Genomic DNA, 57,478 nt, shown 5'->3' with positions numbered 1-57,478 from the left:
CATCGCGCCGAAGGACTCGGGCGTCGCCGACTACATCGGCATGTTCGCGGTGACGGCGGGTCTTGGCGTCGACGTCAAGGAGAAGCAGTTCGAGAAGGATCTCGATGACTACAGCGCGATCATGCTGAAGGCGCTCGCGGACCGGCTCGCCGAAGCGTTCGCCGAAGCGATGCATGCGCGTGTGCGGCGCGACCTGTGGGGCTACGCGAACAGCGAAAACCTGTCCAACGACGAACTGATCGCCGAAAAATACCGCGGCATCCGCCCGGCGCCGGGCTACCCGGCCTGCCCCGATCACCTCGTCAAGCGAGACATGTTCGAGGTGCTGCAGGCGAACGAAATCGGCATGAGCGTGACCGAATCGCTGGCGATGCTGCCGGCGGCGAGCGTGTCGGGCTTCTACCTCGCGCATCCGGACAGCACCTATTTCTCGGTCGGCAAGATCGGCGCGGATCAGCTCGACGACTATGCACAGCGGATGTCGCTCTCGAAAGCGGACGCCGAGCGCGCGTTGGCGCCGTTGCTTTGAGCGTGAAACGACGCGTGGTCCGGCCGTGCGGCCCGGGCCGCGCATGCGCGACTATATCGAGTCCGAAAGACTGAATATTTGGCGCCACGGCAATTTCGGCTTTGTAGACTGAGGCGACTTTCATCCCGTCAGGCGCGGGCACAACGCGCCGGCTCACCGAGATTGCAACCGTCAACGGAGAAAATCGTATGAAGAAGCTGACGCTGTTATTGACCGCTGTTTCACTGGCCGCGGGTGCTTCCGTGGCGCTCGCGCAACCCGCCGCGCCGGGCGGATCGAGCTCGGTCAGTTCCTACTCGCCCCCCACCGAGACGCATGTCAAAAAGGCGAAGAAGCAAAAGATGAAGAAGGGCGCGGCAGCGTCGGCGGCCTCCGAGAGCCAATGAGCGGCACGGCGGATAAAACCTTCTGAATGACAAAGAGCCCGCGTCGAGCGGGCTCTTTTCTTTGGTGCGTCAACAGAGCGCTTACGAAGACTTTCTGAGTCCGGGCCGCGGCGCTCGGAACCCGCCAGAAATCAGATCCCCCAAACGATATCCGCGTTTTCCTTCTGCGCCGCGCGCAGCATGTCGAGGAACGGATACGCGCGCTGCGCGAGACCGGGCGGAATCTCGTGACGATCGCGGCCGTCCTCGCCCTCGTGGAAATGACCCTCGTGCTCGGCGCGCTCCTGCTTGTCGGACGTGATCGCCGCTTCGAGTTTTTCGATGGCCGGGCCCAGTTCGTCGTGAGTAATGACGCCCCGCTGCCCAAGGCGTTTGCCGACAATGCCGACCAGATACTGCGCCAGATTCTCCAGCATCATCACGTCCGGGCAGGCGTGGCACTTGAAAGTAATCAGCATGACTGTTCCCTTTTTCGTTATGTCGGGTGAGCGCACGAGCGTCCCAAGGGCGGCAACTGCGCGCGCCTGACGTGGCGCCGGCAAGGCGCGGCGGCCACACCCCTCGCGGGCAACTCATTGAACATATTAGCACCTGCTAAAATCCGTCTGAACGGAAAAGCACGCCGCCCAGCGCCACGTACGGCGCGGCTCGACGAGCATCGCGCACGCGGGCAACCCGGGGGCGTCGAATCATCGGCCGCAATCCGCATACCGCGCGAGCCTGCGTAACGGCAAGCCGCCGTGCGGAGTCCACCGCGTTGCGCTGCTTGCGTTGCGAGTGGTCGCATCGCCTCGGGGACGCTCTGCCGGCGGCGCAGCCATCAGCGCCGCAAAGCGCGGCCGCGCTTCACGCTTGCGACACCGGCCGCGGCCGGCGCCTCTTCCGCCTTACCGGATTGCCTCACTGGACTTGCAACAAGCATGCTGCCCGCACATAAACACACACTCGAAACACTGCTCGCCGACACGGTGAAGCAGGTCGCGACCGCCACGCAAGGCGCGACCGAAGCCGCTTTCGTCTCGCCCGCCATCGCGCTGGAGCGCCCGAAAGTCGCCGCGCACGGCGACGTCGCGTGCAACGTCGCGATGCAGCTCGCCAAGCCGCTGCGCGCCAATCCGCGCCAGCTCGCGCAACAGATCGTCGATGCGCTGCTCGTCAATCCGCAGGCCAAAGGCCTGATCGAGACCGCCGAAGTGGCGGGTCCCGGCTTCATCAACCTGCGCCTCACGGCCGCGGCCAAGCAAGGCGCGATCGCCGCCGTGTTCGCCGAGAAGGACGCGTACGGCCGCTCGCGGCGCGACGCCGGCAAGCACGTGCTGATCGAGTTCGTGTCGGCCAACCCGACCGGCCCGTTGCACGTCGGCCACGGCCGCCAGGCCGCGCTCGGCGACGCGCTTGCGCACGTGCTCGAGTCGCAGGGCTGGGACGTGCATCGCGAGTTCTACTACAACGACGCCGGCGTCCAGATCCAAACGCTCGCGCTGTCGACTCAGGCACGCGCACGCGGCCTCGCCCCCGGCGACGAAGGCTGGCCCGCGTCGGCCTACAACGGCGAGTACATCGCCGACATCGCGAAGGACTATCTGAACGGCGTCACGGTCGAGGCGAGCGACGGCGAGCCCGTCACCGGCGCGCGCGACGTCGAGGACCTCGAGGCGATCCGCCGCTTCGCCGTCACGTATCTGCGTCGCGAGCAGGACATGGACCTGCAGGCGTTCGGCGTGAAGTTCGACCAGTACTATCTGGAATCGTCGCTTTACACGGAAGGCCGGGTCCAGAAAACCGTCGACGCGCTGATCGCCGCGGGCAAGACCTACGAGCAGGAAGGCGCGCTGTGGCTGCGCACCACCGACGACGGCGACGACAAGGACCGCGTGATGCGCAAGACCGACGGCACCTACACGTACTTCGTGCCGGACGTCGCCTATCACGTCGCGAAGTGGGAGCGCGGCTTCACCAAGGTCATCAACGTGCAGGGCTCGGATCACCACGGCACGATCGCGCGAGTGCGCGCCGGTCTGCAGGGTCTCGGCATCGGCATTCCGAAGGGCTACCCCGACTACATCCTGCACAAGATGGTCACGGTCATGCGCAACGGCGAAGAGGTGAAGATCTCCAAGCGCGCGGGCAGCTACGTGACGGTGCGCGACCTGATCGAATGGTCGGGCGGCGCGACGCCGGGCTCGGAAGCGGCCGTCGATCTGATCGACGAGGAAACCATCCGCCGCGGCCGCGATGCGGTGCGCTTTTTCCTGATCTCGCGCAAGGCGGACACCGAGTTCGTGTTCGACATCGACCTCGCGCTGAAGCAGAACGACGAGAATCCGGTGCACTACGTGCAGTATGCGCACGCGCGCATCTGCTCGGTGATCGCCGAATGCAACGCGCGCTACGGCTTCGACGAGAGCACGCTCGCGAGCGTGGATGTCGCGCCACTCACGAGCGAGCGCGCAATGGCGCTGCTCAACAAGCTCGCCGAATTCCCGGACATGCTGCAGCACGCCGCCGACGAGCTCGCGCCGCACGCGGTCGCGTTCTACTTGCGAGAACTCGCCGGCGAATTTCACTCGTTCTACAATGATCGTGCCGAGCGCGTGCTGGTCGACGATGCGGCCGAACGCAACGCTCGCGTCGCGCTGCTCGCGGCCACGCGCCAGGTGCTGGCCAACGGTCTCGCGACGATCGGCGTCTCCGCTCCCGTCAAGATGTAACTCCTCCAGCGTAATATGCGCGCGGCCGTCGCTATAATCGGCGGCCGTTCCTGGATTCTTTTTGCAGGTGATTCGTACGATGGCAAAACCACGCCGCACAACAAAGCAATCGAAGCAAACCGGGGGCACTTTTCTCGGCATCGTGCTAGGCCTGATCGTCGGCCTGGCGATCGCGGTGGTGGTGGCGCTGTATATCACCCGTGCGCCTACGCCGTTCGTGTCGAAGGTCGCGCCGCCGGCGCCGACCGACAACGGCGCGAGCCAGGCGCAATACGACCCGAACCGTCCGCTGCAAGGCAAGACGCCGGGTCAGCCGGTGCCGCAGGCCGCGCAACCGGCGCCGCCGAACACCGCGCCGGGTCAGACCAACGCGCAGACCCAGTCGGGCATGCTCGAAGAACCGCAGATCGTCGAAGTGCCGCCGTCGGGCGGCAATGCGAATAACAACGGCACGGCGGTCGCACCGAGCCCCGCGCAGGAAAACGGCACCGGCGGCATCGTCGCGCCCGCGCCGGCGAAGAAGCCGCAGACCTCGAGCGCGCCGGCCGCCACTGCGGCAGGCTCGGCGCCGAAGAGCCCGAGCACGACCACCCTGGCCAACGTCAAGCCTGGCTCGGCTGCCGCGCCCGCCCCCGCACCCGCACCGGGCGACGCGAACACCGGCTACTTCCTGCAGGTCGGCGCGTACAAGACCGCCGCCGATGCCGAACAGCAGCGCGCGCGCCTCGCGTTCCAGGGCTTCGAATCGAAGGTCACGCAGCGCGATGCCGGCGGCGTCACGTACTACCGCGTGCGCATCGGGCCGTTCTCGAAGTTCGAGGACATGAATTCGAGCCGTCAGCGTCTGTCGGACGCGGGTGTCGATACCGCCGTGATCCGCTTCACCAAACAATAAATAAACGGTAATGCCGGCTCGCGCGGCGCGTCGAACTATCGGCGCGACGCGCGAGTCACAAGCACGATGGCCGCTTCGACCTGTATTGTGGCGGGCGACCACACCGAATCCCACCAGCGGTGACGGGCCTTTCGCATGGCGTCGCCGCGCTACCGCCTTATCTGGGCCTACACGATATGAAAAAACTGCTGAGCATCCTGTTTCTCTCGCTGGGCCTGATCGTGGCGAGCGCGCATGCGTCGCCGACCGCGCCGGTCGCCGGCAAGGACTACACCGTGCTGGCCACGCCGCAACCTACCGACGTGCCGGCCGGCAAGATCGAAGTCATCGAATTCTTCTGGTACGGCTGCCCGCACTGCAATGAATTCAACCCGTTCCTCGAAGCATGGGTCAAGAAGCAGGCCCCGGACGTCGTGTTCCGCCGCGTGCCGGTCGCCTTCCGCGACGACTTCATCCCGCACTCGAAGATGTTCCACGCGCTCGACGCGCTCGGCCTCGCGAACGAACTGACGCCGAAGGTCTTCAACGAAATCCACGTCAACAAGAACTATCTGCTGACGCCGGAAGACCAGACCAAATTCCTCGCGAAGTTCGGCGTCGATCCGAAGAAGTACATGGAAGCGTATAACTCGTTCTCGACGCAAAGCGCGCTGCAAAAGGACAAGAAACTGCTCGACGGGTTCAAGATCGACGGCGTGCCGACGCTCGCCGTGCAGGGCAAGTATTTGACCGGCCCAGCCGCGACCGGCACCCTGCCGGGCACGATCCAGGTGCTCGACTACCTCGTCTCGCAAGTCCGCGCCAAAAAGATGTAATCACGAGGCGCCGGTATGACCTCTCCACTGAAGGTTTTCATTACCGGCGCTTCGAGCGGCATCGGCCTCGCGCTCGCCGGCGAATATGCACGGCGCGGCGCGATTCTCGGCCTCGCCGCCCGCCGCGGCGACGCGCTCGCCGCGTTCCAGCAGTCCCATCCCCAGAACACCGTCTCGATCTATGCGCTCGACGTGCGCGACGCGGAAGCGCTCGCCGATGCGGCCGCGCGCTTCATCGGCGAGCACGGCCTGCCCGACGTCGTGATCGCCAACGCCGGCATCAGCCGCGGCGCGCTGACCGGTCACGGCGATCTACGCACGTTTCGCGAGGTGATGGACATCAATTACTTCGGGATGGTCGCGACGTTCGAGCCGTTCGCCGCCGCGATGGCCGACACGAAACGCGGCACGCTGGTCGGCATTGCGAGCGTCGCCGGTGTGCGCGGCTTGCCGGGCTCGGGCGCGTACAGCGCGTCGAAATCGGCGGCGCTGAAGTATCTCGAAGCTTTGCGCGTCGAGATGCGGCCGTTCGGCGTCGGTGTCGTGACGATCGCGCCCGGCTATATCCGCACGCCGATGACCGAGCACAATCCGTACAACATGCCGTTCCTGATGGACGCCGACCGCTTCGCGGCGAAGGTCGCGCGGGCGGTCGAACGGCAGACCTCGTTCGCGGTGTTTCCGTGGCAGATGCGCGTGGCCGCGATGTTGCTGCACGCGCTGCCGCGCTGGCTCTACGATCGCGTGTTCGAACGCGCGCCGCGCAAGCCCCGCGCCGCCACCGAGTAAGCCATGCAGCCCCGTGCGGTCGATGCAGCCGGCGTCGCGCACGAATCCGCGGGCGCCGATGCGCGCATCGTGTCGCTGGTGCCGAGCCTCACCGAAACCCTGTTCGCGCTCGGGCTTGAGCGGCAGATCGTCGGGCGCACCGGCTTTTGCGCGCATCCTCGCGACAAGGTCCGCGCGGTGCCGAAGATCGGCGGCACGAAAGACGTCAAAGTCGACGCGATCCGCGCACTGCGCCCCACCCACCTGATCGTCAATATCGACGAAAACGAACGCGACACCGTCGAGCAATTGCGCGCGTTCGTGCCGCACATCGTCGTCACTCATCCGCAGACGCCGCGCGACAATCTCGCGCTGTACGCGCTGCTCGGCGCGATTTTCGGACGTGAAGAAGAAGCGCGGCGCTTGAGCGGCGCGCTCGATGCGCGTCTGCGCGAAGCCGCCGCTCACACCTTCGCCGCGCAGAACGTGCTGTACCTGATCTGGCGCGAACCGTGGATGAGCGTCGCGCGCGACACGTACATCGCCGCGATGCTGCGTCTCGTGAACTGGCACACATTGCCCGACGTGCACGGCGGCAGCGTCGGCGCCACGCGCTACCCCACGCTCGACTTCGACACCGCGCCATGGCTCGCGCAAGTCGAGCGCGTGCTGCTGTCGAGCGAGCCGTACCGCTTCACGGCCGCGCATCGCGATGCGCTCGCGCGCGATCCGCGGTTCACCGGCAAGCGCATCGAGCTGATCGATGGGGAAATGACGTCGTGGTACGGCGTGCGCGCAATCGATGGCATCGGCTACCTGCTGCGCCAGGCCACGGCGGCCTGATGCCGCAACGCAGCCGCGCCGCCCCATATGGATATGTCGATTAAATTGTTGTCGCCATAATGGCCCTTCGATAAGCTTTCGCGAAGGCGCGCCGCCGGCCAGGCCTCGAAGGCAGGCACCTCGGCTTCAGGCCGGGATCGCCCGACCTGTATGGCGGCGCCGGGAACGTATCACAATCGTGGCGACGCGCGCGCCGGGAGCGCTCTCCTGCCCGCTCACGCATCGCCGCCATAAACACAACCAGACGCACTGCCTGACTGCGCTCGTTACCGGAGATCCTATGCGCTTCAATCTGCTCGCAGCCGCCATCCTGCTCACGGCGCCCGCGCTCGCGCTCGCCAAACCGTTGACTGTCTGTACCGAATCGAGCCCCGACGGCTTCGACGTCGTGCAGTTCAATTCGCTCGTCACGACGAATGCATCGGCCGACGTGATCTTCAACTCGCTGGTGTCGTTCGATGAAGCCGCGAAGAAGGTCGTGCCCGCGCTCGCCGACAAGTGGGAAGTGAGCCCCGACGGCCTGACCTACACGTTCCACCTGCGTCCGAACGTGCAGTTCCAGACCACCGACTACTTCAAGCCCACCCGCGCGCTGAATGCCGACGATGTGATCTTCACGTTCGACCGCATGCTCAACGACAGCAATCCGTGGCACAAGGTGGCGGGCGCGAGCGGCTTCCCGCACGCGCAATCGATGGGGCTGCCGAAGCTGATCAAGTCGATCACCAAGGTCGACGACAACACGGTGAAGTTCGAATTGAACGAGCCGAACGCGACGTTCGTGTCGATCCTGTCGATGGGCTTCGCGTCGATCTATTCGGCCGAGTACGCGGACCAGTTGCTGAAGGCCGGCAAGCCGGTCGACCTCAACGCGAAGCCGATCGGCACCGGGCCGTTCGTGCTGAAGAGCTATACGAAAGACGCGGTGATCCGTTATGACGCGAACCCCGCCTACTGGGGGCCGAAGCCGAAGATCGAGCGTCTGATCTACGCGATCACGCCGGACGCAACCGTGCGGGCGCAGAAGGTGAAGGCTGGCGAATGCCAGATCGCACTGTCGCCGAAGCCGCAGGATCTCGCCGACGCGAAGAAGGACAAGTCGCTCGCGATCGTGCAGACGCCCGCGTTCATGACGGCCTTCGTCGCGCTGAACACCCAGCAGAAGCCGCTCGACAACCAGAAGGTGCGCGCCGCGCTGAACATGGCGTTCGACCGCACGACGTATCTGAAGACCGTGTTCGACAACACCGCGACGCCGGCCGTGAACCCGTTTCCGCCGAATACGTGGAGCTACAACCACTCGATCAAGGGCTGGCCGTACGACCCGGCGAAGGCGAAGCAGTTGCTCACCGACGCGGGTTTTCCGAACGGCTTCCAAACGACCATCTGGGTGCGTCCGAACGGCAGCGTGCTGAATCCGAATCCGAAGGCCGGTGCCGAACTGTTGCAGGCCGACTTCGCGAAGATCGGCGTGAAGGCGGACGTCAAGGTGATCGAATGGGGCGAGCTGATCAAGCAGGCGAAGCAAGGCCAGCATGACTCGCTGTTCATGGGATGGGCCGGCGACAACGGCGATCCGGACAACTATCTGTCGCCGCTCTTCAGTTGCAACGCGGTCAAGTCGGGCATCAACTTCGCGCGCTTCTGCGATCAGGATCTCGACAAGCTGATCGCCGACGGCAGAGCAACGTCGGATATCGCCAAGCGCACGAAAGCGTATGAAGCCGCGCAGCAGATCATCCACGATGAAGCGCTGTGGATTCCACTCGGCTATCCGACCGCGGCCGCAATCACGCGTACGAACGTGAGCGGGTATCACGTGAGTCCGTTTGGACGGCAGAACTTTGGGGCGGTGGTGGTGCAGTGATTTTGTGCTGCGGTTGAAACCGGAAAAGAATAAAGCCGACCTTCACGGGTCGGCTTTTTTATGTCCAGCGTTTCCGGCCGATACAGTTCGCCCGTTACTTCACCGCGCTGTCTGCTGCGGCGATTATTGGATCGAACGATACCCCTTCGAGACAATCACGATTACGTTCAGCGAAAGCGAAGGACAAGGTTCCCCACGGCAGAAAAGCTGAATATGCCGTGGTTTCATCCAGTGAATGTCCGCGCGGAGAGTCGGTAATCTTGAGGTTGCTGTAATGCGCACGGACCATCGCGAGCGTGACACATTCGCCGCTCAATCTCCCGAGCGCAAGAAAACCAGGATGCCCTCCAGTGTGCCGGACCCGTAAATCCACATTGCCGATCACGACACCATCTGCCATCTTCGCAGGACCGCCGACATAAAACTGGAATGCGGTATTTTGGATTGACTCTCTGCTGGTATCTCTGCCGACAAGGTGAGTCGCCAGCACGCTTTCGACCTTTTCCTTAGTGAATGGAATTTGCTGCACCAAAGAGTCGATGGTCTGCCACAGTGTCATGTCCGGTTGAGTCATCTGTGAATCCTTTCCATATTGTCCAGCCGCGAGGCTGCATCCGCCAAACCATCCCGCCAGGCACAGTGCTGCAAGCGCCCCGGTCCGATTACCGGAACGCGGAAGTTTTGTAATACCAGCTTCCATAGTAATCTGCGTACCTCTGTCCCGTGTTCGACGTGACTTCGTCGCCGAATGCAGTCCCGATTGCTGCCCTGCAGGCCGCGGCGTTTCCGTCCTGCAAGTACTTGTCGTATGCGGCGTTGTAAGCTGCACTGTTTGCGCCAGCAACGCCAATGTTCGGGCCATGATTGGCAAGAATCTCCCGCTGCGCGCGAATATTGCTCATCGTTGCTGCAGCCTCGTCTTCGAGCCTGCCCTTCACATAGGCCGCCTTTGATGAGACATCCTCGTCATAGGAGTACGCCGCATGTCCGACCTCGTGGGATAAGACTTGCACATATGCGCTTGGGCGGCTGAGGAGATCTCCGTCCAGGGTGATGACCTTGTTGTAGCGATTGGTATATGAGCCCCCATGCGGCTTGCCATTCTCGATCTGCCAACCGGATTCCCCCAAGCCTTTTTATATCAGCCAATAAACCCGGAGACTTGCGAACAAGTCGGTCAATATCTTCGCCGACTTCAGTAGCCATAATGTCAGCTACAGGCGATGGCGCAATCGGATTAAGCAAAGCAGGCAGATCAGTACGCGTGATCTCGGCCTTCGCGAATACTTGATTGGGTATGGGCAGATCATCTCTTTGGTGCAGGCGTTTGCATTTCGTCTTGACCTCTTCGATGTGCCATTTGACCTCCAAAGGCGGCGGAACAAATATCAGCTTGCCTTGTTGAAGATACCCAAAGATTGCCCGCGCCACCTCGTGGTCGCTCATCAAGTCAATCCGCAGGTTTATACCGTTCGTTCGGGACAGAAGGTGCCGCAGGCTATGCATATCCGCATTACTCGACCTCCACGGTAGGGAACTTGCCCACGTCACATAATCTTCGTGCGCGGCTTTCAACGCTTGCGCTACTTCGTTGTGCTCCTCGCGCGTCAGGGGTCGCCTGGAGACCAAGCTCCACCAGGAAGCCAGAGAGAATTCCCGCGCCTCCGTTACGTACATAATGCTCCGACTGAAAAACATCAGTACCCCGCAATTTTTCCATTACTAAAGACGAGCTTCGGATCGTAGCATCTGATGCACGATCGCATACCGTCTCAATATATTCTTTACATGTCTTTAAGTTTCGCTATGCGTTCGATAAAGCTGATCTGTTTCGCCCTGGCCGCCTGCCTGCCAACAATGGTGCTTGCAGCCTCAGCGGTTCCCGTCGCAAGCGAGCGGGCCTTGCGCGAGGAATGCAGCGCGTTCTCGCAAGCGGGGATGCGGGACTGTCTGGCAGAAAAAGCAGAGGCGAGTAAGAAGACCCTCAGACGAGCCGAGGGGAAGATGGCTGGCACCCTCGCCAGATGGGATGAAGACGACAAGTACGTCAACCAGGCCAGGGCAAAACTCGCCGCATCAAACAGAAAATTCGCTCTGTACCGTGAGTCTCAATGCGACTTCGCAGCTTCGCTGACCGGTGGTGCAGCCGGCAATGCGCACGAAATCAGCCGTTTAGCTTGCGTTTTCGAACTCAACAACCGGCGTGCCGAGCAACTACGCAACGCTGCATCTGACATGCCTTGAAGTAATTCGCATGAGAGGACACCCAGCATCGTTGCGCCGCTCAGTGCCTTTGCCCAGCGCGGACCTATTCGTCCGCGCTTCTCCACCCGCAGCAAACGGCCGAGATCACACCGCCGCGAACCGGATCACCCCATCCGCATCCTGCGTCCGCTTCAATTCCCCCGCCCGCCACAGCAGATGCAAATGCGCGAGCGCCTCACCCATCGCGAACGTCATCTGATGGATATCGAGTTGGCGCTTGAACATCAGCGGCACAATATCGGCGGCGCTGCGCGGCTTTTCCGCGCACGCTTCGCGCACTTCGGCGAGCCGCGCATCGTGATGCTCGCGCAGTTGCTGAATGCGCGTGCGCACGCCGCGAAACGGCTTGCCATGCGACGGCAGCACGAGCGTGTCTTCAGGCATCGTCTCGTAACGACCGAGCGACTCCAGATATAGTTCGAGCGGCGAGCCCTCAGGCTCGATATCGAACACCGACACGTTGGTCGAAATGCGCGGCAGCACCATATCGCCCGAAATCAGCGTGCCGGTTTCCGCACAGTGCAGCGCACAGTGTTCCGGCGAGTGGCCAAAGCCTGTCACCACGCGCCACGTCCTGCCGCCGATTCTCACGTCCTCGGCTTCACGCAATCGGCGGTATTGCCCCGGAATCGCCGGCACGAGGCTCGAGTAATAGCTCGTGCGATTGCGCAGCTTGTCGAGCGATTCGGCGTCGTTCAGACCATGCCGCGCGAAGTGTCGCGCCGCGGCCTCGCCGCCCGCGTTCGAACCGTCGCCCGTCGCCATTACGCGCGCCTGCATGTATTCGCCGAGCGTCATCCACAGCCGCGCGTCCCACCGCTTTTTCTCGCCGCCGCTGCACACCCAGTGCGCGAGGCCGATGTGGTCCGGATGGCAATGCGTGACGATCACGCGCAGCACCGGCAGCCCGTCGAGCGCCGAGTCGAACACGCTCTCCCAATTCGCCTTGATCGTGTCCGACGTAATGCCGCAGTCGACCACGGTCCAGCCTTGCTGACCGTCGATCTCATCGCGCAGCAGCCACAGGTTGATATGGTCGAGCGCAAACGGCAGCGGCATGCGCAGCCAAAGCACGCCGGGCGCGACTTCCATCGTGCGGCCCGAGTCGGGCATCGTGTCGTTGAACGGGTATTGGAGTTGGTGTTCGAGTGAATTCATGGGGACTGTCTTCCTCCGACGACTCTCCGGCAGGGCCACGTATGCGATGCCGGTCGGCCTGGTTGTAGTTGCGTTCCGCTCAGGTTGACGATAACGTAAACGTCGATTCTATCGTCCAATCCGGTTTTGTGCCGGCCAAGCGGCCACGAGATGTCCCGATGAATACGCAATACACGATCACCGAACTCGCGCGCGAATTCGACGTCACGCCACGCGCAATCCGCTTCTACGAAGACCAGGGTTTACTCTCGCCGAGCCGCGAGGGTTCGAGCGGCTTGCGACGTGTCTATTCCGGCCGCGACCGCACGCGATTGAAACTCACGCTGCGCGGCAAGCGGCTTGGCTTCACGCTGTCGGAGATCCGTGACCTGCTCGACGTCTATGAGTCACCGACCGACACCGTGCCGCAATTGCACGCGTTTCTCGCGACGGTCGCGCGTCACCGCGAAGTGCTCGAACGTCAGCGCGAAGATCTCGACGCGACGCTCGAAGATCTCGCGCAGTACGAAGCGCAGGCGCGCGCGTTGCTCGATGGCACGAGGCACGACGCGAAACCTGCCTGAAGCTGCCTGACTCTGACCGGCGTTTGCGGAGCGCGCGTGATGAATCACTTCCCCAAACTGTTATCGTCGCAAATCGGTTTCGACGTCGCGCAGACGATGCTCGAAGGGTTCGACCGTCACTACCGGATCTTTCGCGACGCGGCGATCCATGCGAAGACGCTGTTCGAAGCCGGCGACTGGCACGGCCTGCAAAAGCTCGCGCGCGACCGCATCGCGTCGTACGACGATCGCGTGCAGGAATGCGTGCACCTGCTCGAAGACGAATACGACGCGGAGAACATCGACAGCGAAGTGTGGCAGCAGATCAAGCTGCACTACATCGGTCTTCTGACCACGCACCGTCAGCCCGAATGCGCGGAAACCTTCTTTAATTCGGTTTCCTGCAAGATCCTGCACCGCTCGTACTTCAACAACGATTTCATTTTCGTGCGCCCGGCGATTTCGACCGAATACATCGAGAACGACGAACCGGCCGCGAAGCCGACCTATCGCGCGTATTACCCCGGCACGGACGGACTTGCCGCAACGCTGGAGCGGGTCGTCACGAACTTCCAGCTCGATCCGCCGTTCGAGGATCTGACACGCGACGTCGCCTGTGCGGTGCAGTCGATTCGCGAAGCGTTCGGCGTGTTCGACGAAGCGGCGAATTTCCAGATTCACGTGCTGTCGTCGCTGTTTTATCGCAACAAGGCTGCGTATATCGTCGGGCGGATCATCAACGGCGACACGCTGCTGCCGTTCGCGGTGCCGCTGCGTCACGTGAAACCGGGCGTGCTCGCGCTGGACACCGTGCTGCTCAAGCGCGAGCAGTTGCTGATCATCTTCAGCTTCTCGCACTCGTATTTTCTGGTCGACATGGAAGTGCCGTCCGCGTATGTCGAGTTTCTGCGCACGGTGATGCCGGCCAAGCCGAAGGCGGAAATCTATACGTCGTTGGGTCTGCAGAAGCAGGGCAAGAATCTGTTGTATCGCGATCTGCTGCATCACCTCAAGCATTCGAGCGACCGCTTCATCGTCGCGCCCGGCATCAAGGGTCTCGTGATGCTCGTGTTCACGTTGCCGTCGTTCCCCTACGTGTTCAAGCTGATCAAGGACAACTTTCCGCCGCCGAAGGAAACCACGCGAGCGCAGATCCAGCAGAAGTATCTGCTCGTCAAACGTCACGACCGGCTCGGCCGCATGGCCGACACGCTCGAATATTCGAGCGTCGCGCTGCCGCTCGCGCGGCTCGACGAAACGCTGTTGCGCGAACTCGAGAAGGAAGTGCCGTCGCTGATCGAATACGACGGCGAGAACCTCGTGATTCGCCACATGTACATCGAGCGACGCATGATCCCGCTCAATCTGTTCCTGCAGAACGGCAACGACGACGACATCGAGCACGGCATCAAGGAATACGGCAACGCGGTGAAGGAGCTGATCCAGGCGAACATCTTCCCCGGCGACATGCTGTACAAGAACTTCGGCGTGACGCGGCATGGCCGTGTCGTGTTCTACGACTACGACGAGATCGAATACCTGACCGACTGCAACGTGCGCGCGGTGCCGGCGCCGCGCAACGAGCAAGACGAAATGTCGGACGAGCCGTGGTACCCGGTCGGTCCGCACGATATTTTCCCGGAGACGTACGGCACGTTCCTGCTTGGCGATCCGCGTGTGCGCCGCTCGTTCATGCGGCATCACGCGGATTTCTTCGAGCCCCAGCTGTGGCAGCGATACAAGGATTTTCTGTTGAAGGGCGAGTTGCCCGATTTTTTTCCGTACGACCAGAGCGTGCGCTTCTGCGTGCGTTATCCGGAGCGGTTCGCCGACGCAGCCGATGCAGAGGCGAACCAGCCGAATGTGCGCGTGGCTTGATGAATCTCACGAGGATTCGCAGCAGGCCACGCGCGGCGGTAGCCATCCAAGCTATGACCAAGGAGCTCAAACATGAGTGACGCAATTCAAAGTGGTATCCATGCCGATCCGATCGTGATCGTCAGCGCGGCGCGCACGCCGATGGCCGGCTTTCAGGGCGACTTCGCGTCGCTGAGCGCGCCACAACTCGGCGCGGTCGCGATCAAGGCGGCCGTCGGGCGCGCGGGTCTGAAGCCCGAGCAGATCGACGAAGCGGTGATGGGCTGCGTGCTGCCCGCCGGCCTCGGCCAGGCGCCCGCGCGCCAGGCCGCGCTCGGCGCGGGTCTGCCGCTCGCCACCGGCTGCACGACGGTCAACAAGATGTGCGGCTCCGGCATGCGCGCGGCGATGTTCGCGCACGACATGCTGGCCGCGGGCTCGCTCGACGTGATCGTCGCGGGCGGCATGGAAAGCATGACGAACGCCCCGTATCTGTTGCCGAAAGCGCGCGGCGGCATGCGCATGGGCCACGGCCAGGTAATCGACCATATGTTCTACGACGGCCTCGAAGACGCGTACGACAAAGGCCGTCTGATGGGCACGTTCGCCGAGGAATGCGCGGCGTCGTTCGACTTCACGCGCGAGGCGCAGGACGCGTTTGCGGTCGAGTCGCTGAACCGCGCGAAGCGCGCGAACGAGGACGGCTCGTTCGACTGGGAAATCGCGCCGGTTACGGTGGCGGCCCGCAAGGGCGACGTCACGATCGCGCGCGACGAACAGCCGTTCAAGGCCAACCTCGACAAGATCCCCACGCTGAAGCCCGCGTTCAGCAAGACCGGCACCGTGACGGCGGCGAACTCGTCGTCGATCTCGGACGGCGCGGCCGCGCTCGTGATGATGCGCGAGTCGACCGCGAAGCGGCTCGGCGTGACACCGCTCGCGCGCGTCGTCGGTCATTCGACGTTCGCGCAGGAGCCCGCGAAGTTCACCACCGCGCCGGTCGGCGCGATCCGCAAGCTGTTCGGCAAGAACGGCTGGCGCGCCGGCGACGTCGATCTGTACGAGATCAACGAAGCATTCGCGGTCGTCACGATGGCCGCGATGAAAGAGCACGATTTGCCGCACAACAAGGTCAACGTGAACGGCGGTGCGTGCGCGTTAGGCCATCCGATCGGCGCCTCGGGCGCGCGCATCCTGGTTACGCTCATCGGCGCGCTGAAGAATCGCGGTCTGAAGCGCGGCGTCGCGACGCTGTGTATCGGCGGCGGCGAGGCGACCGCGATGGGTATCGAACTGATCTGAAGCGTTGACCAAACTTCGAGGAATACGATGAAAACAGTGTTGATCGTCGGTGCGTCGCGTGGCATCGGCCAGGAATTCGTGCGGCAGTACAGAAAGAGCGGCTGGCGCGTGCTCGCGACCGCGCGCGACGGCGCAGCGCTCGACGCGCTCAACGAACTCGGTGCGGAAACCTTCATGCTCGACGTCACCGCGCCCGAAGAGATCGCAGCGCTCGGCTGGAAGCTCGACGGCGAACGGCTCGACGTCGCGATCGTGGTGTCGGGCGTGTACGGTCCGCGCACCGAAGGCATCGAGACGATCACCGCCGAAGACTTCGATCACGTGATGCACACGAACGTGCGCGGCCCGATGCAGCTGCTGCCGATCCTGCTGCCGCTCGTCGAGGAAACGGACGGCGTGCTCGCGGTGATTTCGAGCCGCATGGGCAGCATCGCCGAAGCGAGCGGCACGACGGGCTGGCTGTATCGCACCAGCAAGGCGGCGCTGAACGCCGTGCTGAAGCTCGCGTCGCTCGACGCGCAACGCGCGACCTGCGTGTCGCTGCATCCCGGCTGGGTGCGCACCGACATGGGTGGCGCGCAGGCCGCGCTCGATCCGGCGCGCAGCGTCGCGGGCATGCGCGAGGTGCTGGCGCAGGCGGCGGCATCGCGCGACGCGTTCCACGGCCGCTTCGTTCAGCACGACGGTACGCAGCTCGACTGGTAGACGACCAGGTTGCATCGGATCATCGGCTCGGAGACACACTCATGGTGCTTGACCAGGATCACCTGATGGTGCGCGACGCACTGCGCACCTTCGTGCGCGAAGCGATCACGCCATACGCGGCGCAATGGGATCGCGAACGCACCTTTCCGCGCGACGTGCACCGGCAGCTCGCCGAGCTCGGCGCCTATGGCGCGCTGGTGCCCGACGCGTATGGCGGCGCCGGCATGGACGCGCTCGCGCTCGCGCTGATCCTCGAAGAAATCGCGGCGGGTGATGGCGGCACGTCGACCGCGATCTCGGTGAACAACTGCCCGGTGTGCAGCATCCTGCTCACCTATGGCAACGACGCGCAGAAGCGCGACTGGCTCACGCCGCTCGCGCGCGGCCAGATGCTCGGCGCGTTCTGCCTGACCGAGCCGCAAGCGGGCTCGGATGCGTCGGCGCTGCGCACCACCGCGACGCGCGACGGCGACGCGTACGTGCTGAACGGCGTCAAGCAGTTCATTACGAGCGGCAAGAACGGCGACGTCGCGATCGTGATGGCCGTCACCGACAAGACCGCCAGCAAGCGCGGCATCAGCGCGTTCATCGTGCCCACCAGCACGCCGGGCTATGTGGTCGCGCGGGTCGAGGACAAGCTCGGTCAGCATTCGTCGGACACCGCGCAGATCGTGTTCGAGGACTGCCGTGTGCCGGCCGCGAACCTGATCGGCGCGGAAGGCGAAGGCTACCGGATCGCGCTATCGGGGCTCGAAGGCGGGCGCATCGGCATCGCCGCGCAAAGCGTCGGCATGGCGCGCGCCGCGTTCGAAGCGGCGCTGACTTACGCAAAAGAACGCGAGAGCTTCGGCGCGCCGCTGTTCTCGCACCAGGCGGTGCAGTTCCGTCTCGCCGACATGGCCACACAACTCGAAGCCGCGCGTCAATTGATCTGGCACGCGGCGTCGCTGAAGGACGCGGGCCAGCCGTGCCTGACCGAAGCCGCGATGGCCAAACTGTTCGCTTCCGAAGCGGCCGAGCGCATCTGCTCGGCCGCGTTGCAGATTCACGGCGGCTACGGCTATCTCACCGACTTCCCGGTCGAGCGGATTTACCGTGACGTGCGCGTGTGTCAGATCTACGAAGGTACGAGCGATATCCAGAAGATCCTGATCGCTCGCGCGCTCAACTGAAATTTCAATGAATAAGCCATTATTGTCACTGCAAAGACCTGTCGACTGTCCATGCGGCGGCGCCGCGCCTGATGCACGCGGAGGCACCGCGACCAAAGCCCCGCGTTTCGCGCAATGCTGCGGCCGCTATATCGACGGCGGCGAAGCGGCGCCGCGCGCGCTCGAACTGATGCGCTCGCGCTATAGCGCGTACGTGCTCGGCGCAACCGACTACCTGCGCGCGACGTGGGACCCCCGCACCTGCCCCGCCGCTCTCGACGTCGATCCCGCCCCACCCGACGCGCCGCGGTGGCTCGGACTGCAGATCAAAGCGTTCGCCGAAAGCGATGCCGATCACGCGACCGTCGAATTCATCGCCCGCTACAAAGTGGGCGGACGTGCGCATCGGTTGCATGAATTGAGCCGCTTCCTGCGTGGCAATGATGGCCGCTGGCGTTATGTCGATGGCGACGTCGATGAGTAGCAAGCACTGATTAAGTAACCGCTGCATTACGCATCGCAGCTTTCTCATGTCTTTCGTTCGCTCTCTACAAAACTCATAAAAGGCCCTCTGACAGGGCCTTTTTTTCGATCCACTCGCGCTGGGTTCTTCGTTGGCCTCGCACCACAGCACTTACAGACCTTTACCCGGCGCTTCCCGCCACCTGTCCCCGGCCCTTGCCTGGCAAGGCTTTGAGGCCTCATTCGGCATGCAGCAATTTTTTCGTCGCGGGTTCTCCTTGATTGCACAAAACAAAATTGTCGTGCCAGGATGAGTCCGTAGTTTCATGACGTCACATTGCGAGAGCGGGTCACACCCGTTCCGCAAGATGCAAAGGAAGCCTGACCGGCCGCTGATCGAAAGCGCGCCGCGCAGACTCCGGCAGCATCGAGTGACGCTCATCCTCGGCGCGTGGGGTCGCGTCGGCCGTTGGGTTCATCCCGTGCGATCTCGATTTGCGTGCGTGCGCTTTGCGCACTACGCACGCAAGTGAGTCTGTTTGTGTCGAAAACGCGGACGAAAGCTGAACGTCAGCAGCGTTTTTGGCAACCGGACAGCACGGAGTTCAGGACAGGTCTTTCAAGCAGGTGCGTCAATGGTGTTGAGCAAGGTTCTGACGAAGTGTGCGGCGATCTGCGCCGCGACCACGTGTGCAGTCGCGATCGCGCACGCCGATCCGCTCGCCTACTCGTCGCTTTCGGCACACAACGCAACGCCGTCCAGCGACACCCAGGGACCGCTGTCGCGTGCCCGCGTGCCGCGCCTCGCGCTCGACGACGACGTCTACCTGCCCACCGCTCACCTGAACGAAAAGATCATCCGCGTGCCGGTCGACGCCGCCGGCACTGTCACGCTGGAAACCACGATCTATAAGCCGGACGGCCCCGGCCCGTTCCCGATGATCGTGTTCAACCACGGCAAGATTCCGGGCGATCCGCGCACACAGGAACGCAGCGACCCGCTGCCGTTCGCGCGCGAATTCGTACGCCGCGGCTACGTGGTCGTCGCGCCGAACCGCCAGGGCTTCGGCCACTCGGGCGGCGTGTACGAGCAGGACGGCTGCGACGTCCAACGCAATGGCCTCGGCCAGGCCGGCGACGTTGCCGCGACGATCGATTACATGTCGAAGCAACCTTATGTCGACGCGACGCACATCGCGGTGGCAGGCACCTCGCATGGCGGCCTCGCGACGATTGCGTACGGCACCGAAGCGGCGCCCGGCGTGCGCGCGCTGATCAATTTCTCGGGCGGCCTGCGCCAGGACGCCTGCGAGGACTGGCAAGGCAATCTGACGCGCGCATTCGGCGCGTATGGCGAGAAGACCACGGTGCCGTCGCTGTGGCTCTATGGCGATAACGATTCGGTGTGGAACGCGCCGCTCGTCGCCGGCATGTACGCCGCGTATGGCGCGCATGGCGCGAGCGTGAAGATGGTCGACTTCGGCAAGTACAAGAACGACGCGCATCGGCTGGTCGGTGATCGCGACGGCGTGCGCGTGTGGTGGCCGGCCGTCGAAGCGTTCCTCGCGCGCGCCGGCATGCCGACGGCCGTGCAGTATCACGTCGCCGATCCGGCCGCGCCGAAGGCAACCGGCTTCGCCGCGCTCGACGCGGTCGACGCGGTGCCGTTCCTCGACAACGAGGGCCGCAATGGCTATCGCAACTTCCTGCATCAGTATCCGAGCCGCGCATTCGCGGTGTCGGATTCGGGCGCGTGGTCGTGGGCCGAGGGTGGCGACGATCCGATGTCGGTAGCGGTGGCGAATTGCCAGAAGCAGAGCTCCGATCCGTGCCGGCTGTATGCGGTCGATAACTCGGTCGTGTGGGGCAATCAGAACTCGCAGACGGCGGATGCGGGGGATGCCGATGCGAATAGCCGTAAAGCGATTGCGAGCCGGGAGTGAGGTACGCATAGCATCCCCGGATTCGAGTCCGGTTCTGACGTGTCGAAGGCCTGCTGATTCAGCAGGCCTTTTTGCATTCGGGCCGCCGTTGCACGATGAGAGCTACGAGCGTTCGCGCGGCGCGCATGTGCAAAAGCACCTCTTCACCACAAATTCTCGCCAGTAATAGCCGATTACTTTGACGTCGCTATCTCCGTCGATTGGCGAGCTTCGATCCCGAAGTCGAACGAGCTGCATCGAACAGCGGCAAACCTCGACGCCAGCGCGAAAAACGTGCGTTTCGCACCTGATGCGCGCGGCGAAATAAACCGCTAATCTCGACCCCGCGCACTCGCCAAGGCTCGCTCCCCGCGACCGGAATAGGTCTGCGGAAAAACGAAAACGCCTTTCAAAAAGGGACTGGAATCACCCTCACGCGTGCGTGGCAAAAAAGCACCTCGGAGTACCTCTTTGGAAAATTCAGCAGCCCCCACGGTCGCCCCTGAAGATTGGGTCGCCCGCAGCCTTCGCGCGGTATGGCATCCGTGCACGCAGATGAAGCACCACGAACGTCTGCCGCTGATCCCCGTCGCGCGCGGTCAAGGCGCATGGCTATACGATCGCGCGGGTCATCGCTATCTCGACGCGATCAGTTCGTGGTGGGTCAATCTGTTCGGTCACGCGAACCCGCGCATCAACGCGGCGCTGAAAGATCAGCTCGATACGCTCGAACACGCGATGCTCGCCGGCTGCACGCACGAGCCCGCCGTCGCGCTCGCCGAACGTCTGCACGCGTTGACCGGCAACACGCTCGGCCACGCGTTCTTCGCATCGGATGGCGCGTCAGCGGTCGAGATCGCGCTGAAGATGAGCTTTCACAGCTGGCGCAACCGGGGCTACGCCGACAAGCAGGAATTCGTCTGCGTTGCCAACAGCTACCACGGCGAGACGATCGGCGCACTCGGCGTGACCGACGTCGCGCTGTTCAAGGACGCGTACGATCCGCTGATCCGTCACGCGCATGTCGTCGCGTCGCCCGATGCGCGGCTCGCGCAAGCGGGCGAAACCGCCGCCGACGTCGCGCGCCGCGCGCTCGACAATGTGCGCGCGCTGTTCGAGGCGCGCGCGAACCGCATCGCCGCGCTGATCGTCGAGCCGCTCGTGCAGTGCGCGGCCGGCATGGCGATGCACGACGCGTCGTACGTCGCCGGATTGCGCGCGCTGTGCGACCAGTACGGCGTGCATCTGATCGCCGACGAAATCGCGGTCGGCTGTGGCCGCACCGGCACGTTCTTCGCGTGCGAACAAGCAGGCGTGTGGCCCGACTTCCTGTGTCTGTCGAAAGGCATCAGCGGTGGCTATCTGCCGCTGTCGATCGTGCTGTCGCGCGACGAGATCTTCGCGGCCTTCTATCACGACGACACCGCCCGCGGCTTCCTGCACTCGCATTCCTACACCGGCAATCCGCTCGCGTGCCGCGCCGCGCTCGCTACGCTCGATCTGTTCGCGAGCGACGACGTGCTCGCCACCAACACCCGCAAATCGGCAAAGCTCGAGGCCGCGCTCGCGCCGCTCGCCGAGCACGCGCAGGTACGCAATCTGCGTCAGCGCGGCACGATTTTCGCGTTCGATGCGGTGATCGACGATCCTCAGCGAGCCAAAACATTCTCGCGCCGCTTCTTCGAAAACGCGCTCCAACGCGAGCTACTGTTGCGCCCGATCGGCACCACCGTGTACCTGATGCCACCGTACATTCTCGACGACGAAGAACTCGCGCTGCTCGCCGCGCGCACACGCGACACTTTCGACGCCACGCTCGCGGAGGCCCGCTGATGCATCTGCTCGACACACTCGCCGAAGGCCTGAAGGAAATCGACGCACGCGGCCTGCGTCGCCGCCGCCGCACCGCGGACACACCCTGCGCCGCGCACATGACGGTCGACGGCCGTGAAATGATCGGCTTCGCGAGCAACGACTACCTGGGCCTCGCCGCGCATCCGCAGTTGATCGAGGCGATCGCCGAAGGCGCGCGGCTATATGGCGCGGGCAGCGGCGGCTCGCATCTGCTCGGCGGTCATTCGCGCGCGCATGCGCAGTTGGAAGACGATCTCGCGGCATTCGCGGGCGGCTTCGTCGACGATGCCCGCGCGTTGTACTTCAGCACCGGCTATATGGCGAATCTCGCGACGCTGACCGCGCTCGCGGGCCGCGGCACGACGCTGTTCTCCGATGCGCTCAATCACGCATCGCTGATCGACGGTGCGCGGCTGTCGCGCGCCGATGTGCAGATCTATCCGCACTGCGACATGGATGCGTTGAGCGCGATGCTCGAAGCGTCCGAAGCGGACGTCAAGGTGATCGTCTCCGACACGGTGTTCAGCATGGACGGCGACATCGCGCCGCTGCCCCGTTTGCTCGAACTCGCGGAGCGGCACGGCGCGTGGCTGATCGTCGACGATGCGCACGGCTTCGGCGTGCTCGGTCCGCAAGGCCGCGGCGCGATCGCGCAAGCCGCGCTGCGCTCGCCGCATCTGATCTCGATCGGCACGCTCGGCAAGGCGGCGGGCGTTTCCGGCGCGTTCGTGGCCGCGCACGCAACCGTGATCGAATGGCTCGTGCAGCGCGCGCGTCCGTATATCTTCACGACCGCGTCGGTGCCGGCGGCCGCGCATGCCGTGTCGGCGAGCCTGCGCATCATCGGCGGCGATGAAGGCGATGCGCGCCGCGCGCATCTGCAGCAACTGATCGAGCGCACCCGCGCGATGCTGAAGGCGACACCGTGGCTGCCCGTCGATTCGCATACGGCCGTTCAACCGCTGATCATCGGCGCGAACGACGCGACGCTCGACATCGCCGCGTCGCTCGATCGCGCCGGGCTGTGGGTGCCCGCGATCCGTCCGCCGACCGTGCCGACCGGCACGTCGCGCCTGCGCATCTCGCTGTCGGCCGCGCACTCGCATGCGGATCTCGACCGGCTCGAAGCCGCCTTGAAACAAGTCGGAGCGCGCGCCGCATGAGCAACCTGAATAACGATGGCGGCGCACTGTCGCTGTTCGTCACCGGCACCGATACGGAAATCGGCAAGACCTTCGTGTCGTCGGCGCTATTGCGCGGCTTCGTGCGCGAAGGTCTGCGAGCGGCCGCGATGAAGCCGATCGCGGCGGGCGCGTTCGAAGTGAACGGCGTGCTGCACAACGAAGACGCCGATCAACTCGATGCCGCGTCGAGCGTGCTGCTGCCGCGCGCGATGCGCACGCCGTATCTGCTGAAGGAACCGGCCGCGCCGCACATCGCTGCGGCGCTGGAAAACGTCTCGTTCGATCTCGACCACATCGTCGCGTGCCATCGCCAAGCGCTCAAGCTCGCCGAGGTCGTCGTCGTCGAAGGTGTCGGCGGATTTCGCGTGCCGTTGACCGCGACGCAGGACACCGCCGATCTCGCCGTCGCGCTGAAGCTGCCGGTGGTGCTGGTGGTCGGCATGCGGCTCGGCTGCATCAGCCATGCACTGCTGAGCGCCGAAGCGATCGCCGCGCGCGGTCTCACGCTCGCGGGCTGGGTCGCCAATCGCATCGCCCCGGATATGACCTTCGCCGACGAAAACATCGCGTCGATTCGCGCGCATCTCGCGCAAGCGTACGACGCACCGCTGCTCGGAATCGTGCCGCATATCAGCCCGCTGTCGCCGGAACTTGCGGCCGAACAGCTCGACATTCGTCGGCTTCTGCAAACGCTGCGCCAATTGCGCGCGGCATAGCGCTGCCCAGCAGCGCCGAACCCCATTTCATCCGTACACGAGGATCGATCACATGACACAACTGAACATCGCAGCGGGCAGCGCCGACACGAGCGCCGCCGCCACTGAAGCGAAGCCGCTCGCGCGCTGGCGCGTCGCCGATATCGTCGCGTTGTACGAATTGCCGTTCAACGACCTGCTGTTTCGCGCGCAGCAAACGCATCGCGAGCATTTCGACGCGAATGCGGTGCAGCTGTCGACGCTGCTGTCGATCAAGACCGGCGGCTGCGAAGAAGATTGCGCGTACTGTCCGCAATCGGTGCATCACGACACCGGTCTCGCGGCCGACAAGCTGATGCCGGTCGACGAAGTGCTCGCCGCAGCGAAACTCGCAAAGGACAACGGCGCGACGCGCTTCTGCATGGGCGCCGCGTGGCGCAATCCGAAGGACCGCCACCTCGAGCCGATCAAGGACATGATCCGCGGCGTGAAGGCGATGGGCCTCGAAACCTGCGTGACGCTCGGCATGCTCGAAACGCATCAGGCACAAGCGCTGCGCGATGCGGGCCTCGACTACTACAACCACAACCTCGATACGTCGCCGGAGTTCTACGGCCAGATCATTTCGACGCGAACCTATCAGGATCGCCTCGACACGCTCGAGCGTGTGCGCGACGCGGGCATCAACGTGTGTTGCGGCGGCATCGTCGGCATGGGCGAATCGCGCCGCGAACGCGCGGGGCTGATCGCGCAGCTCGCGAACATGGAGCCGTATCCGGAATCGGTGCCGATCAACAATCTGGTGCAGGTGCAAGGCACGCCGCTGACCGGCACCGAACCGATCGATCCGTTCGAATTCGTGCGCACGATCACGATTGCGCGCATCACGATGCCGCGCGCGATGGTGCGTCTATCGGCCGGCCGCGAACAGATGGATGAGGCGTTGCAGGCGATGTGCTTCCTCGCGGGCGCGAATTCGATTTTCTACGGCGACCAGTTGCTGACCACGAGCAACCCGCAGGCGGAAGCGGACCGCAAGCTGCTCGCGCGGCTGGGCATTCGCGCTGACGCTGCGCAGCAGATGCCGGTCGAGCAGAGTGGCTGCGAGCATGGGTGTGCGCATGGGCATGGGGATCACGGCGCGGCGAATTGAGTCGCGGAGTCGCTGCATCGGTAACTCGCATGCGCTAAGCGTGCGGGAATAAAAAAGGCTGCCTCGTTTTGCGAGGCAGCCTTTTCTTTTTACGCTAAACGCGAAGCTTATTTCCGATCAACAATAATCTGATCGAACGTCCCCCCATCGGAGAAGTGCGTGTCCTGCGCCTTCTGCCAGCTGCCGAACATCTGCTCGACCGTGAACGTCTTGATCGGCTTGAACTCGGCCGCGTGCTTCGCGAAGACGTTCTTGTCGCGCGGACGCAGATGATGCTGCGCGATGATCTCCTGCGCGGCCGGCGACCACAGATAGTCGAGATATGCCTGCGCTTGCTTGCGCGTGCCACGCTTGTCGACGACCTTATCGACGAGCGACACCGGCGGCGCCGCGAGCAGACTCAGCGACGGATACACCGCTTCATAGCTGCCCGCGCCGACACCCGTATCGATCAGCGACACTTCGTTCTCGAACGTGACGAGCACATCGCCGATACCGCGCTGCGTGAACGTCGTCGTCGCTCCTCGACCGCCGGTGTCGAGCACCGGCACGTTGCGGAAGATCGCCTTCACGAAGTCGAGCGCCTGCGCATCGGTGCCGCCGTTCTGCTTGCGATAACCCCATGCGGCGAGATACGTATAACGTCCGTTGCCCGACGTCTTCGGATTCGCGATCACCGCCTGGATGCCCGGCTTCGCGAGATCGTCCCAGTCCTTGATGTGCTTCGGGTTGCCCTTGCGCACGAGGAACACCATCGTCGTCGTGTAGGGCGCGCTATCGTCCGGCAGACGCGCGCGCCAGTTGGCCGGGACCAGGTGGCCCTTTTCGGCGAGCAGGTCGATGTCGTTCGGCTGATTCATCGTCACCACGTCGGCCTGCAGCCCCTGCAGCACCGACAGCGCCTGCGCGCTCGACGCGCCGTGCGACTGCCGCAGCGACACCGTCTCGCCGCTCTTCTGCTTGTAGTCCGCGATGAAGCCCGCGTTGATGTCCTTGTACAGCTCGCGCGTCACGTCGTACGACACGTTCAGTAGCGACGTATCCGCATGCGCCGTCGAGACGCCGCCGAACGCGAGCGCAATCAGTGTGAAGCCAGCCGTGACGCCCGCTTTGAACCGGCTTGATGTCCCCGTGATGCCCTTCATTGTTTCCCCGTCGTCGATGATAAAACCTGTAGCCGCGCATACGCGGCGTGACTCGGGATTCTAACGGATTGCTTACCTCGCGCGCGCCGCAGCGGGGTGCTCACAAAAGCGCATGCTGCGCGGTATCGATCGCCTCCTCGCGAAAGCGCAGCGGCGCCGCGCAATGCACGAGCGTATCGATGAAGTACTTCGCGCGCGGCCACGGACCGAAGCCCGCTGCCGTGTTGATATGCCCCGCATCGCCGAGATTGACGAACGCGCTGCCGAAACGCTGCGCGAGATCGCGCGCGTCGGCGAGCGTCATCCACGGGTCGGTTTCGCTGCCGATCAGGATCGACGGTACGCCCACACGTCGCGCGTCGAACGGTCCCGCGAAGTCGAACTTGCGCGGACTCGCGGGCGCGACGAACAGCACGCCGACCACGTCGCTGGCGAGCGCGCCCTGCTGCAACGCATGCGCAGTCGCAAGGCAGCCGAAGCTGTGCGCGGCCAGCACGAACGGACCGCGTTCGCGTGCGAGCAGATCGCGCAACGACTTTGCCCATAGCGCGAGATCGGGCGCGTCCCAGTTGGCCTGCTCGACGCGCAACGAGCGCGCGAACTGCCGCTCCAGCCATGTTTGCCAATGCGCGCCTTCGCTGCCGTGCAGGCCGGGAACGGTGACGAGCCGTGGCGGCCAGCTCGATCTGGTGCATGAAAGCATGTGCGTGTCTCGCTGCGCAGGGAATCCGGGCGATCATTGTCCCGCTCGGTCGCGCGTCGATGAACCAAGATTTTGTGCTTTGGTTATGGGGCAAACGAAGAAATGCGCCGTTACGTGCGAACTCGACGCCCGCGACCACACGCATCGCGAAACGCACGCCCGTGCGCAGACGCGCGCAATTTGCGTCGAAAAAGTAGAATGAAGCCTATTTCAACGGGAGGAGACCCGATGCCGCTCGCGTCGCCCCATCGCCGAGGCGCGCTGACAGTCCGCCCCGCTGATGCTCAGGTCGACGCCGCCGCAATCCGTACCGCATGAAAATACTCTTCTACGCCCCGCACACCGAAGCCGCCGCCTGGCTGCACGACTTCGCGCGCGCTTTGCCCGCGGCCGAGCTGCGCGAATGGCAGCCCGGCGACAACGCGCCAGCCGATTTCGCGGTGGTCTGGCGTCCGCCGCGCGAGATGCTGGCCGGCCGCACTACGCTGCGCGCGATCTTCAATTTGGGCGCGGGCGTCGATGCGATTCTCGCGCTCGAACGCGCGCATCCCGGCACGTTGCCGCCCGAGGTGCCGCTGATTCGCCTCGAAGACACCGGCATGGGCGCGCAGATGGCCGAGTACGTAACGCATGCGGTGCTGCGCTATCTGCGCCGCTTCGACGAATATCAGATGCTGCAAGACGAGCGCCGCTGGAAAGTGCTCGAGCCGCATCCGCGCGCAACGTTCACGGTGGGCGTGCTCGGTCTCGGCGTGCTCGGCACGCAGGTCGCGCAAACGCTCGCTTCGTTCGGCCTGCCGGTGCGCGGCTATAGCCGCAGCGCGAAGCAGATCGACGGCATCGCGACGTTCGCCGGCGACGCCCAGTTCGATAGCTTCCTCGACGGCGCTAAGGTGCTCGTCAATCTGCTGCCGCATACACCCGACACGGAAAGCGTGCTGAATGCGCGAGTCTTCGCGAAGCTCGTGCGCGGCGCGTATCTGATCAACGTCGCGCGCGGCGCGCATCTAGTGGAAACGGATCTGCTCGCCGCGCTCGCGAGCGGCCAGCTCGCCGCCGCGACGCTCGACGTGTTCCGCGAGGAACCTCTGCCCGCCGATCATCCGTTCTGGCGCGAGCCGCGCATCACGATCACGCCGCACACGTCGGCGCTGACATTGCGCGAGGACAGCGTCGTGCAGGTCGCGGACAAGATCGGCGCGATGATGCGCGGCGAGCAGGTGAGCGGCGTCGTGCGGCTGGAGCGCGGCTACTAAGTGAATTCCCACACCCGCGCGCGTCGCAGACGTGCGCGCTGAACTGAATCACAGCAATGCGGCGGCACCCGTCCTGGATGGGACTGCGACAAAACCGCATCGGATCGGAGACACATCATGGCCTTACCGCAACAAGTGAAAATCGTCGAAGTGGGTCCGCGCGACGGGCTGCAGAACGAGAAGGAATTCGTGCCGACCGCAACCAAGATCGAACTGATCAACCGGCTGTCGGCGGCGGGTTTTCGCAACGTCGAAGCGGCGTCGTTCGTGTCGCCGAAATGGGTGCCGCAGATGGCCGACGGCGCTGATGTGATGGCCGGCATCGAGCGCCGCGCCGGCACCATCTACTCGGTGCTGACGCCGAACCTGCGGGGCTTCGAAGGCGCGCGCGCGGCGCGCGCCGACGAGATCGTGATCTTCGGCGCGGCGAGCGAGGCGTTCTCGCAGAAGAACATCAACTGCAGCATCGCCGAGAGCATCGAGCGCTTCGCGCCGGTTGCCGCAGCGGCAAAAGAACATGGCCTGCGGATTCGCGGCAGCGTGTCGTGCGCGCTCGGCTGTCCGTATCAGGGTGAGGTGCCGGTCGCGTCGGTCGTCGATGTCGTCAAGCGCTTCGCGGCGCTCGGCTGCGACGAAATCGATATCGCCGACACGATCGGCGTCGGCACGCCGAAGCGCACCCGCGAGGTGTTCGAGGCGGTGACCGAAGTGTTTCCGCGCGAGCATCTGTCGGGACACTTCCACGACACCTACGGCCAAGCGCTTGCGAACATCTACGCTGCGTTGCTCGAAGGCATCGAGATTTTTCATGCGTCGGTCGCGGGGCTCGGCGGTTGCCCGTACGCGAAGGGCGCGACCGGCAACGTCGCGACCGAAGACGTGCTGTATCTGATGAACGGCCTCGGCATCGAGACCGGCATCGACCTCCCCCAGGTGGTCGAGATCGGCGACTTCATTTCGAACGCGATCGGCCGGGCCAACGTGTCGCGCGCCGGCAAGGCGCTGCTCGAGAAGGCGCGCAGCGAAGCGAATTCCTGCGTATAAACGCTCCATCCATTTTGAATCAGGATCTCCAACGATGAACGACCTCGCGTCCTTCGACTCCGACGATCTCGCCGCGCTGCCCGACTCGGCACGCCGCGTCGCGCTGCTGCTGCGCGGACGCGGTCACGCGGGGCGAATCGTGATGCTGCCGGAAACCGGCAAGACTTCCGCCGAAGCGGCCGCTGGACTCGGCTGCTCGGTCGCGCAGATCGCGAAGTCGATCCTGTTCCGGCGCCGCGAAGACGACGCCCCAGTGCTCGTGATCGCGAGCGGCGCGAATCGCGTCGACGAAAAGAAAGTGGCCGCGCAGGTCGGCGAGATCGGCCGCGCGGACGCGAAGTTCGTGCGTGAAAAAACCGGCTATGCGATCGGTGGCGTGTGCCCGGTCGGCCATGCGACCGAGCCCGTCACGCTGATCGATGCCGATCTGCTCGAGCTGGAGAGCCTGTGGGCGGCCGCTGGTCATCCGCATGCGGTGTTCAATCTGACCGTGCAGGAGCTGATTGCGCTGACCGGCGCGCCGGTCGCCGATGTCGCGTTGCGCGAGCCGGCCTGAACACGATGGCGAGCAGTAAGCCTTACGAACAAAAAGCCGCCGGCGTCTGTGTGCCGTCGCCGTGCATCAACGTGTGCAGGATGGATGCGTCGACCGGCTGGTGCGAAGGATGCCTGCGCACGATCGATGAAATCGCCGGCTGGTCGACCTTCGACGACGACGATAAGCGCGCGGTATGGGACTCGATCGAAGCGCGCCACGCGCAGTTCATCGCTAGCCGCACGGCATCGACGGCGAAGGAGAAGCAATGAAAGCCGCACCGCGCGTCGTCACGCTCGGTGAGACGTTCAGTTCGACGGTCGAATTGTCGGTGGATTCGATCAAATCGTTCGCGACGCTCGTCGTCGATCTGAACCCGCTGCATCACGATGAAGCGTATGCCGCGCAAAGCCGCTTTGGCGGGCTGATCGCGTCGGGCACGCAACCCACCGCGTATTTCATGGCGCTCCTCGCCACGCATTTTTCGACTTACGCGCAACCACTCGGCCTCGAATTCGATATCAAGCTGAAGAAGGCAGTGCAGGCGCACGACACGCTGACGATCACCTGGCGTGTGCGCGACGCTCACTGGAAGCCGAGCCTGAGCGGCGACCTGACCTACCTCGAAGGCACGGTGGTCAATCAGCGCGGCGAGCTGATGCTTACGGGCACCTCGACGATCCTCGTGATGCCGAAGCCCGACGTGCTCGAGCACGCGCAATCGAGAACGGCCGCACCATGATCGCGCTGCCCGCATCGATCCAGGTGTTCGAGCGCGGCTGGCTGTCGTCGAACAACGTGCTGCTCGTCGATGACACCTGCGCGGCGCTCGTCGATACCGGCTATGCGACGCACGCTTCGCAGACGGTCGCGCTGGTGCGCAATGCGCTGCACACGCGGCCGCTCGATCTGATGGTCAACACGCATCTGCATTCGGATCACTGCGGCGGCAACACGCTGTTGCAGGCCACATGGCCGTGTCGCACGTTGATCCCGTCATCCGAAGCCGATGCCGTACGCGACTGGGACGAAACGCGCCTCAGCTTTCGCGCGACCGGTCAAACCTGCGAGCGCTTCGGTTTCACCGGCACGCTCGCGCCCGGCGCGCGCTTGCGGCTCGGCGCGCTCGACTGGCAGGTGCTCGGCGCGCCGGGCCACGATCCCCATTCGCTGATGCTTTATTGCGCGGACGAACGCTTGCTGATCAGCGCCGACGCGCTATGGGAAAACGGCTTCGGCGTGATCTTTCCCGAACTCGAAGGCGAAAGCGGCTTTGCCGAGCAGCAGGCCGTGCTCGACATGATCGCGACACTCGACGTGCGCGTGGTCATCCCTGGCCACGGCGCGCCGTTCACGCATGTCGAACCGGCGCTCGAACGCGCGATGTCGCGCGTCGCGTGGTTGCGTGCCGACCCCGCGCGCAATGCGAGGAACGCGCTGAAGGTGCTAATCGTATTCAAGCTGCTCGAAGTCCGCGAGATGAGCGTGGACACGCTTTTGCGCATGCTCGACGACGCATCCGTGATGCGCGCCGCCGCGTCGATGCTGAAGCCACGCAGCGAATGGCCAGCGTTGCTGAAGGGAATGATCGGGGAGCTCGCGGCAAACGGTGGACCGCTCGAAGTGGACGGCACGCGCATTCTCGCCCGGCGTTGAACGTGTGATTGGCCCGTGCAGTCGGGTGCAGTTGGAACGCGCACCGGAACCAAAACCGTACCTACAAAAAGAAAGCCGCTCGACAAGGCGAGCGGCGGAACATCTGTGTGGACGTGATCAGCGTCGCCATCAATGATACGCGAGCGAATATTCGCAACGCATCGGTGATTTCCCTACAGAAATTTGACACCGCGTTTTACAAATGCATACACATTCTGTCATCAAGCCGCGTTAGGCGTTCGAATGCGCGCGCTTATTCCGGAATCCCTGGCAAGAGCCGTATCACGTGGACGAAAAGCGCTTTTTCTGCGGCACGATCCGCCAGCCGAGATTCACGCCCGCCGCTGCCAGCAGAATCAGCGCGGCGCCAAGCACCTGAATCCATGCGAGCGTCTGTCCGAACGCAATCCGGTCGACGATGATCGCGACCACCGGATAGATGAACGACAAAGCGCCCGTCATCGACGTCGGCAGCTTCTGGATCGCGCCATACAGCAGCACGTACATGAGACCTGTGTGGACGACGCCGAGCACGACCAGTTCGAGCCACTGCACGCCGCTTGCGGGCAGTGCGTCGAAGCGCACGAACGGTGCTAGCAACAGCACGCCGAGCGACACCTGGATCAGCGCGAGCAGATGCGGCGGCGTGCCCTTCAGCCGCTTCGTGATGATCGACGACACCGCGTACATCGCCGCCGCGCCGACCGCATAGGCGACGCCGACCAGATATTGCCCCGGCACCGCGAGCACGGCCGGCTCGACCTTCACGACGAACACGAGCCCGACGAACGCGACCACGAGCCACGCGATCGTCGACGTGCTGATGCGCTCGCGAAACACCAGCGCACCGAGCCCGACCAGCATGAACGGCTGCGTGTTGTAGACGGCCGTCGCCATCGAAATCGACGCGCGTGAATATGCGGCGAACAGCAGCACCCAGTTCACGACGATCGCCGCGCCGCCGAGTAACGCGAGGCCGAGCATCTTCCACGAAAACAGCTCGCGGCGGAACAGGCCGAGCACGGCGCACACGAGCGCGAGCGTCGCGCCGCCGAAAATGCAGCGGAAAAACACCACGTTAAAGGGGCTTTGCTGCGACGACACGACGAGCCAGCCGATCGTGCCCGAGATGAGCATCGCAATGCTCATCTCGGCCGCGCCGCGGCGGATGTCGCTGGACGAACTGCTCGCGGTCGTTGCTGAAGCCTTGTTTGAAGCCATGGTTCGATCCCGGATTGATGACTGCATAACTGGCAGTGTAATTAATCCACCCACGCGAATACATGGCTAAACTTAAGCGTTACTGCTTTTTCACCTCATAAACGAAGGCCATTATGAGCAAACGCCTTGCTTCGATCACGCCGGTCGCACTCGACGACACCGACCGGGCACTGCTCGCCGCGCTCGCGCAGGACGCGCGTCAGCCGGTCAGCGAACTCGCGCGCGTCGTCGGCTTATCGGCGCCCAGCACGGCTGAGCGCGTGCGGCGGCTCGAAGCGCAGGGCGTGATCGAACGCTTCACCGTGCAGATCGATCCGCGCGCGCTCGGCTTCACGCTGCAGGCGATCGTGCGCGTGAAGCCGCTGCCGGGCCAGTTGCATCTGGTGGAAGAAGTGATCCGGCGCATTCCGGAGTTCGTCGAATGCGACAAGGTAACCGGCGACGACTGTTTCATCTGCCGCCTGTACCTGCATTCGATCGAGCAACTCGACGAGATCCTGTCGAAAGTGACCGAGCGCGCGGAGACCAGCACCGCGATCGTCAAGTCGACGCCGGTCACACGACGTCTGCCGCCGCTCGGCTGAGAAAGGTCGAACGAAGGCCGCGCGAAGCGGCCCAGCGCTTATTTTTCGACCGCCTCGAAAAACGACAGCATCTCGGCGACCAGTCCGTCCGGCGCTTCCTCGGGCAGATAGTGTCCGCACGATAGCGCGCGGCCGCTCACGTCGCGCGCGACATGCCGCCATTCGTCGAGCGCATCGAAGCATTTTTCGACCACGCCCTTGTCGCCCCACAGCACGCGCAGCGGACAGCCGATCTTGATGCCGCGCTCGATATCGGCGCGATCATGCTCGAGGTCGATGCTCGCCGACGCGCGATAGTCCTCGCACATCGCGTGCACCGCGCCCGGTTGGGCGAGCGCTGCCCGATAGGCGTCGAGCGCGGCGGGATCGAACGGCGCGAGGCCCGCGTGACGTCCGCCCATCACCGCGTCGACATAGGCGGCCGGATTCGCGCCGATCAACGTTTCGGGCAGCGGCTCGGGTTGAATCAGGAAGAACCAGTGGAAGTAGTGCGTCGCGAACGTTCGGTCGGTGGCTTCGTACATCGCGAGCGTCGGCGCGATATCGAGCAGCATCAAACGCTCGACCGCATCGGCGTGATCGAGCGCCATCCGGTGCGCGACGCGCGCGCCGCGATCGTGCGCGCAGACGAGGAAGCGCTCGAAGCCGAAGTGGCGCATCACCGCGACCTGGTCGGCGGCCATCGCGCGTTTCGAGTACGGCATGTGCGTCGCATCGCTCGGCGGTTTGCCCGACGCGCCATAGCCGCGCAGATCGGTTGCGATCACCGTGAAGTGCTGTGCGAGCGGCGCGGCGCAGCGTTCCCAGATCAGATGCGATTGCGGATGGCCGTGCAGCAGCAACAGAGGCGGCCCGGCGCCGCCCTTCACTCCGAAAATATCGACATCGCCCACGGCGACGCGAAAAGGCGTGAAATTTTCGAAGGCCATGACGTCTCGTTGATCGATTCAGGTCCGTGCATTGTAGAAGGCCGACAAGTCCGTGCGAGGTGGGATAACCCCCGCAGACATGGAACCTGAATACTCCTTCGAACCGTTCAAATGGCCCTAACGCGCCGGTGCTCGTCCACTTAGCCTATAATCGAACGATCGTTCTTAAATGTTTGCCGCGACTGCGGTATGCCGGTTTCGTGCGATTGCCACACGCATTCGCCGCTCGGCCTGCCGCAAGCCGCGTGCCGCCGCTAAACTCATCTATTCGCCGGGCGCGCGCCGCACCGGTTGGCCCAATCTGGAGATTCGCACCATGGCACTGCCCGCCGTTCTGCAAAACCTCGCGCTGCCCGTCGTCGCTTCACCGATGTTCATCGTCAGCTATCCCGAACTCGTGTTGGCACAGTGCAAGGCCGGTATCGTCGGCTCGTTCCCTGCCCTCAACGCGCGTCCGGCCGAGTTGCTCGACGAGTGGCTCACGCAGATCCAGGCGCAACTCGCCGAGCACAGGGCCGCGAACCCGGATGCGGTGATCGGCCCGATCGCGGTCAATCAGATCGTTCATCAGTCGAATGCGCGGCTCGAACACGACGTGCGCGTCTGCGTCGAGCACAAGGTGCCGATCTTCATCACCAGCCTGCGCGCGCCGGCGCGCGAGATCGTCGATGCGGTGCATAGCTATGGCGGCATCGTGCTGCACGACGTGATTAATCTGCGTCATGCGCAGAAGGCGCTGGACGCCGGTGTCGACGGGCTGATTCTGGTTGCGTCGGGCGCGGGTGGCCACGCGGGCACCACCTCGCCGTTCGCGCTGGTCGGCGAGGTGCGGCGCATTTTCGACGGCCCGATCGTGTTGTCGGGCTCGATCGCGAACGGCGGCTCGATTCTCGCCGCGCAGGCGATGGGCGCGGACCTCGCGTACATGGGCACGCGCTTCATCGCGACCAAAGAGGCGCATGCGGTCGATAGCTACAAGCAGGCGATCATCAACGCGAAGGCGTCGGACATCATCTACACGAACCTGTTCACCGGCGTGCATGGCAACTACATCCGCGAGAGCATCCAGAACGCGGGGCTCGACCCGGACGCGCTGCCCGAATCGGACAAGACCAAGATGAACTTCGGCAGCGAAAAAGCGAAGGCGTGGAAAGACATCTGGGGCGCGGGCCAGGGCGTCGGCCTGATGGACGACGTGCCCGACGTCGCCGAACTCGTGCGGCGTCTGAAGAAGGAATACGACGACGCGAAGGCGCGGCTCGGCATCGCGCGCTGAGGTGTTGAACGGGGGCGGGCCGGGCCGCCCCTCGCGGCCTACATATTCCGCCGGTACTGCCCGCCCACCTCGAACAGTGCGTGGGTGATCTGCCCGAGCGAACACACGCGCACCACGTCCATCAACACCGCGAACACGTTGCCGTCGTCGATCACCGTGCGCTTCAGGCGTTCGAGCGCCTCAGGCGCGGCGTCGCGGTGGCGCGTCTGGAAATCGCGCAACCGCCGCAGCTGACTCTGCTTTTCCGCGTCGGTGGAACGCGCCAGCACGAGCGGACGCGGCGCTTCATGCGGATGCGCGCTCACGAACGTATTCACGCCGACGATCGGATAAGAGCCGTCATGTTTGCGATGCTCGTACAGCATCGACTCGTCCTGAATCCGTCCGCGCTGATAGCCGGTTTCCATCGCGCCGAGCACGCCGCCGCGCTCGGTGAGCCGCTCGAACTCGGCGAGCACCGCTTCCTCGACCAGATCGGTCAGCTCGTCGATCACGAAGCTGCCCTGATTCGGATTCTGGTTCTTCGCCAACCCCCATTCGCGATTGATGATCAGCTGGATCGCGACCGCGCGGCGCACCGATTCCTCGGTCGGCGTCGTGATCGCTTCGTCGAACGCATTGGTGTGCAGCGAGTTGCAGTTGTCGTAGATCGCGATCAGCGCCTGCAGCGTCGTGCGGATGTCGTTGAAATCGATCTCCTGCGCGTGCAGGCTGCGGCCCGACGTCTGCACGTGATACTTGAGCTTCTGGCTGCGCTCGTTCGCGCCATAGCGCTCGCGCATCGCGATCGCCCAGATGCGTCGCGCGACGCGGCCGAGCACCGTGTACTCCGGGTCCATGCCGTTCGAGAAGAAGAACGACAGATTCGGCGCGAAGTCATCGATCGACATGCCGCGCGCGAGATACGCCTCGACGTACGTGAAACCGTTCGCGAGCGTGTAGGCGAGCTGCGAGATCGGGTTCGCACCGGCCTCGGCGATGTGATAGCCGGAGATCGACACCGAATAGAAATTGCGCACGCCGTGTTCGACGAAATACGCCTGGATGTCGCCCATCACCTTCAGGCTGAATTCGGTCGAGAAGATGCAGGTGTTCTGCCCCTGGTCTTCCTTCAGGATGTCGGCTTGCACGGTGCCTCGCACGTTTTCGAGCGCGGCACGGCGCGTTGCGGCGAGTTCGGCTTCGCTCAGCGGACGGCCTTGCTGTTGCTCTTTCAAAGCAATCTGCTGGTCGATCGCGACGTTGAAGAACATCGCGAGGATCGTCGGCGCGGGGCCGTTGATCGTCATCGACACCGACGTTTCCGGCGAGCACAGGTCGAAGCCGTCGTACAGCGTCTTCATGTCGTCGAGGGTCGCGACCGACACGCCCGAATTGCCGACCTTGCCGTAGATGTCCGGGCGCTCGTGCGGCTCCTCGCCGTACAGCGTCACCGAGTCGAATGCGGTGGATAGCCGTTTGGCCGGCATACCTTCCGACAGCAGCTTGAAGCGGCGATTGGTGCGCTGCGGATCGCCCTCGCCCGCGAACATGCGCGTCGGGTCCTCGTTCTCGCGGCGAAACGGAAACACGCCAGCGGTGAACGGGAAATAGCCGGGCAGATTGTCGAGCATCAGCCAGCGCAGGACCTCGCCGTGATCGACGAATTTCGGCAGCGACACTTTGCGGATTTCGGAGCCGGACAGCGTCGTGACCGTCAGCGCGGTGCGGATTTCGCGTTCGCGGATGCGCACCACGTGTTCGTCCCCGGTATAGGCGGCCACCGTTCGCGGCCACGCATCGAGCAGCTTGCGTTCGCGCTCGCCGAGCGCGGTGTTGCGTTGCTCGATCAGCGCGTCGAGCGATGACGCGTCGTGGCCCGCTTCGCCGAGCATGCGGCGCGTCTCGATCAGTTGCCAGCGCTCGCGCGCGATCTGCGCGTGCACGTCGGCCCGCTCGCGATAGCCGCGGACGGTTTGTGCGATGTCGGCCAGATAACGCACGCGCGCGGGTGGCACGATTGCGTGCAGGTTGCTCGAAAAGCGCAAACCTTCGGGAGCACTCAGCCGGGCGCCGCCGTCGCGCAGACCGTGGGCGCGCAGCGCTGCGGCGATGCGCAGGTACAGGGCGGTCACGCCGTCGTCGTTGAAGCGCGACGCGATCGTGCCGAACACCGGCATCGCATCGGGCGATGTCGCGAAGTCCGCGCGGTTGCGCTGCACCTGCTTCGCGACATCGCGCAGCGCATCCTGCGCGCCCTTGCGATCGAACTTGTTGATCGCGACGAAGCTCGCGAAGTCGAGCATGTCGATCTTCTCGAGCTGGCTCGCGGCACCGAACTCCGGCGTCATCACGTACAGCGATTCGTCGACGAACGGCACGATCGCCGCATCGCCCTGACCGATCCCCGAGGTCTCGACGACGATCAGATCGAAACCCGCGACCTTGCACAGCATCAGCGCGGCGGGTAGAGAATCGGAGAGTTCGGTCGACGCCTCGCGCGTCGCCATCGAGCGCATATACACACGGGCGTCGCCCCGTGCGCCGCCGCCCCAGTCTCCGATCGCGTTCATGCGGATGCGGTCGCCGAGCAGCGCGCCGCCGGATTTGCGGCGCGACGGATCGATCGCGAGCACGGCGATGTTCAGCGTGTCGTCGTAGTCGAGCCGGAAACGGCGAATCAGCTCGTCGGTCAGCGACGACTTGCCCGCGCCGCCGGTCCCGGTGACGCCGAGCACGGGAACCCGTGTGGTCTGCGCGAGTGTCGATAGCTGGTCGCGTGCGGCGGCGTCGACGGTGTTCGTTTCGAACGCGCTGATCAGTTGCGCGAGGCGGCGGAAGATCGGCGCGGCGGGATCGGCGGGGTACGAGCCAGGGGCAGCGCGGCCGTGCGGAGCATTAACCTCGACGCAAAGCGGCAACGGCCGCGCGGCCAGTTCGGCGAGCCATTCGCGCACCGGCGTCGGGCGCGCGGCATCGGCCGCGCGCGCGCCTTCGACGCAGCGCGCGATCATATCGTCGATCATGCCTTGCAGGCCGAGCCGCTGGCCGTCGTGCGGCGAGTAGATTTTTTCGACGCCGTCGCGTTCCAGCGCGGCGATCTCCTCGGGGACGATCACGCCGCCGCCGCCGCCGAACACCTTGATGCGCTCGCCGCCGCGCGCACGCAGCAACTCGACGAGATAGCGGAAATATTCGTTGTGACCACCCTGGTAGCTCGACACGGCGACGCCGTCGGCGTCCTCGTTGAGCGCGGCGGTCGCGACTTCGGCGACGGAGCGGTTGTGGCCCAGGTGGATCACCTCCACGCCGCTCGCCTGCAGGATGCGCCGCATGATGTTGATCGACGCGTCGTGGCCGTCGAACAGTGCGGCGGCGGTGACGAAGCGCAGGCGCCGGCCCGCGGGCAGTTCGTGGCTGCCGGCACGCTGCGGCGTGGACAGATCGGTCATGTCTCCCCCAATTCATTTAACTGATGGGTGTTGACAGTCAGTATATAGAAACGGGGTAAGACGGCGCCGGGGCGCCGGGCGGCCGATTGGCGGCGTCTGTTAGGTGCTTCGGGAAACGCTACCGCACAGCCAACCCCTTGATCTCATCGAGCGACGGCCACAGCGATTCGTTCGCGAACCGCTCCGCCAGAAAATCGACGAACGAGCGGACCTTGGCCGACAGATGCCGCCGGCTCGTGTAGACGACGTGGATCGGCAGCTCGCGCGGCGGCACTTCGTCGACGAGCAGCGGCACGAGCCGCCCTTCGGCGAGATCGCTGCCGATCACCTCGGTGCCCAGCATCGCGATGCCCGCGCCGTGCAGCACGACCACGCGCTGCGCTTCGAGCTGATTGACGATCAGGTTGCCCGACAGGCGCACGCGCGAGCTCGCGTCGCCGGTCGCGACTTCGAGCGCCGACACGCCCGCGTACTGCAGATAGTTGTGGCGCGCGAGATCGGCGACGCGCTTCGGCGTGCCATGCTTGCGCAGATAGGCGGGCGACGCGCACAGCACCAGGTGAGCAGTCGCGATCTGCCGCGCGATCAGCGACGACGACTTGAGCCCGCCCGGCGACGCGCGAATCGCGACGTCGAAACCTTCGTCGATCAGCTCGACGACGCGATCGGACAGCGTCATATCGACGGTGACCTGCGGATACAGCTCGGCGTAGTCCGCGACCGCGGCCATCACGTGATTCAGGCCGAACGCCGACAGCGACGACACCCGCAGTCGCCCATGCGGCACGACGCTCGCCGCGCCGACCGCCTGGCCGGCCTCGTCGAGCTCGGTGAGCGCCTGACTGAGCCGCTCGTAGTACTCGCGGCCCGCCTCGGTCGGTGCGACGCGGCGCGTAGTGCGGTTCAGGAGCCGCGCGCCGAGCTGCTGCTCCAGATGCATCACGTGCTTGCTCGCCATCGCGGCGGACATCTCCATCTTCTCCGCCGCACCGACGAAGCTCCCGGCTTCGACCACGTGGCGAAATACTTTCATGCTGACGAGGGTGTCCATCTCAGTCGCTCGCTTCAGGAATCAATCGACGTCATTTTGCCGGGTTTATCAAAGGAACGGCAGCAAACATCCGGTCTTCGACTGCGGTGAAAACGACAAAGCCCGCGTTCCGGGCGGAACGCGGGCTTTGCGGTGAAACCGTTGGCCGGGATCAGAACTTCGCGCGCAACCCCGCGCCGTACGTGTTGCCGCTCGACTGACCGGTGATGTGGTCATACATGTACGCGGCATAGACGTCGGTGCGCTTGGACAGCGGATAGTCGTAGCCGACCGCCGCCGTCTGGCGCGTCTGGTTCGAACCGCCGCCGTTACGCGAATACGCGTAGGACGCCATCACCGAGCCCGGCCCGAACGGTACCGTGACGCCGCCCTGTCCGGTGTTCACGTGCCAGCTCGTAACCTGCTGGTTGTTGTACGTGTACATGTACTGGCCGTAAAGCTTGACGAACTTCAGGTCGTAGGACACGCCCGCCTGCGCGACGCTCTGGCTGCGCAGACCCGGCACGCCCGAGGTTTCGAAGCTGCCGAGGTCGCCCGGCACGTTGTTGAAGTTCACGTACTGGTACACCGCGGTCGCCGCGAACGGGCCGTGGAAGTACAGCACCTGGCCGCTCCACTTCTTCGCGCCGTTCTGCGTCGTGTTGCCGAGCGCGTACATCGCCGTCGCCGACAGGCCGTTGAAGTTCGGCGTCGCATACGACACGGCGTTGTTCCAGCCCGAGTCGCCGGTCACGCCCTGGTCGGTGGTGTAGGTCGGGAACGTGCCGAGGCCGAGGTACACGTGGGTGACCATCGGCGAGAACACGTACGAATCGACGAACGGGTTGAACAGGATCGTCGACACGAACAGCGGCGTCGTCAGCCGGCCGGCGGTCACCGTGCCCCACGGCGCTTCGATACCGACGTACGCGTTACGCGAGAACGTCGTGTCACCGGTGAAGCGGCCGTACTCGCCGGTTTGCGCGCGGAAGAAGCCTTCGATCGTGAAGATCGCCTTGTAGCCGTTGCCCAGATCCTCGGTCCCCTTGAAGCCCCAGTAAGACGTCGACATGCCACCGCCCGACACGACCACCGCCGTCTTGCCACCCGGAAACTTCTGCGCACCGACCCATTCGTCGACCTGGCCGTAAAGCTGCACGCTCGATTGCGCGAACGCCGACGATGCGCTCGCCAGCGCGGCGACGCATGCGGTGGTCTTGAGAGTAGTCTTCAGCGCGCTGCTGAGGCTTGTGTTCATGGGTTCTCCAATCTTTGTCAAAAAGGTGTGGCTGTGCGAAAGGGGGCGCTCGCGCGAAAGGTTGTTGTTATCCGTTCGATCGTCGAGTCAATCGGGGCGGGTCCATCTTTGCGGACCATTTTTATAAACAAAAATATCGCTGCTTATTGCGGGTATATCGGTCTGATTAGTTTGGTCGGTTATCGGCTTGATACGACACTTTGAGCGGACTGCGGCCGGCGCCTCGAACGCAATGCGGCATGCGGCGCACAGCGCGCCACAGCGTGTGGGAACGCCTTGAATGACGGGCCGATGACGCGACGCGGCAGAATGCCAAGATTTGACGCTGACAGATACTTCGATGCCGAGCGTTTTCAAAAAAGTGTGGCGTCGAAACGTCAGATTCGGCGCACCGGCGCGGCGGAAGGCCCGCAAGGGATCGCGGAAAGGGATTCGGAGGACGGTTTTGCGACAGGCGATATGCGGTCGCGTTGCGTGCAAGGCCGGCAGGCTCACCCGTTCAGGTAGCGGCGAATGTGGCCCACATGACGCGAAACGATCGGGTAAATCGCGCTCAGCTAATTGCGATAGGGTGAACCGCCTGGTTGCCGCGGATCGTCGGCTGGACGTTGCATCGGACGCGCGGCGCCGCGCTCTTCGTTGTAGCGGGCGACGTCGGCGCGGATCGAACCGTTGCGCATCGGCATGTTGGACGGGGGATGCGGCACCGGACGCGATTCCGCGCTGACCGGCGTGATCGCGCCGGCATAGCTGGACGGATCGCCGACACGGCGCATGCCGGACTTGTAGCTGCCGAAGCCATAACCGAAATTGGCGTCCGTTATGTTCGGATTTCCGCGCTGCGCGCGTGCGTCACGCCAAGCCGTCGCATTGCGCGAGCCGCGCGGAGCGGGCGCACCGCCCGGGCCGGCGTAATGGCCGTCGCCGCGCATCTCCATGCGCGGCGCGTGGCCCCCAGCCTGGTGCGAATAAGCACCGCCGCCATGCGGCACACCTTGCCCCTTCGCATAGGCGAACGAGCACAGCACGGCGATAACCGCGCCCCACACCCAGTGCCTCGTTCTCGACAACCCGTCCACCTTGTGACTCTCACGCCCGAAGACTTGCCTGAAATCCACCGTTCGAGCTGCGATGGACCTGTTGCGGGAGGAGAAATGCGCCGCGAGCCTGCCGCGGCGCAGGGCATCCCTGCGGCCTTTGACTGAGTAATTTATGGTCGTGGGCAGAGGGTGTCGAGCCAAAAAGTGTTAGGTCTCGTCGGTGGATGTAACACGCTGTTACTGCGGCGTTTTTCCGCGCTGGAGCCCTTGTGCGGGGGCGTCTTTGCGGCTTGCCAAGGGGCGTTTTTACCTATCTCACGCAAGCGCCGTTTGTTGCAAATAAACGCCGCCTGCAACGTCAATGGGTAAACGATTTGTGGCGAGCAAGCACGTCGCCAATACTGAAATCGGGTGCGCCGCGCGGGTCAATGCGCAAACTTCATTAATCGATTCGGCAAATGAATTTGCGTTTTCAATCGACTTTCGACAACAATAGTCGTTTCACATTGGCACGCACCGCGCCCTGACAGGCCCGTCCCGTGCTTACACCGCGTCATTGAATTGAGATTGCGACATGGCCCGTCCGAAACTCCTTCCCGATAACTTCACGCTGTGCCTCGTCGGCACCGTGATCCTCGCCAGCCTGCTGCCCGTTCATGGACAGGCCGCGGTGGGATTCAACTGGGTGACGAACATCGCGGTCGGCCTGCTGTTCTTCCTGCACGGCGCGAAGCTGTCACGCGAGGCGATCATCGCGGGCGCGACGCACTGGCGCCTTCACCTGGTGGTGCTGCTGAGCACGTTCGCGCTGTTTCCGCTGCTCGGCCTCGCGCTTAAACCGGTCCTTTCGCCGCTGGTCACACCGTCGCTCTACGCCGGCGTCCTCTTCCTCTGCACGCTGCCATCGACGGTCCAGTCGTCGATCGCGTTCACGTCCATTGCCAAGGGCAACGTGCCGGCCGCGGTATGCAGCGCGTCCGCCTCGAGCCTGCTCGGCATCTTCGTCACCCCAGCACTCGTCAGCCTCATCGTGACGAATCAGGCCGCGAGCGGCGGCGCGTCGCCGTGGCATACGATCGGCAACATCGTGCTGCAACTGCTCGTGCCGTTCGTGGCCGGACAGCTGCTGCGCCCGCTGATCGGCAAGTGGATCGAGAAGAATCGCGGCGTGCTGAAGTTCGTCGACCAGGGCTCGATCCTGCTCGTCGTGTACGGCGCGTTCAGCGAGGCCGTCACCGAAGGCCTGTGGCATACGATTCCGCTCTCTGCGCTCGGCGGCCTCGTCGTGGTGAGCTGCGTGCTGCTCGCGCTCGCGCTGGGCATGACGATCTTCGCGAGCAAGCGGCTCGGTTTCAACCGCGCGGACCAGATCACGATCATCTTCTGCGGCTCGAAGAAGAGCCTCGCCGCCGGCGTGCCGATGGCCAAGGTGATCTTCGCGTCGCACGCGGTCGGCGCCGTGGTGCTGCCGCTGATGCTGTTCCATCAGATCCAGCTGATGGTCTGCGCCGCGCTCGCGCAGCGCTGGGGCGCCCGCGACCTCAGCGGCGAGAGCGAGGCGGCGGCGCGGCGACCCGCCGCCGCCGTCGCGCGCCGTTGAACGCACACGCAATGCAAACAGGACATTCATAAGCGCCCTCCCTGAGCGTCGTTTTGATCGTGTGAAGCAAGCCGCCTTCGGGCGGCTTTTTCTTTTGGCGCTTCATTGGCCGTTGTCGTTATTTCACGCGCAAACGCTCTCGCTGTCGCCTCGGCCGGATGGCATAGGACGATTCTGGATGAACGTCGAAAACGGCGGCCCACCTATTGTTTAGTCTTTTTTACTAAACACTTTAACTTCAGACAACTCCATAAAATACGGGTATTTACCGGTGTTGCTCGGGCGTTTTGCGGGCTGTTTTGGCAGCGTTTTACTATACAATCGCCCGACCTGAACCCGTGCTGCCTCGCCTTGCGCGGCAGCTTCATTCGATGGCCACAACCATCCGCGACGTCGCCCGCGCGGCCAGCGTTTCGATCGGCACCGTGTCGCGCGCGCTCAAAAATCAGCCGGGCCTTTCCGAGGCCACGCGCGAACGCGTCGTCCGAGCGGCGCGCCAACTCGGCTACGATTCGGCGCAGCTGCGTCCGCGCATCCGTCGCCTGACTTTCCTGCTGCATCGTCAGCACAACAACTTCGCCGCGAGCCCGTTTTTCTCGCACGTGCTGCACGGCGTCGAAGACGCGTGCCGCGAGCGCGGCATCGTGCCGTCGGTGCTCACCGCCGGGCCGACCGAGGACGTGATTCACCAGATGCGCCTGCACGCGCCCGACGCCGTCGCGATCGCCGGCTTCGTCGAGCCCGAAACGCTCGCCACGCTGGTCGCGATGCAACGCCCACTGGTGCTGATCGATCTATGGTCGCCGGGCCTGCGCTCGGTCAATCTCGACAACGCCGGCGGCGCCACCCTCGCGATGCGCCATCTGTTCGCGCAGCAGCGCAAGCGCGTCGCGTTCATCGGCGGCTCGCTCGCGCACTTCAGCATCGCCGAGCGCGCGCTCGGCTACCGGCGCGCGTTCTTCGAAGCGGGGCTGCTGTTCGACCCGTCGCTCGAAGTGACCATCGACGCCGGGCTCGATCCCGACACCGGCGCCGCGCGCGCGATGCAGCGCCTGCTCGACGCGCCGGGCCCGCGCCCCGACGCCGTATTCGCATTCAACGATGCCGCCGCGCTCGCCGCGCTGCGCGTGTGCCTCGCGCGCGGTCTGAGCGTGCCCGACGACATCGAGATCATCGGTTTCGACGACAGTCTCGCCGCCGCCCACTCGACCCCGCCGCTATCGACGATCGCTGTCGACAAGGAAGCGCTCGGCCGACGCGGCGTCGAACTGCTGCTCGAAGACTCGCCCGCCGAACTCGAAGTCCGCTTGCCCGTTCAACTCGTTGCCCGTGCCAGTACTTTGGTGAAAACGCCATGACGAAAACCGATCCGCATCACCCTCTCACCGACGTCGTGAAGGCGCCGCCGGTCGCCAGCTTCCGTAAGCGCGAGTTTTTGCTCGCGCACATCGAGGACACGCTGCGCTTCTATGCGCCGAACGTGCTCGACCCGAGCGGCGGCTTCTACCACTTCTTCCGCGACGACGGTTCGGTCTACAACCGGACCACGCGCCATTTGGTGAGCAGTTGCCGCTACGTGTTCAACTACGCGATGGCGTACCGGCAGTTCGGCGACCCGAAGCACCTCGAATACGCGCGGCACGGCCTGCGCTTTCTGCGCGACGCGCACTGGGATTCGCAGCACGAGGGCTACGACTGGGAAATCGAATGGCGCGACGGCAGAAAACGCACGCTCGACGCGACGCGCCACTGCTACGGCCTCGCGTTCGTGCTGCTCGCGTACTCGCATGCGGCGATGGCCGGCATCGAAGAAGCGAAACCGATGATCGGCGCGACCTTCGAACTGATGGAGCACCGCTTCTGGGACCCCGCCGCCGGCCTCTATGCCGACGACGCATCGGCCGACTGGCGCGTCAGCACGTATCGCGGGCAGAACGCGAACATGCATACCACCGAGGCGCTGCTCGCCGCGCACGAGGCGACCGGCCACCTGGTGTATCTCGATCGCGCCGAGCGCGTCGCGTCGAACATCACGCTGCGCCAGGCGAAGTTGTCGCAAGGGCTCGTGTGGGAGCACTTTCACGCGGACTGGTCGGTCGACTGGCATTACAACGAGGAAGACAGCTCGAACATCTTCCGTCCGTGGGGCTTCCAGCCGGGCCATCAAACCGAATGGGCGAAGCTGCTGCTGATTCTCGAACGCTTCCGTCCGCTGCCGTGGCTGCTGCCGCGCGCGATCGAACTGTTCGACGCCGCGATGACGCACGCATGGGACGAAGACCACGGCGGCCTCTACTACGGCTTCGGCCCCGACGGCACCGTGTGCGATCACGACAAGTACTTCTGGGTGCAGGCCGAGACGTTCGCGGCCGCCGCGCTGCTAGGCAAGCGCACCGGCAACGAGCGCTTCTGGGACTGGTACGACGAGATCTGGCGCTATAGCTGGACGCACTTCGTCGACCACAAGTACGGCGCGTGGTATCGCATCCTGACTTGCGACAACCGCAAGTACAGCGACGAAAAGAGCCCGGCCGGCAAGACCGACTATCACACGATGGGCGCGTGCTACGAAGTGCTCGCCCATGCGCTCGGCGAAGACGCGTCTGCAGGATCGACCGCGCCCGCCGCAGCGGTTTCAGCGGAGAAAGCACAATGAGCGCGACCACCGACCTCCCCGTTTTCGTGTCCGCCGGTGACATCCTCACCGACCTCGTGCGCACCGGAGCATCGCATTGGCTGTCGCGTCCGGGCGGCGCCGGCTGGAACGTCGCGCGCTGCGTCGCGCGGCTCGGCCTGCCGACCGCGTGCGCGGGCTCGCTGGGCGTCGATAACTTCTCTGACGAGCTGTGGGACGCGAGCGTCGCCGCCGGGCTCGACATGCGCTTCCTGCAGCGCGTCGAGCACCCGCCGCTGCTCGCGATCGTGCATCAGACGCATCCTCCCGCGTACTTCTTCATGGGCGAGAACAGCGCCGACCTCGCGTTCGATCCAGCCAGGCTACCGGCCGGCTGGATGAACGCAGTGAAATGGGCGCACTTCGGCGGCATCAGCCTCGTGCGTCAGCCGCTCGGCGATACGCTCGCGGCGCTCGCCGCCGAGTTGCGCTCGCACGGCGTGAAGATCAGCTTCGATCCGAACTATCGCAATCTGATGGAGCACGGCTACGAGCCGACCTTGCGCCAGATGGCCGCGCTCGCGGATCTGATCAAGGTATCGGACGAAGACTTGCGCATGTTCTTCAAGACCAGCGACGAAGCCGCCGCGCTCGCGCAATTGCGCGCGATGAATCCGGCCGCCACCGTGCTCGTCACCCGCGGCCCCGACACGGCGATGCTGCTCGACGGCGCCGCGGTGATCGAGGCTAAGCCGCCGCGCGTCGAAGTAGTCGATACGGTCGGCGCGGGCGATGCGTCGATCGGCGGTCTGCTGTTCAGCCTGATGAGCGCGCCGCAACGCGGATGGCCCGAGCATCTCGCATTCGCGCTCGCCGCAGGCGCGGCGGCTTGCGGCCATGCCGGCGCGCACGCGCCGACGCTCGACGAGGTGGTCGCGCTGCTGTAAAACGCGGCGCTGTAATTCTGCTGCCTTGGGGCGCGCGTAGCGTGACGGGTGTCGAGCACGTCGCGCGGCGCGAAGCCGGCCTGGGCGGGAACCGATCCCGCCACGCCGTGCTAGGATGAAAATATCGAAACCTTTGCGAAAAGGAGCGAGGCCATGGAGGACGTCACCTACACCAAAGGGATCTACACGGCCACTGCGTCGATAAGAGAAGTCGCACAGGACGCCTTTCAAGGTGTCGTCACCCTCGCGCGCGACGAGGGCGAACCCAGCGAAGATCAGGAGACCACGCTCTACGAAGTCGACTCGACGTCGTCGACGCCGGGAGAAGCGCTCGAAGAAGCCAAAGCGCTCGCACATCGAATCCTCGGGGAAATCGAACTGTAGGCCGAACCAAGGCGCAGCAGCGTGCTCGCGCATTGGCGCACCGCTGCGGGGTCGGCCGGCTGGAGGCGATCATGGCTGAACAGCTGTTCCAATACGGCGTGTATTCGATTCACGTTCGTCCGCTCGAGCTGAGCGGCGCGCGCTGGGACGCGGAATACGAAATCCGTCATCGCGAGAAGCCCGTCAAGCCGTGGACCACGGTCGGCGGCGACGCGGGCTTTGCCGAGCAGGCCGAAGCGGTGGAAAGCGCGCATCGGCAGGCCGTCGACGATATCGAGCACGGCGCGGGGATTCCGAAGCCGCACGTGTTTCCCTGACGGTTGGTGCCTAGGGTGTGGCGCGCGACTGCGACCGATCCCCCCGCGCGTGATGCGACCTGACGAGGCCTGAGGTCCGACGCACCCGCAAGCATTTGGAAGACGGCGTCGCGCAACCTCGCGCCTTGGCGGTACGTCGCGCGCACGATGGCTTCGCAACGCGCGGAAAATCCCCGCAGCGCGCGCAACATGCCATGCTACGCTGTGCCCCTTTTCATCCCCACGAGCGCGTGATGGCAACCGAACCGTCAGACCGTTTTTCCACGCTCGGCGACCCCGACACCGACACGAGCGCGCCGAGGCGCCGCCCACGCGGCAGCCGCGAAATGCGTCTCGACGATCGCGTGGTGATCGCGCACGGCATGCCGACACCGTTGTGGCAAGACCTGTATCACCGCGCGCTCGGCGTGCGCTGGCCGGTGTTCTTCGTGTCGCTCGCGCTGCTGTTCCTGCTGCTCAACACCGTCTTCGCGATGCTCTACATGCTCGGCGACGCTCCGATCGCGAATCTGTTTCCGAAGGGCTTCGGCGGCGCGTTCTTCTTTAGCGTCGAAACGCTCGCGACGGTCGGCTACGGCGACATGCATCCGCAAACCGTCTACGCGCACTGGATCGCGACGCTCGAAATCTTCATCGGCATGTCCAGCATCGCGTTGGCGACCGGGCTGATCTTCGCGCGCTTTTCGCGGCCGCACGCGAAGATCATGTTCGCGCGCTATGCGGTGATCCGGCCGATCGACGGCCGCATGACGTTGATGGTGCGCTCGGCCAACGCGCGTCAGAACGTGATCGCCGAGGCACGCGCGCGGCTGCGCATCATGCGTCTGGAGACCTCGATCGAAGGCTTTACGCTTCGCAAGCTCTACGACCTCACGCTGGTACGCGACCAGCACCCGGTGTTCAAGCTCGGCTGGACGCTGATGCACATCATCGACGAAGCGAGTCCGCTGTTCGGCGAAAACGCCGAATCGTTGAAGGGCCGCGACGTGTCGCTACTGCTCACCCTCGAAGGCATCGACGAATCGACGTCGCAAACCATGCAGGCGCGCCACATGTGGACCTGCGACCAGATCGTCTGGCAGCACCGGTTCGTCGACATCATGAGCGAGCAAGACGGCGTGAGCCACATCGACTATTCGCACTTCGACGAGATCGTGCCGCTCGATGCGGCGCCGCTCCAACCCGACATCGCGGCGAACACCGCGCAGTAGCAATAGCCACAGTCCCATTCGACGCCCCACGATACCCAGGGGATACCCGAAGCGCGCCGCCGCATGGCAAATCCGGCTCAAAAGCGGGCCGAAACGCGCGAGTCATCGCGCCCATTCGCGCACGCCCGATTAAAGAAGCAATAATTCACTCCCGCGAGCGCTAAAAAATAGAGTCTCTTTCGCTGCGCGGTATCGGTGACCCCACCATCCGCGCGCCGAGCCAGAACATTGGAGACTCCCCATGACCGCTCGCCTGCCCATCGACGGCACGCCCGCTCTCGCCGACTACAAGCTTTCCGACAATCTCACCGCGACGCGCGGCCGGATCTTTCTGACCGGCACCCAGGCGCTCGTGCGCCTCCCTCTGATGCAGCGCGCGCTCGACAAAACCCGCGGCCTGAACACCGCCGGCTTTATCAGCGGCTATCGCGGCTCGCCGCTCGGCATGGTCGATCAGCAACTGTGGAAGGCGAAAAAACTGCTCACCGCGAGCGATGTCCGCTTTCTGCCCGCGATCAACGAAGAACTCGGCGGCACCGCCGTGCTCGGCACGCAGCGCGTCGAAGCCGATCCCGAGCGCACCGTCGACGGCGTATTCGCGATGTGGTACGGCAAGGGCCCGGGCGTCGACCGCGCGGGCGATGCGCTGAAGCACGGCAACGCGTACGGCTCGTCGCCGCACGGCGGCGTGCTGGTGGTCGCGGGCGACGATCACGGCTGTGTGTCGTCGTCGATGCCGCATCAGAGCGACTTCGCGATGATGGCGTGGCATATGCCGGTGGTGAATCCGTCGAACATCGCGGACATGCTCGAATTCGGCCTGTACGGCTGGGCGTTGTCGCGCTTCTCGGGCGCGTGGGTCGGCTACAAGGCGATTTCGGAGACCGTCGAATCGGGCTCGACCGTCGATCTCGACGCGCTGCAAACCGAATGGGCACCGCCGCAGGAATTCGAAGCACCAGCCGGCGGTTTGCACAACCGCTGGCCCGATCTGCCGAGCCTGACGATCGAAGCGCGTCTGCACGCGAAGCTCGACGCGGTGCGCCAGTTTGCGCGCATCAACAGCATCGACAAATGGATCGCGCCGAGCCCGCACGCGAACGTCGGCATCGTCACGTGCGGCAAGGCGCATCTCGATCTGATGGAAGCGCTGCGCCGGCTCGATCTGACGGTCGCCGATCTCGACGCGGCCGGCGTGCGCATCTACAAGGTCGGGCTGTCGTTTCCGCTGGAGATGACACGCATCGACGCGTTCGTGTCGGGCCTGTCCGAAGTACTCGTGATCGAAGAGAAGGGCCCCGTGATCGAGCAGCAGATCAAGGACTATCTGTACAACCGCACGCAGGGCACGCGGCCGGTCGTGATCGGCAAGCACGCCGAAAATGGCACGTTGCTGCTGTCGTCGCTCGGCGAATTGCGGCCGTCGCGCATCCTGCCGGTGTTCGCGAACTGGCTCGCGAAGCACAAGCCGGCGCTCGATCGCCGCGAACGCGTCGTCGATCTGGTCGCGCCGCAAATCCTGTCGAACGCGGCGGACAGCGTGAAGCGCACGCCGTACTTCTGCTCCGGCTGTCCGCACAACACGTCGACGAAAGTGCCGGACGGTTCGCTCGCGCAGGCCGGCATCGGCTGTCATTTCATGGCGTCGTGGATGGAGCGCGATACGACCGGCCTGATTCAGATGGGCGGCGAAGGCGTCGACTGGGCCGCGCATTCGATGTTCACGAAGACCCGCCACGTATTCCAGAATCTCGGCGACGGCACCTATTTTCACTCGGGCATTCTCGCGATCCGCCAGGCGGTCGCGGCGAAAGCGACGATCACCTACAAGATCCTCTATAACGACGCGGTCGCGATGACGGGCGGTCAACCCGTCGACGGCAGCATCTCGGTGCCGCAGATCGCGCGACAGGTCGAAGCCGAGGGCGTGTCGCGCTTCGTCGTGGTCAGCGACGAGCCCGAGAAATACGACGGCCATCACGGACAGTTTCCGCCGGGCACGACGTTTCACCATCGCAGCGAAATGGACGCGGTGCAGCGCGAGTTGCGCGACACCGACGGCGTGACCGTGCTGATCTACGACCAGACCTGCGCGGCCGAAAAGCGCCGGCGTCGCAAGAAAGGCGAATTCCCCGATCCGAACAAGCGGCTCTTCATCAACGAAGAAGTCTGCGAGGGCTGCGGCGATTGCGGCGTGCAGTCGAACTGTTTGTCGGTGGAACCGGTGGAAACCGCGCTCGGTCGCAGGCGCCGCATCGATCAGTCGTCGTGCAACAAGGACTACTCGTGCGTGAACGGCTTTTGCCCGAGCTTCGTCACCGTCGAAGGCGGCACGCTGAAAAAGGCCGCAGGCGTCGCATTCGATCCGCAGGCGCTCGCCGCCCAAGTCAACGCGTTGCCGATTCCCGCGACGCCACTCGATGCCGCGCCGTACGACATCCTCGTCACCGGAGTGGGCGGCACCGGTGTCGTGACGGTCGGCGCATTGATCAGCATGGCCGCGCACCTCGAAGGCAAGAGCGCGTCGGTGCTCGACTTCATGGGCTTCGCGCAGAAGGGCGGCTCGGTGCTGTCGTTCGTGCGCTTTGCCGCGCGCGACGAATGGCTGAACCAGGTGCGCATCGACACGCAGCAGGCCGACGTGCTGCTCGCCTGCGACATGGTGGTCGGCGCGAGCGCCGATGCGCTGCAGACGGTGCGGCATGGCCGCACGCGCATCGTCGTCAACACGCATGCGATTCCGAACGCGAGCTTCGTGCAGAACCCGGACGCGACGCTGCATGCCGACGCGCTGATCGACAAGATGCGTCACGCGGCCGGTGCAGATCGCATGTCGACGTGCGACGCGCAAGCGCTCGCTACGCGTTTTCTCGGGGACACGATCGGCGCGAACATTCTGATGCTCGGTTTCGCGTGGCAGCTCGGTTTGGTGCCGGTATCGTTCGCCGCGATGATGCGCGCGATCGAACTGAACAACGTCGCCGTGCAGATGAACCAGCTCGCGTTTTCGATCGGGCGCATGGCCGCGGCTGATCCTGCCGCGCTCGAATCGCTGTGGCAGTCGCGCCATGCGCCGAAGCCGAGCGTGCGGGTCGATACGCTCGAGGAGCTGATCGCGCATCGTGAAGCACGTCTGCTCGCGTATGGCGGTGCCGCTTACGTGAAGCGCTATCGCACGCTAGTCGATACGGCTCGCCGCGCGGAAACGGCCGTCGATAAGACGAGCGAGCGGGTGACACGTGCAGTCGCGACGACGTTCTATCGGCTGCTCGCGGTGAAGGATGAGTACGAAGTCGCACGTCTGCATACCGATGCCGCGTTCCGCGAAGCGCTCGAAGCGCAGTTCGAGGGCGCTGCCGGCAAGGACTTCACGATCCGCTTCAACCTCGCGCCGCCGGCGCTTACGCGCGCGCAGCCCGGCGGCGTGCCCACGAAGAAGACCTATGGTCAGTGGATGTGGCCCGTGCTCGGCCTGCTCGCGAAATGGCGAGGTCTTCGCGGCACGGCGCTCGATCCGTTCGGCCGCACACTCGAGCGCAAGATGGAGCGCGAACTCGCGAGCGATTACGAAACCACGCTGCAACGCGCGCTGGCAAAACTCGACGCGAGCCATCTCGACGACGTCGCGAAACTCGCTGAACTGCATGCGCGCGTACGCGGTTATGGGCACGTGAAGCTGGCGAATCTGGCGGGGGTCAAGCGTGGTGAACGCGACCTCGCCGCGCGCCTCGGCATCGATGCTGCGACGGGTGTCGCGGTGAAGAAGTCACTCGAGGAAATGAAGGGCGCCGGGCAATTGCGCGGCATTCCGGTGGTCGTCGCGAAGTAAGTACGTTCGTTGCGCTGCTCGGTTTTACGTCGCGTCGAGCAGCGCCCTCACCTGCATCACTTTCGCCGGATCGACGGGCGCGAGTCCGTTGCCGTTCACGCGCACGCCGGAGCCGAAATGGACGGCCTCGACGTGCGTGTTGCTCACGAAGTCCTCGACCGCATCGACCGTCAAGCCGGCACCGGCGAGCACCGTGCACGGCGAGCCTTCAGCCTGCCGCACCAGCTCGCTGACCACGGCTTGCGCCTGCAGCACCGACGGCTTTCCGCCCGACGTCAGCACGTTCGTCACCGCGTCGAAACCGAGCAATACATCGAGCGCTTCGCGCAGATCGCGCGCTTTATCGAACGCGCGATGGAACGTGATCGCGAGTCCATCGGCTGCTTCGCACGCGCGCGCGAGACCTTCTCGGTCGATCGCGCGCTCGGCATCCAGCATGCCGATCACGATGCCGTTCGCGCCCGCCGCCTTCACCACACGGATGTCGCGCAGCATCACCGCGTAATCGTCGGCGTCGTAGACGAACGAGCGGCTATGCGGCCGCACGATCACGTTCACGGGTATGCGGACCGCGGCTACCACCGCCTCGATCAAGCCCACACTCGGCGTCAGACCGCCCTCGCCCATCGCGGTCACGAGTTCGAGACGGTCGGCTCCGGCTTGCGCGGCAGCGCGCGCATCGGCGACGGTCGTGGCAATCACTTCGAGCAGCACGGACATGAATGCAACCTGGTGTCGTTGAAAACGACATCATGTCAGATGCGCGCGCCGCGTTCGTCCTCGACCCAATCGATATCGCCGCACAGCACGCAGGTCTCGCTGCCCACGCGCGTCGCCACCGACAGCGTCACACACGGCAACGCCTCGTTGATCGACAGATACGGCCGCGTCACGTGCACGCGCTCCGGCGCATTGATCGCGACGCTGAAGTACGGCCGACGCAGCCAGTTCGCGCCCTGCGCGTCGGCGAGCGGCAGAAAGCGCGTTTCGTGCGCCGCGCGATCGGCGCGCAGCACGACGTTGCGGCCAGCCTGGCGGCCCTTCGCATCGAGCAGAAAACAGCGCGCCGCGTGATCGAGCGCGAGGAAATTCCAGCACACCTCGTCGAGCGGCTCTCCGGCGGCGAGACGCTCCGCGGCGCGCTCGAACGCGCGCAGATACGGCGCGAGCCGGATCGCGCTGCGCCGCTCGCGCGCCTCGGCCTGCGCGCGATAACGCTCGGTGACTTCGCCGATGCAAATCGCCGTGTGGATCGCATCGGCAATACCGGGACTCGGCCGGCCGAAGAAAAACCCCTGCACGAAGTCCGCATTGCAGGCGAGCGCCATTTGAGCTTCGTGCTCAGTCTCGACGCCCTCGATCAGCACGAGCTTGCCCGCCTCATGCAGCAGCGACACGAGCCCCGGCAGGATCGTCGCCATGTCGGCGCGATGCGCGGCGTGCGACAGCATGATGCGGTCGAGCTTCACGATATCGGGATTCAGTTGCCAGATCCGCTCGATGTTCGAATGGCCGGCACCGAAATCATCGAGCGCGATCAGGAAGCCGCGCTCGCGGAACTCGCGCACCGCGTCGGCGAGTCGATCGAGATCTTCGGCGCGCTGCTCGAGCACTTCGAGCACGACACGCCGCGGCGACAGATCGAGCCGCCGCAGATTGGCCAGCAAAGCGGCCGCGAGATACGGGTCGGTCAGCACGCCCGGATGCACGTTCAGGAACAACCATTCGCGCTCCGCGCCGAGCACCTTGAAGTTCTCCAGATGCAGCGTCTGCGCGAGCCGGTCGATCTGCAGCGCGTCGCCGAGGCGCGCGGCCTCGCCGAATACGTCGAGCGGCGACACCGCGCGATCGAGCGCGTCGTGCGCGCGCAGCAAGCCCTCGTAGCCAACCGCGCGCAGGTGCGACAAACTGAAAATCGGCTGGAACACGCTAGTCAGCGTCAGTTCGCCGTGCTGCACCGAATAGCGTCGAAGGCCCGAGGTCACCTCGACCTCGAAGCCGTGCGGCACGCTTGCCGCCCTGTCCTGTTGCGCAGTCGTCATGCAATCCTCTCACGCGAGAACCGGCCGGTCAGAAAGCGAACGGCAACTAGACCGACACCGTCTCTCAAATGTGCGTCATCGTTACCGGTTAAGCAAGGTCCATGCGCACGCTGGCGCACACTGTGCTGTAATTCGCCCGAAAGATTGCACCGGCGACAGTGTTCGTGCGCCGCCCGGGGGCGTGGCGCGCACCGATGCGGTGCGCGGATGGCCCCTTCATCCACCCGGAATTCACGATGGAAATAGTCTTCACCGTTCTGATCCTGCTACTGGCCGTCGCCGCGTCCGGTGTGCTGACCCGCGCGCTGCCGTTCAAGCTGCCGTTGCCCCTCGTGCAGATCGCGATCGGCGCGATCCTCGCATGGCCTCGCCTCGATCTGCACGTCGCGTTCGATCCGGAGATCTTCATGCTGCTGTTCATTCCGCCCCTGCTGTTCGCGGATGGCTGGCGCATTCCGAAGCGCGAGTTCTTCATGGCGCGCCGCGCGATCCTGATGCTCGCGCTGGGTCTCGTGTTCATGACGGTGCTGGTCGTCGGTCACTTCGTGCACTTGCTGGTGCCGCAGATCTCGCTGCCGGTCGCGTTCGCGCTCGCCGCAGTGCTGTCGCCCACCGACGCGGTCGCGCTGTCGGGTATCGCCGGCAAGGGCAAGATTCCTGGGCAGCTGATGCATATCCTCGAAGGCGAGGCGCTGATGAACGACGCGTCGGGCCTCGTCGCGCTGAAGTTCGCGATCGCCGCTGCGCTGACCGGGGCGTTCTCGCTGCGTGCGGCGTCGGTGAGCTTCGTGGTCATCGCGGTAGGCGGCCTCGCGGTCGGCGCAGCGGTGAGTGCGGTGTTCAGCTTCGTGTCCGCGCGTTTCCTGAATCTCACCGAGGAAGGCGATCCCGCGCCGGGCGTCGTGATGACGCTGCTGATTCCGTTCGCCGCCTATCTGACCGCCGAGCGCTTCGAGCTGTCGGGCATTCTCGCCGCGGTCTCCGCCGGCATGATGATGAATTACGCGAGCATCATGGAAAAGTGGCAGGTCGCCTCACGCGTGCGGGCCACGAGCACGTGGACGATGATCGAGTTCGTGTTCAACGGCATGGTGTTCATCATGCTCGGCCTGCAGTTTCCGCACATCCTCGGCCGCGCGCTGCTCGATGCGCACGAAACCAACGACGCGCAGGTCGTGCTGCTGATCGGCTATATCGTTGCGGTGGCGCTCGCGCTATACGCGATGCGCTTCGCGTGGGTGTGGCTGCTGCGCTGGTTCGCGAGCCGCGGCGCGACGAAACACGGTGTCGCGAACGCGGTGCCGGGGTTGCGCATGGTGTCGGTGACGACGGTAGCCGGCGTGCGCGGCGCAGTGACGCTCGCGGGCGTGCTGTCGCTGCCGGAGGTGCTGCCTAACGGCACGCCGCTGCCGGGACGCGACCTCGCGATCTTCATCGCGTCGGGCGTGATCCTGCTGTCGCTGCTGGTGGCGGTCGTCGCGTTGCCGCTGCTGCTGCGCGGCTGGCGGCGCGGCAAGGACCCGCATGCGGCAGAAGAAGCGCTCGCGCGCACGCTGGCCGCGCAATCGGCGATTCGCGCGATCGATCATCTGCACGACACCGAGTGCGCGGACCTCGAGGAATCGGCTCAGGCCTATGCGACCGATGTGACCGCGCGCGTGATGGACCTGTACCGCCGCCGCCTCGCATCACTCGACGACGACCAGGCGCCACGCGAACTCGCGCGCCGTGCCGATGCGCTCGAATTCCGCATGAAGCTCGCGGCGATGCGCGCCGAGCGCAAGACGCTGCTCGATTTGCGCGACTCCCAGCGCATCAACGACGAGACGATGAACAAGCTGATGCGCGAAGTGGATCTGTCGGAGACGGCGCTGACCGCGCGCAAAAGGTAGGAGTTCGCTGCTGGATCGAGCTCGGCACCGGCGCTTGAACTGCCGGTGCCAATAAAAGACGCTCAGGCCACCGGCCCTTGCGTCGGCTTCCTTCTCAACAGCGCGTACAGAATGATCGCGCCGAACGTCGCTGTGCCGATGCCGCCGAGCCCGAAGCTGCCGAGCTTCAGCGAGAAGTCGCCGGCGCCAAGCACGAGCGTGACGGCCGCGACGATCAGATTGCGGTTATCGGAGAAGTCGACCTTGTTGACGACCCAGATGCGCGCGCCCGTCACCGCGATCAGCCCGAACACGACAATCGACACGCCGCCCAGCACCGGCCCCGGAATCGTCTGGATCACAGCGCCGAACTTCGGCGAGAAGCCGAGCACGAGCGCGATCAACGCGGCGATCACGAACACCAGCGTCGAATAGATCTTCGTGACCGCCATCACGCCGATGTTTTCCGCGTATGTGGTCACGCCGGTGCC

General features: G+C 64.6%; 51 protein-coding genes and 1 pseudogene (2 of these 52 only partly in view). 37 read left to right on the top strand and 15 right to left on the bottom strand.

All coding sequences use genetic code 11. The features are described from left to right. Positions 1-529 (top strand): annotated as a pseudogene (gene metH / locus AB3X89_RS11255) (methionine synthase) (its annotated part extends 2,198 nt beyond the left edge of the window); the annotation flags it as partial. Positions 530-717: 188 nt separating this feature from the next. Further along, on the top strand, positions 718-915 hold the full coding sequence (locus AB3X89_RS11250; RefSeq protein ID WP_368583330.1) for an acid-shock protein: 198 nt from the start codon (positions 718-720) through the stop codon (positions 913-915). A gap of 131 nt (positions 916-1,046) precedes the next feature. Here the strand turns inward: AB3X89_RS11250 and AB3X89_RS11245 are convergent, their stop codons facing one another. Continuing rightward, positions 1,047-1,373: a DUF1840 domain-containing protein gene (locus tag AB3X89_RS11245; protein ID WP_013088219.1), complete on the bottom strand. Its 327-nt coding sequence runs from the start codon at positions 1,371-1,373 to the stop codon at positions 1,047-1,049. 462 nt (positions 1,374-1,835) lie between these two features. Here AB3X89_RS11245 and argS point away from each other — a divergent pair, with 462 nt between their 5' ends. The 6 genes from argS (at position 1,836) to AB3X89_RS11215 (ending at position 8,814) form a co-directional block, all read left to right on the top strand. After that, positions 1,836-3,626 carry an arginine--tRNA ligase gene (gene argS / locus AB3X89_RS11240; protein WP_368583329.1) on the top strand — a complete coding sequence of 597 codons (1,791 nt, stop codon included), beginning with the start codon at positions 1,836-1,838 and terminating at the stop codon, positions 3,624-3,626. A 79-nt stretch (positions 3,627-3,705) separates the two neighbouring features. Continuing rightward, entirely contained in the window at positions 3,706-4,521 is an 816-nt protein-coding gene (locus AB3X89_RS11235) for an SPOR domain-containing protein (RefSeq protein WP_368583328.1), read from the top strand. A gap of 176 nt (positions 4,522-4,697) precedes the next feature. Continuing rightward, on the top strand, positions 4,698-5,336 hold the full coding sequence (locus tag AB3X89_RS11230; RefSeq protein WP_368583327.1) for a thiol:disulfide interchange protein DsbA/DsbL: 639 nt from the start codon (positions 4,698-4,700) through the stop codon (positions 5,334-5,336). 15 nt (positions 5,337-5,351) lie between these two features. Next, entirely contained in the window at positions 5,352-6,125 is a 774-nt protein-coding gene (locus AB3X89_RS11225) for an SDR family oxidoreductase (RefSeq protein ID WP_368583326.1), read from the top strand. A 3-nt stretch (positions 6,126-6,128) separates the two neighbouring features. Further along, entirely contained in the window at positions 6,129-6,947 is an 819-nt protein-coding gene (locus tag AB3X89_RS11220) for a helical backbone metal receptor (RefSeq protein ID WP_368583325.1), read from the top strand. A gap of 280 nt (positions 6,948-7,227) precedes the next feature. Continuing rightward, positions 7,228-8,814, top strand: a complete 1,587-nt coding sequence (locus AB3X89_RS11215; RefSeq protein WP_368583324.1) for an ABC transporter substrate-binding protein — start codon at positions 7,228-7,230, stop codon at positions 8,812-8,814. Positions 8,815-8,908: 94 nt separating this feature from the next. Here the strand turns inward: AB3X89_RS11215 and AB3X89_RS11210 are convergent, their stop codons facing one another. Then, positions 8,909-9,388: a hypothetical protein gene (locus AB3X89_RS11210; RefSeq protein ID WP_368583323.1), complete on the bottom strand. Its 480-nt coding sequence runs from the start codon at positions 9,386-9,388 to the stop codon at positions 8,909-8,911. A gap of 88 nt (positions 9,389-9,476) precedes the next feature. Continuing rightward, positions 9,477-9,944, bottom strand: a complete 468-nt coding sequence (locus AB3X89_RS11205; RefSeq protein ID WP_368583322.1) for a hypothetical protein — start codon at positions 9,942-9,944, stop codon at positions 9,477-9,479. 622 nt (positions 9,945-10,566) lie between these two features. Here AB3X89_RS11205 and AB3X89_RS11200 point away from each other — a divergent pair. Continuing rightward, positions 10,567-11,058 (top strand): lysozyme inhibitor LprI family protein, encoded by a 492-nt coding sequence (locus AB3X89_RS11200; RefSeq protein WP_368583321.1) that lies wholly within the window; start codon positions 10,567-10,569, stop codon positions 11,056-11,058. 105 nt (positions 11,059-11,163) lie between these two features. Here AB3X89_RS11200 and AB3X89_RS11195 read toward each other — a convergent pair whose 3' ends face one another. Next, entirely contained in the window at positions 11,164-12,237 is a 1,074-nt protein-coding gene (locus AB3X89_RS11195) for an MBL fold metallo-hydrolase (RefSeq protein ID WP_368583320.1), read from the bottom strand. A 158-nt stretch (positions 12,238-12,395) separates the two neighbouring features. Here AB3X89_RS11195 and AB3X89_RS11190 point away from each other — a divergent pair, with 158 nt between their 5' ends. The 11 genes from AB3X89_RS11190 (at position 12,396) to bioB (ending at position 25,064) form a co-directional block, all read left to right on the top strand. Then, a complete protein-coding gene (locus AB3X89_RS11190) occupies positions 12,396-12,800 on the top strand; it encodes a MerR family DNA-binding transcriptional regulator (RefSeq protein ID WP_018436808.1) in 405 nt (134 codons plus the stop codon). Between the two features lie 39 nt (positions 12,801-12,839). Further along, a complete protein-coding gene (gene aceK, locus AB3X89_RS11185; protein ID WP_368583319.1) occupies positions 12,840-14,657 on the top strand; it encodes a bifunctional isocitrate dehydrogenase kinase/phosphatase in 1,818 nt (605 codons plus the stop codon). Positions 14,658-14,729: 72 nt separating this feature from the next. Continuing rightward, on the top strand, positions 14,730-15,938 hold the full coding sequence (locus tag AB3X89_RS11180) for an acetyl-CoA C-acetyltransferase (protein WP_368583318.1): 1,209 nt from the start codon (positions 14,730-14,732) through the stop codon (positions 15,936-15,938). Positions 15,939-15,965: 27 nt separating this feature from the next. Continuing rightward, positions 15,966-16,643, top strand: a complete 678-nt coding sequence (locus tag AB3X89_RS11175) for an SDR family oxidoreductase (RefSeq protein ID WP_368583317.1) — start codon at positions 15,966-15,968, stop codon at positions 16,641-16,643. A gap of 41 nt (positions 16,644-16,684) precedes the next feature. After that, entirely contained in the window at positions 16,685-17,815 is a 1,131-nt protein-coding gene (locus tag AB3X89_RS11170; protein WP_368583316.1) for an acyl-CoA dehydrogenase family protein, read from the top strand. Positions 17,816-17,822: 7 nt separating this feature from the next. Then, a complete protein-coding gene (locus AB3X89_RS11165; protein ID WP_368583315.1) occupies positions 17,823-18,278 on the top strand; it encodes a YchJ family protein in 456 nt (151 codons plus the stop codon). A gap of 613 nt (positions 18,279-18,891) precedes the next feature. Further along, positions 18,892-20,199: a dienelactone hydrolase family protein gene (locus AB3X89_RS11160; RefSeq protein ID WP_368583314.1), complete on the top strand. Its 1,308-nt coding sequence runs from the start codon at positions 18,892-18,894 to the stop codon at positions 20,197-20,199. A gap of 450 nt (positions 20,200-20,649) precedes the next feature. Then, positions 20,650-22,011: an adenosylmethionine--8-amino-7-oxononanoate transaminase gene (gene bioA, locus AB3X89_RS11155; protein ID WP_368583313.1), complete on the top strand. Its 1,362-nt coding sequence runs from the start codon at positions 20,650-20,652 to the stop codon at positions 22,009-22,011. Next, entirely contained in the window at positions 22,011-23,195 is a 1,185-nt protein-coding gene (bioF, locus tag AB3X89_RS11150; RefSeq protein WP_368583312.1) for an 8-amino-7-oxononanoate synthase, read from the top strand. The genes bioA and bioF overlap by 1 nt, the downstream gene beginning before the upstream one ends. After that, entirely contained in the window at positions 23,192-23,932 is a 741-nt protein-coding gene (gene bioD, locus AB3X89_RS11145; RefSeq protein ID WP_368583311.1) for a dethiobiotin synthase, read from the top strand. Before bioF ends, bioD begins: the two co-directional genes overlap by 4 nt. A gap of 52 nt (positions 23,933-23,984) precedes the next feature. Beyond that, positions 23,985-25,064: a biotin synthase BioB gene (gene bioB, locus AB3X89_RS11140; protein ID WP_368583310.1), complete on the top strand. Its 1,080-nt coding sequence runs from the start codon at positions 23,985-23,987 to the stop codon at positions 25,062-25,064. A 107-nt stretch (positions 25,065-25,171) separates the two neighbouring features. Here the strand turns inward: bioB and AB3X89_RS11135 are convergent, their stop codons facing one another. Next, positions 25,172-26,209, bottom strand: coding sequence for a sulfate ABC transporter substrate-binding protein (locus AB3X89_RS11135; protein ID WP_368583309.1), 1,038 nt, complete (start codon positions 26,207-26,209; stop codon positions 25,172-25,174). Between the two features lie 100 nt (positions 26,210-26,309). Next, positions 26,310-26,912 (bottom strand): RBBP9/YdeN family alpha/beta hydrolase, encoded by a 603-nt coding sequence (locus AB3X89_RS11130; protein WP_368583308.1) that lies wholly within the window; start codon positions 26,910-26,912, stop codon positions 26,310-26,312. A 314-nt stretch (positions 26,913-27,226) separates the two neighbouring features. Between AB3X89_RS11130 and AB3X89_RS11125 the strand changes: the two genes are divergently transcribed. The 6 genes from AB3X89_RS11125 (at position 27,227) to AB3X89_RS11100 (ending at position 31,403) form a co-directional block, all read left to right on the top strand. Further along, positions 27,227-28,168, top strand: coding sequence for a 2-hydroxyacid dehydrogenase (locus tag AB3X89_RS11125; protein WP_368583307.1), 942 nt, complete (start codon positions 27,227-27,229; stop codon positions 28,166-28,168). A gap of 117 nt (positions 28,169-28,285) precedes the next feature. Further along, positions 28,286-29,212: a hydroxymethylglutaryl-CoA lyase gene (locus AB3X89_RS11120; protein ID WP_368583306.1), complete on the top strand. Its 927-nt coding sequence runs from the start codon at positions 28,286-28,288 to the stop codon at positions 29,210-29,212. Positions 29,213-29,246: 34 nt separating this feature from the next. Beyond that, positions 29,247-29,768, top strand: a complete 522-nt coding sequence (locus AB3X89_RS11115; protein ID WP_368583305.1) for a YbaK/EbsC family protein — start codon at positions 29,247-29,249, stop codon at positions 29,766-29,768. Positions 29,769-29,773: 5 nt separating this feature from the next. Beyond that, a complete protein-coding gene (locus tag AB3X89_RS11110) occupies positions 29,774-30,019 on the top strand; it encodes a DUF1289 domain-containing protein (RefSeq protein WP_368583304.1) in 246 nt (81 codons plus the stop codon). Next, on the top strand, positions 30,016-30,489 hold the full coding sequence (locus tag AB3X89_RS11105) for a MaoC family dehydratase (protein WP_368583303.1): 474 nt from the start codon (positions 30,016-30,018) through the stop codon (positions 30,487-30,489). Before AB3X89_RS11110 ends, AB3X89_RS11105 begins: the two co-directional genes overlap by 4 nt. Next, the gene (locus AB3X89_RS11100) at positions 30,486-31,403 is read left to right on the top strand and encodes an MBL fold metallo-hydrolase (RefSeq protein ID WP_368583302.1); all 918 of its coding nucleotides are present in this window, start codon (positions 30,486-30,488) and stop codon (positions 31,401-31,403) included. Before AB3X89_RS11105 ends, AB3X89_RS11100 begins: the two co-directional genes overlap by 4 nt. Positions 31,404-31,685: 282 nt before the next feature. Here AB3X89_RS11100 and AB3X89_RS11095 read toward each other — a convergent pair whose 3' ends face one another. Continuing rightward, positions 31,686-32,624, bottom strand: coding sequence for a DMT family transporter (locus AB3X89_RS11095; protein ID WP_368583301.1), 939 nt, complete (start codon positions 32,622-32,624; stop codon positions 31,686-31,688). Positions 32,625-32,737: 113 nt separating this feature from the next. Between AB3X89_RS11095 and AB3X89_RS11090 the strand changes: the two genes are divergently transcribed. Further along, positions 32,738-33,208: an Lrp/AsnC family transcriptional regulator gene (locus tag AB3X89_RS11090; protein WP_368583300.1), complete on the top strand. Its 471-nt coding sequence runs from the start codon at positions 32,738-32,740 to the stop codon at positions 33,206-33,208. Between the two features lie 38 nt (positions 33,209-33,246). Here the strand turns inward: AB3X89_RS11090 and AB3X89_RS11085 are convergent, their stop codons facing one another. Then, on the bottom strand, positions 33,247-34,137 hold the full coding sequence (locus tag AB3X89_RS11085) for an alpha/beta fold hydrolase (protein WP_368583299.1): 891 nt from the start codon (positions 34,135-34,137) through the stop codon (positions 33,247-33,249). A 316-nt stretch (positions 34,138-34,453) separates the two neighbouring features. Between AB3X89_RS11085 and AB3X89_RS11080 the strand changes: the two genes are divergently transcribed. Further along, entirely contained in the window at positions 34,454-35,413 is a 960-nt protein-coding gene (locus AB3X89_RS11080; RefSeq protein WP_368583298.1) for an NAD(P)H-dependent flavin oxidoreductase, read from the top strand. 38 nt (positions 35,414-35,451) lie between these two features. Here AB3X89_RS11080 and icmF read toward each other — a convergent pair whose 3' ends face one another. The 4 genes from icmF to AB3X89_RS11060 form a co-directional block, all read right to left on the bottom strand. Then, a complete protein-coding gene (gene icmF / locus AB3X89_RS11075; RefSeq protein WP_368583297.1) occupies positions 35,452-38,844 on the bottom strand; it encodes a fused isobutyryl-CoA mutase/GTPase IcmF in 3,393 nt (1,130 codons plus the stop codon). A 118-nt stretch (positions 38,845-38,962) separates the two neighbouring features. Continuing rightward, positions 38,963-39,895, bottom strand: coding sequence for a LysR family transcriptional regulator (locus AB3X89_RS11070; protein WP_368583296.1), 933 nt, complete (start codon positions 39,893-39,895; stop codon positions 38,963-38,965). 151 nt (positions 39,896-40,046) lie between these two features. Beyond that, positions 40,047-41,132 (bottom strand): porin, encoded by a 1,086-nt coding sequence (locus AB3X89_RS11065; RefSeq protein ID WP_368583295.1) that lies wholly within the window; start codon positions 41,130-41,132, stop codon positions 40,047-40,049. 557 nt (positions 41,133-41,689) lie between these two features. Beyond that, positions 41,690-42,211 carry a hypothetical protein gene (locus AB3X89_RS11060; RefSeq protein ID WP_368583359.1) on the bottom strand — a complete coding sequence of 174 codons (522 nt, stop codon included), beginning with the start codon at positions 42,209-42,211 and terminating at the stop codon, positions 41,690-41,692. Positions 42,212-42,746: 535 nt separating this feature from the next. On the opposite strand from AB3X89_RS11060, the gene AB3X89_RS11055 reads away from it, so the two are divergent. The 8 genes from AB3X89_RS11055 (at position 42,747) to AB3X89_RS11020 (ending at position 53,074) form a co-directional block, all read left to right on the top strand. After that, positions 42,747-43,772: a bile acid:sodium symporter family protein gene (locus tag AB3X89_RS11055; RefSeq protein ID WP_368583294.1), complete on the top strand. Its 1,026-nt coding sequence runs from the start codon at positions 42,747-42,749 to the stop codon at positions 43,770-43,772. Between the two features lie 371 nt (positions 43,773-44,143). Further along, entirely contained in the window at positions 44,144-45,130 is a 987-nt protein-coding gene (locus AB3X89_RS11050; RefSeq protein ID WP_368583293.1) for a LacI family DNA-binding transcriptional regulator, read from the top strand. Further along, positions 45,127-46,428 (top strand): AGE family epimerase/isomerase, encoded by a 1,302-nt coding sequence (locus AB3X89_RS11045; RefSeq protein WP_368583292.1) that lies wholly within the window; start codon positions 45,127-45,129, stop codon positions 46,426-46,428. The genes AB3X89_RS11050 and AB3X89_RS11045 overlap by 4 nt, the downstream gene beginning before the upstream one ends. After that, positions 46,425-47,333, top strand: a complete 909-nt coding sequence (locus AB3X89_RS11040; protein ID WP_368583291.1) for a carbohydrate kinase — start codon at positions 46,425-46,427, stop codon at positions 47,331-47,333. The genes AB3X89_RS11045 and AB3X89_RS11040 overlap by 4 nt, the downstream gene beginning before the upstream one ends. A 153-nt stretch (positions 47,334-47,486) precedes the next feature. After that, a complete protein-coding gene (locus AB3X89_RS11035; protein WP_176383813.1) occupies positions 47,487-47,717 on the top strand; it encodes a hypothetical protein in 231 nt (76 codons plus the stop codon). Between the two features lie 71 nt (positions 47,718-47,788). Then, a complete protein-coding gene (locus tag AB3X89_RS11030) occupies positions 47,789-48,034 on the top strand; it encodes a hypothetical protein (protein WP_368583290.1) in 246 nt (81 codons plus the stop codon). Positions 48,035-48,267: 233 nt separating this feature from the next. After that, positions 48,268-49,245, top strand: a complete 978-nt coding sequence (locus AB3X89_RS11025) for an ion channel (RefSeq protein WP_368583289.1) — start codon at positions 48,268-48,270, stop codon at positions 49,243-49,245. Between the two features lie 241 nt (positions 49,246-49,486). Continuing rightward, positions 49,487-53,074, top strand: coding sequence for an indolepyruvate ferredoxin oxidoreductase family protein (locus AB3X89_RS11020; RefSeq protein WP_368583288.1), 3,588 nt, complete (start codon positions 49,487-49,489; stop codon positions 53,072-53,074). Between the two features lie 24 nt (positions 53,075-53,098). On the opposite strand, the gene AB3X89_RS11015 is transcribed toward AB3X89_RS11020, so the two are convergent. Together AB3X89_RS11015 and AB3X89_RS11010 are read right to left on the bottom strand one after the other, a co-directional pair. After that, positions 53,099-53,794 carry a copper homeostasis protein CutC gene (locus AB3X89_RS11015; protein WP_368583287.1) on the bottom strand — a complete coding sequence of 232 codons (696 nt, stop codon included), beginning with the start codon at positions 53,792-53,794 and terminating at the stop codon, positions 53,099-53,101. A 35-nt stretch (positions 53,795-53,829) separates the two neighbouring features. Then, positions 53,830-55,116, bottom strand: coding sequence for an EAL domain-containing protein (locus AB3X89_RS11010; RefSeq protein WP_368583286.1), 1,287 nt, complete (start codon positions 55,114-55,116; stop codon positions 53,830-53,832). Between the two features lie 236 nt (positions 55,117-55,352). Between AB3X89_RS11010 and AB3X89_RS11005 the strand changes: the two genes are divergently transcribed. Beyond that, positions 55,353-57,008: a Na+/H+ antiporter gene (locus tag AB3X89_RS11005; RefSeq protein ID WP_368583285.1), complete on the top strand. Its 1,656-nt coding sequence runs from the start codon at positions 55,353-55,355 to the stop codon at positions 57,006-57,008. A gap of 62 nt (positions 57,009-57,070) precedes the next feature. Here the strand turns inward: AB3X89_RS11005 and AB3X89_RS11000 are convergent, their stop codons facing one another. Next, positions 57,071-57,478 carry the end of a solute carrier family 23 protein gene (locus tag AB3X89_RS11000; RefSeq protein ID WP_368583284.1) on the bottom strand. The gene runs 900 nt beyond the window's last position, so the window shows 408 of its 1,308 coding nt (coding positions 901-1,308); the start codon falls outside the window, past its right edge; its stop codon occupies positions 57,071-57,073.

This window comes from Paraburkholderia sp. BR14320, assembly GCF_040948665.1.
GTDB lineage: Bacteria > Pseudomonadota > Gammaproteobacteria > Burkholderiales > Burkholderiaceae > Paraburkholderia > Paraburkholderia youngii.
This window is presented reverse-complemented; position numbering and strand designations above follow the sequence as displayed.

Bases quoted from the DNA above. Each gene is read 5' to 3' on its own strand.
- AB3X89_RS11190 (WP_018436808.1), top strand. From the start codon at position 12,396: ATGAATACGCAATACACGATCACCGAACTCGCGCGCGAATTCGACGTC.
- bioF (WP_368583312.1), top strand. From the start codon at position 22,011: ATGCATCTGCTCGACACACTCGCCGAAGGCCTGAAGGAAATCGACGCA.
- AB3X89_RS11195 (WP_368583320.1), bottom strand. From the start codon at position 12,237: ATGAATTCACTCGAACACCAACTCCAATACCCGTTCAACGACACGATG.
- AB3X89_RS11175 (WP_368583317.1), top strand. From the start codon at position 15,966: ATGAAAACAGTGTTGATCGTCGGTGCGTCGCGTGGCATCGGCCAGGAA.
- AB3X89_RS11065 (WP_368583295.1), bottom strand. From the start codon at position 41,132: ATGAACACAAGCCTCAGCAGCGCGCTGAAGACTACTCTCAAGACCACC.
- AB3X89_RS11050 (WP_368583293.1), top strand. From the start codon at position 44,144: ATGGCCACAACCATCCGCGACGTCGCCCGCGCGGCCAGCGTTTCGATC.
- AB3X89_RS11235 (WP_368583328.1), top strand. From the start codon at position 3,706: ATGGCAAAACCACGCCGCACAACAAAGCAATCGAAGCAAACCGGGGGC.
- AB3X89_RS11210 (WP_368583323.1), bottom strand. From the start codon at position 9,388: ATGACTCAACCGGACATGACACTGTGGCAGACCATCGACTCTTTGGTG.
- AB3X89_RS11125 (WP_368583307.1), top strand. From the start codon at position 27,227: ATGAAAATACTCTTCTACGCCCCGCACACCGAAGCCGCCGCCTGGCTG.
- AB3X89_RS11100 (WP_368583302.1), top strand. From the start codon at position 30,486: ATGATCGCGCTGCCCGCATCGATCCAGGTGTTCGAGCGCGGCTGGCTG.
- AB3X89_RS11250 (WP_368583330.1), top strand. From the start codon at position 718: ATGAAGAAGCTGACGCTGTTATTGACCGCTGTTTCACTGGCCGCGGGT.
- AB3X89_RS11165 (WP_368583315.1), top strand. From the start codon at position 17,823: ATGAATAAGCCATTATTGTCACTGCAAAGACCTGTCGACTGTCCATGC.
- AB3X89_RS11180 (WP_368583318.1), top strand. From the start codon at position 14,730: ATGAGTGACGCAATTCAAAGTGGTATCCATGCCGATCCGATCGTGATC.
- AB3X89_RS11035 (WP_176383813.1), top strand. From the start codon at position 47,487: ATGGAGGACGTCACCTACACCAAAGGGATCTACACGGCCACTGCGTCG.
- AB3X89_RS11090 (WP_368583300.1), top strand. From the start codon at position 32,738: ATGAGCAAACGCCTTGCTTCGATCACGCCGGTCGCACTCGACGACACC.
- icmF (WP_368583297.1), bottom strand. From the start codon at position 38,844: ATGACCGATCTGTCCACGCCGCAGCGTGCCGGCAGCCACGAACTGCCC.
- AB3X89_RS11245 (WP_013088219.1), bottom strand. From the start codon at position 1,373: ATGCTGATTACTTTCAAGTGCCACGCCTGCCCGGACGTGATGATGCTG.
- AB3X89_RS11135 (WP_368583309.1), bottom strand. From the start codon at position 26,209: ATGAAGGGCATCACGGGGACATCAAGCCGGTTCAAAGCGGGCGTCACG.
- AB3X89_RS11115 (WP_368583305.1), top strand. From the start codon at position 29,247: ATGAACGACCTCGCGTCCTTCGACTCCGACGATCTCGCCGCGCTGCCC.
- AB3X89_RS11225 (WP_368583326.1), top strand. From the start codon at position 5,352: ATGACCTCTCCACTGAAGGTTTTCATTACCGGCGCTTCGAGCGGCATC.
- AB3X89_RS11080 (WP_368583298.1), top strand. From the start codon at position 34,454: ATGGCACTGCCCGCCGTTCTGCAAAACCTCGCGCTGCCCGTCGTCGCT.
- AB3X89_RS11220 (WP_368583325.1), top strand. From the start codon at position 6,129: ATGCAGCCCCGTGCGGTCGATGCAGCCGGCGTCGCGCACGAATCCGCG.
- AB3X89_RS11105 (WP_368583303.1), top strand. From the start codon at position 30,016: ATGAAAGCCGCACCGCGCGTCGTCACGCTCGGTGAGACGTTCAGTTCG.
- AB3X89_RS11010 (WP_368583286.1), bottom strand. From the start codon at position 55,116: ATGACGACTGCGCAACAGGACAGGGCGGCAAGCGTGCCGCACGGCTTC.
- aceK (WP_368583319.1), top strand. From the start codon at position 12,840: ATGAATCACTTCCCCAAACTGTTATCGTCGCAAATCGGTTTCGACGTC.
- AB3X89_RS11070 (WP_368583296.1), bottom strand. From the start codon at position 39,895: ATGGACACCCTCGTCAGCATGAAAGTATTTCGCCACGTGGTCGAAGCC.
- AB3X89_RS11015 (WP_368583287.1), bottom strand. From the start codon at position 53,794: ATGTCCGTGCTGCTCGAAGTGATTGCCACGACCGTCGCCGATGCGCGC.
- AB3X89_RS11005 (WP_368583285.1), top strand. From the start codon at position 55,353: ATGGAAATAGTCTTCACCGTTCTGATCCTGCTACTGGCCGTCGCCGCG.
- AB3X89_RS11055 (WP_368583294.1), top strand. From the start codon at position 42,747: ATGGCCCGTCCGAAACTCCTTCCCGATAACTTCACGCTGTGCCTCGTC.
- bioD (WP_368583311.1), top strand. From the start codon at position 23,192: ATGAGCAACCTGAATAACGATGGCGGCGCACTGTCGCTGTTCGTCACC.
- AB3X89_RS11170 (WP_368583316.1), top strand. From the start codon at position 16,685: ATGGTGCTTGACCAGGATCACCTGATGGTGCGCGACGCACTGCGCACC.
- AB3X89_RS11230 (WP_368583327.1), top strand. From the start codon at position 4,698: ATGAAAAAACTGCTGAGCATCCTGTTTCTCTCGCTGGGCCTGATCGTG.
- argS (WP_368583329.1), top strand. From the start codon at position 1,836: ATGCTGCCCGCACATAAACACACACTCGAAACACTGCTCGCCGACACG.
- AB3X89_RS11160 (WP_368583314.1), top strand. From the start codon at position 18,892: ATGGTGTTGAGCAAGGTTCTGACGAAGTGTGCGGCGATCTGCGCCGCG.
- AB3X89_RS11025 (WP_368583289.1), top strand. From the start codon at position 48,268: ATGGCAACCGAACCGTCAGACCGTTTTTCCACGCTCGGCGACCCCGAC.
- AB3X89_RS11030 (WP_368583290.1), top strand. From the start codon at position 47,789: ATGGCTGAACAGCTGTTCCAATACGGCGTGTATTCGATTCACGTTCGT.
- AB3X89_RS11215 (WP_368583324.1), top strand. From the start codon at position 7,228: ATGCGCTTCAATCTGCTCGCAGCCGCCATCCTGCTCACGGCGCCCGCG.
- AB3X89_RS11130 (WP_368583308.1), bottom strand. From the start codon at position 26,912: ATGCTTTCATGCACCAGATCGAGCTGGCCGCCACGGCTCGTCACCGTT.
- AB3X89_RS11020 (WP_368583288.1), top strand. From the start codon at position 49,487: ATGACCGCTCGCCTGCCCATCGACGGCACGCCCGCTCTCGCCGACTAC.
- bioB (WP_368583310.1), top strand. From the start codon at position 23,985: ATGACACAACTGAACATCGCAGCGGGCAGCGCCGACACGAGCGCCGCC.
- AB3X89_RS11040 (WP_368583291.1), top strand. From the start codon at position 46,425: ATGAGCGCGACCACCGACCTCCCCGTTTTCGTGTCCGCCGGTGACATC.
- AB3X89_RS11045 (WP_368583292.1), top strand. From the start codon at position 45,127: ATGACGAAAACCGATCCGCATCACCCTCTCACCGACGTCGTGAAGGCG.
- AB3X89_RS11095 (WP_368583301.1), bottom strand. From the start codon at position 32,624: ATGGCTTCAAACAAGGCTTCAGCAACGACCGCGAGCAGTTCGTCCAGC.
- AB3X89_RS11200 (WP_368583321.1), top strand. From the start codon at position 10,567: ATGCACGATCGCATACCGTCTCAATATATTCTTTACATGTCTTTAAGT.
- AB3X89_RS11120 (WP_368583306.1), top strand. From the start codon at position 28,286: ATGGCCTTACCGCAACAAGTGAAAATCGTCGAAGTGGGTCCGCGCGAC.
- AB3X89_RS11110 (WP_368583304.1), top strand. From the start codon at position 29,774: ATGGCGAGCAGTAAGCCTTACGAACAAAAAGCCGCCGGCGTCTGTGTG.
- AB3X89_RS11085 (WP_368583299.1), bottom strand. From the start codon at position 34,137: ATGGCCTTCGAAAATTTCACGCCTTTTCGCGTCGCCGTGGGCGATGTC.